Here is a 48,611-nt window from a genome sequence, read left to right as displayed (position 1 = left end):
TGCGGCTTCTCGCGATGACGGATGGCGAGGTGGGGCGAGGCTACGTTCTTGCCCGCCCCCTCTCACCCCCGCACCGGTTCCGTCACCCCGGCCACCGAGCCGGGGTTCAGCTTTTGCCAGTGCCCCGCAGGAAGAAGAGCGGGGCCCCGGATCAGGTCCGGGGCGACGTTGTGGGGTGGTCAGGCTTCTCCGCAAGCTATGGCGCGATGGTGCCGCCCATCACGGCGGGTGTGAGAGGGGCGAGGTACGGTCCTTGGATTGCCACGTCGCCTTCGGCTCCTCGCAATGACGAGGCTCGGGGTCGGGTAAGGCCGCGTTCTTGCCTGCTTGGCTATCGTCCTGCCCCCTCCGTTCGTCATTGCGAACGCAGTGAAGCAATCCATGGCGTGAGGATGCTGCCCATCACTTCGGCTGTGATGGAGGCAAAGGGGCGGTCCTTTGATTGCCACGTCGCCTGCGGCTTCTCGCGATGACGGATGGCGAGGTGGGGCGAGGCTACGTTCTTGCCCACCCCCTCTCGCCGCCGCACCGGTTCCGTCACCCCGGCCTTTGAGCCGGGGTCCAGCTTCTGCCAGTGTCGCGCAGGAAGAGGAGCGGGGCCCCGGATCAGGTCCGGGGCGACGTTGCAAAATGCGGGGCGGTGGTGGCCAGATGACCGCAGGCGCCGCGCGTGGGTGGCAGACGGTGCCTCCCACCCTCTCACCCTCTTTCCTACAGCGCCCGCTCGCCATAGATCGGGGGAATGCGCCGCCATTGCCCTTTCCATCCCCATTGCAAACGGCGATTGGTAGAGGCGGATTTTTTCTCTTCAGGACTGTGTAACATGCGGTCCATGTCACCCTGTTACATGAAGGTGCGCGCGCGATGAGCCAGCAGATCTACCTCCAGCCCATCGGCCTCTGCGATAGCCCGCAAAGCGAAGAGGGCGATGCGGTACGGCTGGCCGGAGGGCTGGTCTATGCCCACCGCTTTGCCGCGATCGTGCGGCAGGGCGGGCAGGTGACGCAGCGCTTGCGGTTCAGCCCGGCGGAGGCGGCCGATACCTTCGCCGCGCTTCCGGCCGATCTGGGCGCAGAGGCGGAGGCGCAGTGGAGCAATCTGCGGATGGCGCATCCGCCGTTGCAGATGGGCGGGCGCACGATCCGGCTCGATCAGCCGCAAGTGGCGGGTATCCTCAATGTCACGCCCGACAGCTTCTCCGACGGAGGCAAGTTTCTCGACCGGCCCGAAGACGGCGCGGCCCACGCGGCGCAGATGCTGGAAGCGGGCGCGGCGATGGTTGATATCGGCGGCGAATCCACGCGTCCCGGCGCGCCTGCCGTGTGGGAGGGGGACGAGCTTGAGCGGGTCCGCCCTGCAGTCGAATACTGCGCGCAGATGGGCGCGGCGATCAGCGTCGATACCCGCCGTGCCGCGGTGATGGAGGCCGCGCTCGACAATGGGGCGCATATGATCAACGACGTATCCGCCCTGCGCCACGATCCGCGCAGCATGGAACTGGTCGCGGCGCGCGGCTGTCCGGTGGTGCTGATGCATGCGCCGGGGGAGGGCGAAGATCTGCATGCCGATGGCGACTATGCCGCAGTGGCGTTCGATGTGTTCGACTGGCTGCGCGAACGGCGCGATGCGGCACTGGCCGCCGGCGTGGCGCGGGCCAATATCGTGCTCGATCCCGGCATCGGGTTTGGTAAGTCGCTGGCGGAAAATCTATTTCTTATCAATGCACTGCCGCTTTTTCATGCACTGGGGCAGCCGATTATGCTAGGCGTCAGCCGCAAACGGATGATCGGCGCGCTCAGCAACGAGGTTGCCGCTCAACAGCGGCAAGGCGGCAGCGTGGCGCTGGCGGTCAAGGGGATGGACGCCGGGGTGCAGATCGTGCGGGTCCACGACGTGTTCGAAACGGTGCAGGCGCGCAATGTATGGCGCGGTCTGCGCGATGCCGCACTGACCGATTTCTCCGCTCTGCCGGGGGACTGACCGGCTGTGATCTCCGCTATACTATCCGCCCTGGAGCAGGGTGCCGGGGGGAAATAGGCGAAAGTCGGGGCAGGAAGGTCGGTCGGGGTCATTTGATGGAACCCATGCGGAGCGCGGGCAGCCACGTCTGTGAATAGCGGACGCAGCATCGAACCGCCAGCGTGTGCCCCCCCCGAAAGGTAACCAGCGGAAGCGCAACTCGCAGCGCGGCGCAAACGGCGCATGGTTTTCGTGCAGAAGGTAGAGGCAGCCTGATCGGCACCGGTAACCCCGCTTAGTTACAGTCAAATCCAAAAGCACACTGACTTCAACGCCTGAAAGCCCTATATCCGCACTGTCGAAAATAGAGCAGCAGGGTGGTGGCTCCTGCACCCGCACTGCGGGTTCTTCTCCGCCTCGGCGTCAATCGAACAACGTTCGGGGTGGCGCGGCGAGGTGTTCGCGCTCCCCGCAGAGATATGGAGCGTGAATGTGAGCTACGTCTATCTGGGTATGGCGATCCTTGCCGAAGTGATCGGAACCACTTTTCTGAAGCAGTCTGACGGCTTCTCAAAGCTTGTGCCAGGCCTTGTCACCGTCGCCGCATATCTGGTGTCGTTCTACTTTCTCTCGCTGACGTTGAAGTCGATTCCAACGGGCATTGCTTACGCGATCTGGTCTGGTGCCGGGATTGTTCTGATATCGGCAGTCGCCTGGATATTCCACGGCCAGAAGCTGGATGGTCCGGCGATTGCGGGAATGGCGCTGATAATCTGTGGCGTGGTGATAATGAATCTCTTTTCCAGAGTGGCGGCGCATTGATCGCTGCGAAGCTTGCCACTTCCACTTGGGGAGGCGGCAGGCCCTGTTCTCCTAGCGTCAATTCTCCGGCGCGAGAACCAGACGGCCGTTGAGTGGTTGCAGCGATCGATTGCTGGTGCCCAGTCGATCGGTCATCGCGGCAATCTGTTCCTTGCTGGCAGTCAGTACGGTGGCGGCAACGAACCAGTTCACCCCTTCGCTGCACGGTGGAGTGGTGAGCGAGCCCATGTAGCGATAGACCGCCTGATCGCGCGGTGCCAGTTGCGCGAGATCGAGTTCGACACTGTCTGCCCCGGCAGTCACCGCGTCGAGTATTGTCTGCAAGGCGGGATTTTCCGCGCCCGCTTCGAATGTCACGCCCAGAACCGTCAACTCGCCATCGTCGGTCGCATGGACGAAATGCGCGGCGAGTGGATAGAGTTTGCCGTGGATCTTGTGTTCAGCCGGGGTGTGGAAATGGACTTGCCTGAGCGGGAACAGGCGTCCCCCGTGGATCAGGCCCATGCCCTGATCGACCTCCGCCTTCATTTTGCCGGGGCCGACCGTCAGCTTCGCCGGGGCGGGGCCATAGGCGGCAGCGAAGCGCGTTGTGCCGCGCGTGGCGACTGCGCTCAGGTCGACTGGCGATTGCATCGTGCCCCGATCGCACAATCCGTAACGGGGATTGACGGCAGACCAGTTTTCCGCCGTTTCACCATCGCGATAATGCCAGTCCCGTTCGCCGCTCGTGTCGGCATAGGCAGCGCTGGCGCAGCCAAGGGTAAGGATGGCTGCAATGAAGGCGGGCAGAGACATTTTCACGGCTTAGTATTTCCCGAATCCTGAGGCCGGTTGTGGCTATTGTTCGGGTGCCGTTTTTCAACGATGCCACCTTACCGCAAATCAATTAGAGGGTTAAATCGCTCAAAAATATATTAATGCCGCGATATCTCTTTGAAGCTTATAGAAAACTTCCAATAAGGGGGAGGTGCATCCTCCATCTCTGAACGGAGTATTTGATCAGGCTGCTTCGTTTTTCTCGATATATTCTTCCGGGTCTTTCTCTTCGCGTTCGTATTCGCCCGAATGGTGCGATTCGAATGCAAGGTATTTGAGGCCGAGCTGAACGCGTTCCTCTAACGGCACCTTGCGACGGAAGTCGGTCAGGCCCTGACGCTCCTCCTCGCTCATGTGCTTGGAGTTCTGAAGGTTGGTCTTATCGACGCATTTCCACCATGCGTCCGAACCGACCTTCTCCTTCTTCGCGGCTTCGGCGGCTTCGGCGATCTTGTTGTGATCGTCGATCGCATCGTCGGTGGTTTCTTCCGCACTGTCGGAATCGAGCGCGCCTTCGCCCAGTTGCAGCAAGCGTGGGTAGAAATAGAGCTCTTCGGCCTCCGCATGGGCTTCGAGGAAGTTGCGAAGGCGGTTGAAGATCTTGCCCAGCGTGTCGTTATCGCCGCGCGCTTGGTCGAGCGCGGCGAACATCCTGCGCTGGCGATCGTGGTCGGCAAGGATGCAATCGACGATATCCATAAAATTCCCTTCGTTATTCGGTGTTTGCCGAATGAACGGAATTCCAGCGCTGTGGTTCCGAATGCCCGATCCGGGGTTTGTGGCCGGTGCTGCCGGGGCGGTTCTGCTTCCCTGCACAGTCTGTGCATTCACCGTGGCCATTGTGTCGGGTGGCTCCAGCGCGTTTCACTCTTCGTGATTGCGAACGCGGTGAAGCACAATCCAAGGCTCGGCGGTCGCGCCCATCGCACTGGTTGGGGATGAGGCGAATGGCGGTCGATGGATTGCCGCGTCGCCTTCGGCCCCTCGCAATGACGAGGGGGCGGGTGAGGCTACGTTCTTACCCGCCCCGTCGCCCCGTCGCCCCGCTTCCGTCACCCCGGCCACCGAGCCGGGGTCCAGCTTCTGCCAGTGCCGTGCCAGAAGAATAGCGGGGCCCCGGATCAGGTCCGGGGCGACGGCTTGGGATAGTCGCATGCCTCCCCACTCGTCATTGCGAACGCAGTGAAGCAATCCATGGGGTGAGGGTTCCGCCTATCGCGGCGGTTGTGACGGAGGCCAAGGGCGGACGATGGATTGCCACGTCGCCTTCGGCTCCTCGCAATGACGAGGAAAGAGGATGGTTGGGCGATGCGGTGTTCCCACTTGCGCTATTCCGGCTCGGCGCCCCCCGCAGATGATCTTCCGTTCCAGATCGCTACAGCGAATAGCCTCCGTCGCTCACCAGAACGGTGCCGGTAACATTGGCTGCCATGTCGGACAGCAGATAACCGATGTCGCAGGCCAGTTCGTCCGGCGTAGCGAAACGACCGCGCGGGGTGTCGGCACCCATCGCTGCAATCGCGGCATCGCGCCCGTGCGCGGCGACCGCTTGCTGAAAAGCCTCTCCGCTGTTCCAGATATTGGTATCGACCCCGCCCGGCGCGATGGCGTTCACGCGGATATTGTGCCGGGCGTTTTCTGCCGCAGCGATCCGCGCCATGTGCGCCACACCGGCCTTGGCCACGCCATAAGCACCAATCCCGGCCACTGGCTTAATTGCGGTTATCGAACTGGTGACGACTGCGCTGCCGCCGCCAGTGGCGCGCATCAGTCGCAGCGCGGCGGCCAGCGTCAGGAACGCGCCATCGAGGTTGATTGCCATCACGCGGCGCCATTCCTCGAAACTCTGTTCGGCAATCGGGCCAGCGCTGCCGATCCCGGCATTGACCAGCGCGTGATCGAGTTTGCCCACGCTGCGTTCGAACCCGCCCCAGAATTGCGGATCGGACACGTCGTGTACATGATGTTCGACTTCGCAGTGCAGGGCGAGCGCCTCCAATCCTGCCGGATCGACATCGACCAGATGCAGCTTCGCAATGCCATGATCGGCCAGCCACCGCGCTGCGGCGGCCCCGATGCCCGATCCTGCCCCGGTGACGAGCGCGGTCTTGCCGGAAAAGTCGAGGGGGTTGCTGGCGCCCGGATGGTGTGTGTCTGTCATCATCGCAATCTAGCGGAGCAGAGCGGGCGGCGAAACGGTTTTCCTACACGATATGCATCGTGGCACTTTGCCGGTCGGAGCTGCGTTTCGCGCGGTGCAATTGCAGGTGGAATGGAGGTTTGGAAAAAAGTGCGATCCGGCAGTCCAAACGGGCGAAATGCGAAAGCCACATCGTGACGATGCCGTGTGCCACGATCAGACCAAAAAAATGGACATGAACACAAGTGTTTGCTGCGCGGAGTTGCGATTTTGGAGGACGAAAGTCACACTTTCAAAACTTGAAGGAGCGGTCCATGTCTGCGTGAACCGGACCGCCACTATGCAGCGTTGTCGATCCCCAGATCGCCCAGTTTGCGATAGAGCGTCGAGCGTCCGATCCCCAGCCGCCGGGCCACTTCGGTCATTCGCCCGCGATAGTGGCCAATCGCCAGCCGGATCACATCGGCCTCGATCTCTTCCAACGGGCGCAGATTGCCATCGTCGGTGTAGAGCATCACGCCCACGCCCTCCTGTCGCGGGTCGCGCTGATCGTCGAACTCGCTGCCCAGCATCTCGGTCAGTTGCGGGAAGCTGGCGGCGGTCAGCGCATCGCCGTCGCAGAACACGGCAGCGCGGAACAGCACCTGTTGCAACTGGCGCACGTTGCCCGGCCAGTCGTATGCCGACAGCAACGACAGTGCGCTGTCGGTTATGGTCAGCGTGCGAAGCCCCGGCTGTTCACCGATACGCGCCAGGAAATAGCGTGAGAGGGCAGGGATATCGCCCGCCCGGTCACGCAAGGCGGGCAGCGCAATACGCGTTGCGCCGAGCTGTTCGAGCAGGGCGGGGTGGAAGTAGCCCGCGTTCTTCGCATCGATCAGCGGCAGGTTGCTCGCGCTCAGCACCCGCACATCGATGCGGAAACCGTGCTTCGCACCAACGGGACGAACCACGCCGGTGGCCAGCGTTTCGGCCAGCTTGGCCTGCATTGCCATGTCGAGCCGGTCGACTTCGTCGATCACCAGTGTGCCGCCATCGCAAAACTGCAATGCGCCCATCTGCCGTTCGAACGCACCGGGAAATGCGCCTTTCTCATGCCCGAACAGCACCGATTCGATGGAATGGGCCGGAATGCCGCGTGCGTTGATGAGCCGGAACGGCGCCTTCGAACGCGGGCTGGCCGCGTGCATTGCGCGCAACAGCATCTCCTTGCCGGTGCCGTTCTCGCCTTCGATCAGCACGTTGCCGTGGCCGCGAGCGGCCTTGGCAGCTTTGGCGAGAGCGGCGCGGAACATCGGCGCGGTGCCGACCATCGCGTCGAAGTCGAGCACGGTGCCCATCTTCTCGGTCAGCGGTTGCAGTTCGTCGCGCGGAGCTTCCTGCCGGGTCGCACTGCGGAGGGCCTGCATCAGACGGTCGGGCGCGACCGGTTTGATGAGGTAATCGGTGGCACCTGCGCGCATCGCCTCTACCGCCAGCAACGGGCTGGAACTGGTGGTCAGCATCAGTACCGGCAGACCGGGGCGGCGGGCTTTGAGTTCTTCGATCAGGCTGCAGGCATCGTCGCCCGGCACCCACTGGTCGAGGATGATCGCGGACAGCTGCATCCCCTGGCGTGTGCCAAGGGTGGCGATGGCGCTTTCCGAATCGGCCACTACGATCGTACGCCAGCCCTCACGGGCGGCGAGCGCGCTGATTAACCGGCTCTGCGCCGGTTCGTCGTCAATCAGCATCAGGAGGCGTTCTGCGCCGTGTGCCATAGTTACCCGAATGTCCCGTTATGGTACGAAAGCCCGCTTTACGCCAGGCAAGTAAATGCGAGATTAAGGCTGATGCGACAGGGCTTGAGCCTGTGGCGAGCGTTCGATAGGAAGTGGGAAAGAGAGTTTGCCTAACACAGGGGTATTTATCACAATGGCATCTGCAAACGATATGAAGGAACACGAAGGCACTTACGATGGCTTCATCGGGCTAGTCAAAATCAGCGTTCCGGTGTTGATCATCATTGTGGCGCTGGTCGTTCTCGCGATCGCAAGCTGATCGCCGCCTTGCGGATAGCTGTCCTCAAGGAGACTGCTCCGGGTGAAACCCGCGCCGCAGTCACACCTGAAACTGTGAAGAAGTTCATGGGGTTGGGTGCTGTCGTCGCGGTTGAACAGGGCGCCGGGCAAACTGCCTCCATCACCGATGCCGCCTATTCCGATGCCGGGGCCGAACTTGGCCCGGCGGAGCAGGTGCTGAAGGGTGCGGATATCGTCCTTGGTGTGCAGGCGCCCGATCCGGGTGCTCTTGTCGGGGTGAATCCCGGCGCAATGGTCGCCGCTACGTTCGACCCGTTTGGCAACCGTGCGCGTGTAGATGCCTATGCCAGCGCCGGGCTGGAAGCGCTGAGCATGGAGTTCATGCCGCGCATCACCCGCGCGCAGAGCATGGATGTGCTATCCAGCCAGTCCAACCTTGCCGGATACAAGGCGGTGATCGCTGCCGCCGATACATATGGCCGGGCGTTCCCGATGATGATGACTGCCGCCGGCACGGTTCAGGCCGCGCGGGTATTCGTGATGGGCGTCGGTGTTGCCGGGTTGCAGGCGATTGCCACGGCCAAGCGGCTGGGCGCGCAGGTTTCCGCAACCGACGTGCGAAGCGCGACGAAGGAACAGATCCAGTCGCTTGGGGCCAAGCCGATTTTCGTCGAAAGCGTCGCGGGAATCGAAGGCGAAGGCAGCGGCGGCTATGCCACGGAAATGAGCGAAGAATACCAGAAGGCGCAGGCCGAACTGGTATCGGGCCATATCGCCAAACAGGATATCGTTATCACCACCGCGCTGATCCCTGGCCGCGCCGCGCCGCGCCTGATTTCGGACGCGCAGGTTGCCAGCATGAAGCCGGGCAGCGTGATCTTCGATCTGGCAGTGGCCCAAGGGGGCAACGTCGAAGGGTCGGTCGCGGATCAGGTGGTGGAAAAGCATGGCGTGAAGATCATCGGCTTTGCCAACACTCCTGCCACGCTGGCGGCAGATGCCTCTGCACTGTTCGCGCGCAACCTGTTCAACTTCCTCTCCGCATTCTGGGACAAGGAAGCGGGCACTGTCACTCTGGACGAAGAAATCGGCGATGCCGTGCGCCTGACCAAAGGCGGGGCGGTCGTGAACGAGAGGTTGCAGGGTTGAAGGGGGCGCCTGAAAACGCGAAATTCCTCGCTCGCCGGGGCGGGTGGCAGCGCGTAGCGCTGACGGAGGGGACGAAGTGAAGAACCACGCTCGGCAATCCCTCCAAACCGCAAAGGCGATCTTGCGCGATGCGTCCGTCATGGCAGATTCGATAGCGAGCTATTGGGCCGATAATCCCCATCCGTCAGCCGCTGAGGCGGCTGCCACCTCCCCGGTTGGGGGAGGATCAGCAGGAGCCATCCGTTAATGGACTTCATATCCATCTTGTCGATTTTCGTGCTGGCCTGTTTTGTAGGGTACTACGTCGTCTGGTCGGTCACGCCTGCGTTGCATACGCCTTTGATGGCGGTGACCAACGCCATTTCCAGCGTCATCATCGTGGGCGCGCTGATCGCGGCTGCGGCGGCGAACGTGCCGGGGGCCAAGTGGCTGGGGCTGGCGGCGGTCGTGCTCGCCAGTGTCAACATCTTCGGCGGCTTTGCCGTGACCGAACGGATGCTGGCGATGTACAAGAAGAAGGAGAAGAAGTGATGAGGTCGCTCTTCTCAATCATACGCCAACGCGCTGAAAAGGGCGTCAGCATGAAAGCCGTTGTCACGACGAGCCTAGGCGCTGTGCTGGCTCTGTTTACGGCAACACCGGCCTATGCTGCCGGGGCTGAGGGGCAGGCAGTCAACCCGTGGGTCGCGCTGGCCTACCTCGTCGCCGGTGTGTTCTTCATCCTCGCCTTGCGTGGGCTGTCCAGTCCGGCCACCAGCCGCCGGGGCAACCGGTTTGGCATGGCGGGGATGCTGATCGCGGTGGTGACGACGCTGGTCACGCATTCGGTCGGCAATATCTGGGAAATCGCCATCGCCATCGCCATCGGTGGCGCAGTCGGGTTCGTGATCGCCCGGCGGATCGCGATGACAGCGATGCCGCAACTGGTGGCGGCGTTTCATAGCCTGGTCGGTCTGGCGGCGGTGCTGGTGGCAGCGGCGGCATTCCTCAACCCCGGATCGTTCGGCATTCTCGACGCGGCGGGCAATATCCTTGCCGTCAGCCGGGTGGAGATGGTGCTGGGCGCGGCCATCGGGGCGATCACGTTCAGCGGATCGGTGATCGCCTTTGCCAAGCTGAACGGGAATATGAGCGGCGCACCGATCATGCTGCCGGGGCGGCATATCATCAACCTCGGCACATTGCTGGCGATTATCGTGCTGACGGTTCTTTACGCCATGCAGCCGGTGGCTGGTGCGGGTGAGGGATGGATATTCTGGGTCGTGCTCGGCCTTGCCTTTGCCATCGGGTTCCTGCTGATTATCCCTATCGGTGGGGCGGATATGCCCGTCGTGGTGTCGATGCTGAACAGCTATTCCGGCTGGGCGGCAGCGGCGATGGGCTTCACGCTGCACAACACCGCGATGATCGTCACCGGTGCATTGGTCGGATCGTCTGGCGCAATCCTCAGCTATATCATGTGCCGGGCGATGAACCGCAGTTTCATCAGCGTTATCGCAGGCGGCTTCGGCGCGGAAGACAGCTCCGGCGGCAGCGCTGCCGGTGGCGAGCAGCGTCCGTATAAGCAGGGCAGTGCCGACGATGCCGCCTTCATGCTGGAACAGGCGGAAAAGGTCATCATCATCCCCGGCTATGGTATGGCCGTGGCGCAGGCGCAGCATGCCTTGCGCGAGATGGGCGATGTTCTGAAGGAGAAGGGTGTCGAGGTGAAATACGCCATCCACCCGGTCGCGGGCCGTATGCCGGGGCATATGAACGTGCTGCTGGCAGAGGCGAATGTGCCCTACGACGAAGTGTTCGAGCTGGAAGACATCAACAGTGAATTCGCGACTGCCGATGTCGCCTTCATCATCGGCGCGAACGACGTGGTGAATCCCGCGGCCAAAACCGACAAGTCATCCCCGATTTACGGGATGCCGGTGTTCGATGTGGACAAGGCGAAGCAGGTGTTCTTCATCAAGCGCAGCATGGGCGGCGTGGGCTATGCCGGGGTCGATAACGATGTGTTCTATATGAACCAGACGACCATGCTGCTGAGCGATGCCAAGAAGATGGTCGAGGAAATCGTCAAGGCGCTCGACTGATCGCGAGCGCCTTGCGATCAGTACAGATCAATCGTCGTCGACCACGATCACCGGGTTGCCATTGCGATAGCTGAATTCGGCAAAGGCGTTGTCGCACACGTTCAATCCCGTCCACACGGCGGTGCTTTTGTCGGCAAATGTCAGGCGCACGTCATAATCGCAGGTGCCTTCGGCCTTGTCGAAATGGACGGTCCAGTCATTGCCGTTCTTCACTTCGCTCGGCACACCTTCTTCGGTGCGTTGCGCGGCCCATTTGGCCTGACCTGTGGGCGTTAGTTCGACCTGTGTCACCGTTTTGCCGGTGTCGTTGGTCAGCACGAAATCCCAGTCTTCAGCCATTGCCGGGGTTGTGATCAGGGCCAGCGCCAACGGGGCGCAGGCAAGCTTTGCACGCATCATCTCACAATGCTCCACTCCAGGTAGGACATCAGAGGACTGCGCCTGACCGATGAGTCGCGCAAGTGGATAATCGCAAGGGGACAAATCCTCAACGTAGTGATTGACTTACAGCTCTGTCAGTATCAGCATCTGTCATATGAGGATGACCTGTATGACTGCGCTGGCGCTGTGCGCCGCGAGCCCCGCCTATGCGGCCACTCACGAAATCGCCGCGGGCGACGGTGCCGGGGAGCGATTGCAGGAAGCGTTGATCCTGAGCGAGCCGGGGGACGAGGTCGTGCTGGGCGCGGGGCGGTTCGTGCTCGATGACGGGCTCAGCCTCGATGTCGATAACGTGACTGTGCGCGGTGCAGGGATGAATGCCACCGTCCTCGACTTCACCGGGCAGAAAGGCGCGGGCGAAGGGCTGCTGGTGACGTCGGACAAAGTAACTTTACGTGATTTCGCTGTCGAAAATCCGCAAGGAGACGGGATCAAATCGAAGGGGGCCGACGACATCGTCTATCAACGGGTCCGCGTGACCTGGACCGGCGGGCCAAAGCCGACCAACGGTGCCTATGGCATCTATCCCGTGGAAAGCACCGGGGTGCTGATCGCTGAATGCGAAGTGTCGGGCGCTTCGGATGCGGGGATCTATGTCGGCCAGTCGCGCAAGATTACCGTGCGGAACTCCATCGCGCGGCAGAATGTCGCCGGGATCGAAATCGAAAACAGTCGCGATGCAATCGTCGAACGCAATATGGTCACCGGCAATACCGGTGGCATTCTGGTGTTCGATTTGCCCAATCTGCCGGTGATGGGGGGCGGGAACGTGCTGGTGCGGGAGAACCTCGTCAGCACGAATACCACGCCCAATTTCGCTCCCAAGGGAAATATTGTCGCAGGCGTGCCGCGCGGCACAGGCATCATGGTGATGGCCAACGAACAGGTGTGGGTGGACAACAATACTATTGTCGATAACCCAACGGCCGCGGTGATGGTGGTCACCTATATCAAGCCGTTCGAGGACAAGCGGTACAACCCCTATCCACGCGAGGTGGTGGTGGCCGACAATCAGGCATACGATAATGGGCAGGACCCCGATCTGCCGGGTATCGCCCCCGTAGTGCAGGCATTCGGCGGTGCGCTGCCGACGCTGATGTGGGACGGTTTACAGCAGGATGGCGATACGCCCGCCGTGCTCGCCAGCCCGGAAATGCCGGGCTGGTCGCTTAATCTCAGCAAACAAGGGCAATCGATGGCAGAGGCAAAGCCCGGTCCGCTCAGCGTGCCTGCCTATGGCCAGCCGTGGAATATGGATGGAATCGGTGCGCCTGAGGAGCTGGAGGCCCGGCTGGTTTCGTGATTCGTTCGCTCGTATTCGGCGCTGCGCTGGTAACTGCTGCGGTTGCTTTTGCTGCTTCACCCAAACCTGCGGCGGTGAACGATGTGGCGATTGCAGAAGCGGGGCTGCCGCGCACTTTGTCCGAATATGGGTTCTTCACCGATGCCGCCGCGCAGATACCGGCGGTACGGGTGACCCCGTATAGGCTGAATACCCCGCTATGGTCTAATGGGGCGGAGAAGCTGCGGTTCGTTTATGTGCCCAAGGGCACACAGGCGAAGGCCGATGGGGAGGGATTGATCGACCTGCCGGTGGGCGCGGCGTTGATCAAGACTTTCGCTTTTCAGAAAGATGGCAAGCGGCACCTGATCGAAACCCGTGTGTTGCTGCACCGCGCCGATGGCTGGCTGGCGTTGCCCTATGTGTGGAACGACGAACAGACAGAAGCCAAACTGGCGGTTGCCGGTGCGCGGCTGCCGGTAACGACACCGGCGGGTGAGGCGATCGATTATCGGGTGCCCAACAAGAATCAGTGCAAGGAATGCCACGGGCTGAACGGCGCGGTGATCCCTATCGGTCCGAAAGCGCGCAATCTTTCGGCCGATTGGCTTGATCGGTTTGCCGATGCCGGGATGATCGACACAGTACCGGCTGTCGCGCACAGGCTTCCCGTATGGGAAGACCGCGCCAGCGCCCCTGCGGAGGCGGCAGCGCGGGGTTATCTCGATGCCAATTGTGCCCATTGCCATCGCCCCGGCGCGACCGCATCGAATTCGGGCCTCGATTTGCGGTGGGAACAATCCGATCCTCACGCCATCGGCATCATGAAGCATCCGGTTGCGGCCGGGCGCGGGGCGGGCAACCTGCTGTACGATATTGTGCCGGGCAAACCCGACCAATCGATCCTCACCTATCGCATGGCCAGTTCGGAGGCCGGGGTGGCAATGCCCGAATTGGGCAAGGCGACTGTGGACCGCGACGGATTGGCAGTGGTGGAGCGGTGGATTGCTGCGCTGCCGCAAATGGACGCAGCACGCGCAGGCCATTAAGGCCGGGTGCTTGCGGCCAACGGTCGCAAATTCAAATACTAGTTACAAGATATGGAGGCGCGCATGCGTAAGCTGGGCCTGATCGGCGGGATGAGCTGGGTATCGACCCGTACATATTACGAACGGATCAACCGCGGTGTGCAACGCGCCAGCGAAGAAGGGCATGCGAGCGCGCCCCTGCTGATCGAAAGCCTCGATTTCTCCCATCTCTACGGCTTACGCGAAGATGCCGAATGGGACCGCGCCGCGCTGGTGTTGAGCGAGAGCGCGCAGCGGCTCGAACAGGCCGGGGCCGGAGCACTGATGATTTGCGCCAATTCGATGCACAAGGTCTATGACAGGGTGGCGGCATCGGTATCGATCCCCATTATCCATATTGCCGATTGCGTGGGCCGCGAAATGCAGGAGGCCGGGGCAACCGATGCGGCGCTGTTCGGTACGCGCAACGTTATGACCGAGAGCTTTTATCGCCAACGCCTTGTCGCACACGGTGTCGATTTGATGCCGCCAGATAGCGATGTCATCGATCAGATCGACCGCGTGATTTACGACGATCTGATGCGTGGCAAGGCCACACGGGAGGCGGAGAGGATGTTTAAGACTCTCATCACCCGCAAGGAACAGGATGGAGCAAAAGCGATCGTTCTCGCCTGTACCGAACTGGAGCTGGTGATCGATGTTGATGCCAATGTTCTGCCGATATTCGATTCCACCCGCGCGCATTGCGATGCCGCAATACAGTGGCTGACTGGCGGGTGAGTTCGCTTACGCAAGAAATTCGTACAAAAATTACACCAGTTTTATCATTTGTTGCTTTTCAATTCTGCACGAACTGCCATTACGCTGACCCGGGATCATAGGAAGTCCGACGGAGATCAGGGGGATAGACGGTGGAATGGCCAGCGTGCACCCAGACTGTCGTTACGACATAATTGTCGCCAACCCCGAACGGTTTCGAGGATACCCGTCGGGTCGCACCAGAGCGGGCAACCTCGAAGGGGGCTGCACATCGTTCGCGGTGTGCAGCCCTTTTTGCAAGGCGCGTGTATTTGCCGGGGCGATGTTCCATGACTGTTCCGGTTGTCGCTGACGGTCGCTGCGACTATCGCCCATACCTCTATGAACCGCGCTCGATATGCTGCCGATCCTGCCGCCACGCGCGGTCGCGAATTTGCCGAAGACCGGGAGGGCGCGCGCGGACCGCGTAGCGAATTCCAGCGGGATCGCGACCGGATCATCCATTCCATTGCATTCCGCCGCCTGCGTTCGAAAACACAGGTGTTTATCGCACCCGATGGCGATCATTATCGCACGCGTCTGACCCACAGTCTGGAGGTGGCGCAGATCGGCCGTGTGATCGCCCGTGCGCTGGGGCTGGACGAAGATCTGACAGAGGCATTGTGCCTTGCGCACGATATCGGCCATCCGCCATTCGGCCATGCAGGCGAAACCGCGCTGGAACAGGCGATGACCACGCGCGGCGGGTTCGACCACAATGCCCACGGGCTACGCACTCTGATGCGGCTGGAAAGCCCTTATATCGGGCATCCCGGCATCAATCTGACATGGGATTTGCTCGAAGGGCTGGCGAAGCATAACGGCCCGGTTGCATCGCCGGGCTGGGCGCTGGCAGAGTTGGATGCGGCGTTTCCCCTCGATCTGGGCACATGGCCCAGCCTTGAGGCGCAAGTCGCCGCGGTTGCCGACGACATTGCATACGACAACCACGATATCGACGATGGACTACGTGCCGGTTTCCTCGATCTGGACGATCTGATGCAAATCGATCTGCTGGCGGATCAGTTTCGCGCGGTGGAGCGGCGCTTCCCATCTGTCAGCCGCGAACTGCAATTGCGCGAACTGATCCGCAGCCAGATCGGGGCGATGGTCAACGATGTGATCGAACACACCCGCGCGCAGGTTGCCGATATTGCCAACGTGGCGGAAGTCCGGGCCCACCCATCGGCGCTGGCGGGTTTCTCCCCCGCGATGGCGCTGGCGGAACGGGGGTTGAAGCGGTTCATGTACGACAAGCTGTATTACCACCCTGAACAGATATCTGCGGCAGAGAATGCGCGCGAGGTGGTGGCGCGGCTGTTTGCGGCATACGATCAGGATCCCGGCCAGTTGCCCCCCGAATGGCGCGCGAAGCTGCCATCGCGGGAGCCGGAGCGCAGCCGTCTGCTGGCCGATTTCATCGCCGGTATGACCGACCGTTACGCGATGGATCAATGTGCGCGGATATATGGCAAAGTGCCGGCGGGATTGCAGAATGTCTGAGTCACTGCGGATCGCGCTGGTCGGTGCCACCGGGCTGATCGGGCGCACGGTGATCGGACAATGTGTTGGCCGCACCGATGTGCGGCTGTTTGCGATTGCCCGCCGCGAAATGCCTCTGCCGGTCGGGGCACGGATGGAGATGCATATCGCGGATCCCGCGCAATGGGCCGAACTGATTGCCACGATCCGGCCCGATGCGATGATCTCCGCCCTCGGCACGACATGGGCGCAGGCAGGCAAAGACGAAGATGCATTTCGGGCGGTGGACGAACGGCTTGTGCTGGATACGGCGCGTGCGGCCAAGGCGCATGGGGTGCGGAACTTTGTCGCGGTCAGCTCTGCCGGGGCCAACAGCCTGAGCCGCAATTTCTATCTGAAGGTCAAGGGCGAGGTGGAAAACGCTTTGCGCCAAATTGGGTTTGACCGGCTTGATCTCCTGAGGCCCGGGCTGTTGCGTGGCGAACGCGGTGGCGAGCGTCGTCTGGGCGAACGGATTGGCATTATCGCTGCGCCGATCACCGACCTGCTGATGCAGGGTAAATACCGCGCCTATCGCTCCGTTAGGACAGAGGATGTGGCGCAGGCGGCGCTGGCCCTTGCCCTGCGGAAGGCGAAAGGCAAGTTTGTGCACGATCCCGATGCGATCCGGCGTGCTGCGGCAAGTCTGCCCGTTGCCTGATCGCGATGCGGATTGTCTTCAGTCGCAAGGGTTTCGATAGCGCATCCGGGGGCGGGCCTTCGCCGGTTATCGATGGCCGCCCGGTAAGCCTGCCAATACCCAGCGGTGGGTATTCGCGTACTTCGTGGGCCGATCTGTCGCTGGGCGATCATGTCGAACATGCCAGTCGTGGGCGGCATAAAGCAGATGATCTGTGCCATCACGACCCCATGTTCACCGACCGGGGCGAATGCCTGCTGGGCCAATGCGGCGCGGCGCAGACGCATCTGGCCAATCGCGGGGTCGGGGTGGGCGACTGGTTCGTGTTTTTCGGCCTGTTCAGGGCAACAGGTGAGGCGCCGCACCATCGCATTTTCGGCTATCTGCATGTGACGGAAATTGTCGATCTGACCGATTGTACAGCGGAGGCACGACAGGAACTGGCTGCACTCGATCACCCACATGCGCTCGGGCTGCATGCGCGGAACGACACGATTTATCGTGGTCCGGGCAAGGTTGCCACCGCGGCGTCTTCCGGGTTGCGGTTGACTGTGCCGGAGGGGCCGCCCAGCATTTGGCGGCGCCCCGAATGGTTACGCGAAGGCGAGTTGAGTTATCACGACCGGGCCGATCGCTGGTTGCCGGAAAATCGACTGCAAACGGTTGCGAGAGGGCAGGAATTTGTGGCAGACGCTGGAAATCGGGCAGCGGCGCGCAAGTGGTTGAATTCTATCGTTGCGGCAATTGAATCACATTGAAGTGTTGCCGTCACATTATAATGTGCATATATCCGTCGCATGACGACTCAGACAGCAAGCAATCCGACCATCGCCCGTGTGCGTGCGATCGTTTCCGAAAACCGCATGAGCCGTACTGCGCTCGCCCGCGCTGCCGGGCTTCATGCCAACTCGCTGCGTGATTGCACTGAGGATAGCTGGAATCCAACGGCCGAGACGCTGGCGAAGCTCGACGATTTTCTTGCCGAGAACGATGAGCGCCCAGTGATGGCGAGCGCGGAAGAGATTATCGACGAAGCGCGCAACGGACGGATGATTGTGCTTGTCGACGATGAAGATCGCGAAAACGAAGGCGATCTGATTATTCCCGCGCAGATGGCAACACCCGATGCGATCAATTTCATGGCGACGCACGGGCGCGGGCTGATTTGCCTTTCGCTCACCCGTGAGCGGGTCGAGCAGCTTGGCCTCGATCTGATGAGCCAGAATAATCGCACCCGCCACGAAACTGCCTTCACTACCTCGATCGAGGCGCGCGAAGGGGTCAGCACAGGGATCAGCGCAGGCGACCGGGCGCGCACCGTTTCGGTCGCGATCGATGGCAGCAAGGGGCGCGACGATATCGTGACGCCGGGGCATGTTTTCCCGCTGGTCGCCCGCGATGGCGGGGTACTCGTGCGCGCGGGACACACCGAAGCCGCGGTCGATATTTCGCGCCTTGCCGGGCTCAACCCTTCGGGCGTTATCTGCGAAGTTATGAATGACGATGGCACGATGGCGCGGATGGACGATCTCGTTCGTTTTGCCCGGCGGCACAATATGAAAATCGGCACGATCCGCGACCTGATCGCCTATCGCCGTAAACATGACAAAGTGATCGTGCGCCGTAACGAGCGCCAGTTCACCAGTCGTTGGGGCGGCGAATGGCAGGCGATCACGTTCTACAATAAAGCCACCAATGACGAGATGCTGGCATTGGTGAAAGGCGCCGTCGATCCGGCGAAGCCGACACTGGTGCGGATGCATGCGCTGTCCGTCTTCCCCGATCTGTTTGGTGAACAGAACAACCGCAGCGACATCGTCGAAAAATCGATGCGGATTATCGGTGAAGAAGGGTCAGGGGTGATCGTTCTTATCAGCCGCCCGACACGCGAATATTTCAGCCGTGCGATTGATATGGCCAATGGTAAAGGCCCGGCCGCCAGCACTCCGGCCAGCGAGCAGCGCGATTATGGCGGTGGCGCACAAGTGCTGACTGAACTGGGCGTGCAGGATATGGTTTTACTGACCGATACCGAACATTCGCTGGTCGCGCTGGAGGGGTATGGCCTCAGCGTAGTAGGGCAACGCGCATTCGACTGATGGTCGATGGGCCGTGGTGATGTGAAAGCAAGGTTCGTCTGATGCTTTGTCACCCCGGATGCCAAACTGGATCGACGGGGGCAGCGCAATAGTTTCTCCTCTCTCTTCGTCATTGCGATGAGTGGAGCGACGCGGTGTACCCGTCACCCTCAGCACAACGGTTATAGAGGGCGACGCCTTCTCGGCACGGACTGCTCCCCTGCGCTCGCCATGACGAACAGGGAAGGGGAGCACTGGATGTGCAATCCCAGCGCGGGGTCAAGGTGACGACAGAAGGAAGGCACACCGGAGAGGAGCGCCGGAAAAGAGCGATACGAACGTCAGTTCCGGCGCGCTAAAACGCTGCGCCCGCCAGCCTGTCTATCGCGCCTTGTAAAATTACAGCAGCGGCGTGGCTGTCGATCCTGTCCTTGCGCTTGGCACGGCTCATGTCCTGATCGATCAGCGCGCGTTCCGCGCTGGTGGTGCTCCACCGTTCGTCCCAGAGCAAGATCGGCAGGTCGAGCGCTTCGGACAGATTGCGGGCATAGGCGCGGCTCGCCTGTGCACGGGGGCCTTCGCTGCCATCCATATTGCGTGGCAGACCGATCACGACACCTGCCACCTGCCGTTCGCGGACGATTGCCGCCAGCGCCTCTTTATCCCGCCCGAATTTGCCGCGCGGTAAAGTCTTGCCCGCAGTGGCAAACCGCCACCCGGCGTCGCAGGTGGCAATGCCGATGGTCTTTGTACCAAGATCGAGCGCGAGCAACACACCGCCATCGGCCAGCGCATCGCTGAAATCGAGCGCGTTGTCGGTAATCACTGCGCGCCTTGCCAGGCCGCCACCCGCCGGGTGACATCGCGTTGCAAGTTCTTCCAGAACAGTGGAATATCGTACACGTGGTAGTTGTTGCCGGGGAGCACGGCATTGCCCATCACGGGCGGTTCCCCGATGAGCAGCAACCCGCGCTCGTCGCATCTTGCTGGCGTATACCCGGCAACGAGGTGCCCTTTGGTCAGTTCTTCATCGGGAACGAGTGTGCCGATATTGGCGCTGGCCGGGGCGCTGCCGCCGATTTTCCCGGTGAGGGGGTTGGTGCAGAGAATAGGGCTGTCGCCACGTGGCTGCCCATCAAAGCCGATCGAGTTGCGATAGGTGTCGAGCACCATGCTCGGATCGGCCGGTTCGGCATAGCTCGACCAGCTCATCACGCAGCCCGCCTGATCAGCCTTGTCGCAGCCCGGCAGGCCGAGCCCGGCCAGATCGTGCTGCACCGAAATGGGCCAGCCAATTGCATATACTGCGGCGATACGCCCTGCGAGCGGCTTGCCCGCAACGTCTTGCCGCAACAGCCGCAGCAGATGCAATGCCCCCTGACTGTGCCCGGCCAGAACGATTGGCGTGTCCGGGCCGATCTGCGACAGGAAATAGGTGAAGGCATTATGCACATCGGCATAAGCTGCATCGATGGCCTGTGTCGCTTCGGGCTGATCGGTCAGGAATGCGCCGAAGGTCGCCTGACGGTAACGTGGTGCCCAGATTTCCTTCGCCTGATTGAACGGGCTGGCCATTCCCTTCACATATATCTGCGCGATCCGATCCGCTTCCCCGCCAGCGAGCGGCGCATTCCAGTGCGCGCGATCGAGGTAACTGGTCGGGTGGATGAAAAACACTGCGTAATCCTGCCGCTCCGCCTGTGATGCGTTAGGGGAGGGCGCGCTGCTGGCGGCATCGCTCGCTCCGTCGGTGGCGGGTGTGCCGAGCGGCGGCTGCCAACGCGCGGGGTCACTTGCCATCCCCGGTCGCGAAATCCACATCTTGGGATCGGCATAGGCATTTGCCTTGAGCGGTGCCTGTTGTTCGAACGCAGTGCTGGGCACCAGTGCCAGCTTGGTCAGTTCGGTCGACCAGATACGCAGAGCGAATAGCCCGGCGATTACCAGAACGATCAGAAACGCGATAATATATAGGAATTTACGGGCCATATCAGTTGATTTTATCGCCTGCTGCCTTTGCCTGATCGGCCATTTCGAAGCGATGCGCGCGCCTTTCCAGCCCGACCTTGATCATCGCCAGCATCGGATCGGCCAGCATCAGGCCAAGCACACCGAACAGTACCCCCATGATAAGCTGGAAGGCCAGCACCAAAGCGGGGGCCAGATCGACCGTTTTCTTCGCGATCATCGGCACCACGACATACCCGTCGAAGTTCTGCACGAAGAAGTATGTGGCTACAGTCCACAGCCCCATCTCGGTGCCACCGGAAAAGCCGACCAGCACCATCAGCAGGCCGGAAATAATCGCCCCGATATTGGGAATGAATGCCAGCAGGCCGGTGATGATACCCAGCAGCGCCGCCATTGGCACTCCGATCCACGACAACAGGATGTATGTGAACACGCCTTCGAACACCATGCCCAGCAATCGCCCGGCAAGCAGCCGCCGCATATTATAGGCCATCTGGCTCAGCGTGTCGGAAAACGCCTCGCGGTTTTCTTCCGGCACCATCCATTCGACGCCCCGTTCATAAATTCGGGGATCGATGGCGAGGTAGATCCCGATAATCAGGATCAGAATCAATGTAGTAATTGCGCCGACTGCACCGCCGATGGCGCGCCCAAGTGTGCCGACCCCACTGACCACGCTGCCGATAACCGATTCGATCTGGGCCTGCGAAATGTCGAACCCCTTCGACTGCAACCACTGGACAGCGCGGGTGGCCTGTTCGCTGACGATCTGGGGAAACTGTGCCGCCTGTTCAGAGATCTGCGATCCGGCGAAAAACACCAGCCACGCCAGAAATGCCACGGTCAGCAGCAATACCAGCGCCACGCGAAAACCGCGGGCAATGGGCAGCACTTTGCCGATCAGGCGCGCGCCGCCATCGATCATCGTGCCAAATACCAGCGCGCCAAAAATCACCAGCAGCGATTGTGAGACATAAATCGCCAGTATGAACAGGCCGATTACCGTCGCCCAGACAAGCGCACGTTCGGCTTCGAACCGCAGCTTGGGGTTGCCGATCCGGCTGGGGCTGGTGCCGATATCGCTGTGGTGAACCGGCGATGGCCCGGTATTTTCAGTTTCGCTCATTCTGCTGGTTCCCCTGCGCGATTGCGGGTCGCAATGTGCTCCACGCCCGGTTCGTTCGCAAGGAGGAGAACCACGTCAGCGGATTCCAGCCGGTCGATCCGTCGAGTGAAAACGTGATGAACTCCGCACGGCCGCCCACATTGGCGAGCGGCACCGGCCCGCCGAGCCCGTGTTCCCACACGGGCGCGCGGCTGTCGGCCGAATGATCGCGGTTGTCACCCATCAGGAAAACCGAATCCTGCGGGATGGTGATTTCGGGGAAGTTATCCAGTTGCTGATCGCGATGGTCGATCACCCGATAAGTCGCCCCGTTGGGCAGCGTTTCGCGCAGCACGGGCACTTCATACACTTGTTCGCCGCTTGGCAGGCGGGTGCGATAATTGTCGAAGTAATACAGGCACGGGCGGCCATCGCATATTTGCGCGTCGACAGGGATCTGCAGATCGGGTTCGACCGCCTGCGGCACCGGCTTGCCATTGAGGATGACCTGTCCGTTGACGACTGCGATCCGGTCGCCCGGCAGGCCGATCACCCGCTTGATATAATCCTCGTCGCTATCCGGCGGCACGGCGATCACGATATCGCCATATTCGGGCGTCGCGCCCCACACACGCCAGTCACCACGGGGCAGCAGGTGGAAACTGACAGACGACCAGTTCCAGCCAAAGGGGTACTTCGACACGACCAGCCTGTCCCCCACCATCAGGTTGGGCACCATCGATGTGGAGGGAATATAAAACGGCTTGGCCACCAGTGTATGAAACGCCAGCACGGCAATCAGCATCAGCGCCAGCCCGCGCAATTCGGCGATCCAGTTGACTTTCTCGCGGGGTTTATCGGTGTCTGTCACAGTCTGCGGTTCGGAAGAAGGTGCGGCGGTGGAGCCGGTCGGTGGGTTCACAGCGGTTGAGCCTCGATAACGACGAACGCCTGCGCCCATGGATGGTCGTCCGTTAGGGTAAGATGAATGAGCACTTCATGGCCGGACGGGGTGATTTCCGCAAGTCTGGCCGCTGCGCCATTGGCCAGTGCCAGCGTTGGCGCACCCGAAGGGGCGTTCACGACACCGATGTCGATGTGATAAACCCCGCGCCTGAAACCGGTGCCGACCGCTTTGACGAATGCTTCCTTCGCAGCCCATCGTTTCGCGAAAGTGCCAACGCGGGTGTAGGGGCGTTTGGCAGCTTTGGCTCGCTCCACTTCAGTGAAGCACCGCGCTTCGAACCTGTCACCCCACCGGTCGAGCGAATTGGCGATGCGGTCCATATTGGTCAGGTCCGAACCGATACCGATAATCATGGCTGACGCGCCTGATCCATTAATTCGCGCATGTGCCGCACGGCCGATTCCAGCCCGACGAATACCGCTTCCCCAATGAGGTAGTGCCCGATGTTCAGTTCGGCCAGTTGCGGAATGGCCGCGATCGGCATGACATTGTCGTAAGTCAGCCCGTGCCCCGCGTGCGGTTCGATGCCGAGATCGACCGCTGCGGCGGCCATCGCTGCAATGCGCGCGCATTGGCGTTCCGCGTCTTCGCCGGTGGCATTGGCATATTCGCCGGTATGAAACTCAACCACTTGCGCGCCAAGCTTGGCGGCGGCCTCTATCTGGCGCTCGCTCGGTTCGATGAACAGGCTGACCCGGATGCCTGCATCGCTCAACCGGGCGACGATGGGCGCAAGCCGGTTATGCTGTCCGGCAGCGTCCAGCCCGCCTTCGGTCGTCACTTCCTCGCGCTTTTCCGGCACAATACACGCGGCGTGCGGCGTATGGCGCAGGGCAATCGCCAGCATCTCGTCGGTCGCGGCCATTTCGAGGTTGAGCGGAAGATCGGTTGCCGCCTGAATGCGGGCGATATCTTCGTCGCGGATATGGCGACGGTCTTCGCGCAGATGCGCGGTGATCCCGTCGCCGCCCACCGCAGCGACGATTTCCGCTGCGCGCACCGGATCGGGGTGATCGCCGCCGCGCGCATTGCGGATCGTAGCGACATGATCGATGTTGACGCCGAGGCGCAGAGGAGTGAGCATTCTATTTGCGGCTCCCCGGCTTGGTGATGGGAATCGCGGCCAGATCGGCGGGAACCTCGCTATCGGCATAGCTGGGCACCGACAGCGCGATCAGCGGGAAGAACGGCACGCCCAGATCGGCTTCCCCGGCGGAACGATCGACCAGCGACACCTCGGCAATAACTTCGCCACCTTCGCGCCCGACTGCCTCGATCGCTTCGCGACTGGAGAGGCCGGTGGTGACGACATCTTCGACCATCAGAACTTTCGTTCCCGGTTCGAGTGCGAATCCGCGCCGCAGTTCGAAAGTTCCGGTGGGGCGTTCCAGAAAGATCGCGTCCTTATTGAGAACGCGCCCCATTTCCTGCCCGATAATGATGCCGCCCATTGCCGGGCTGACAACCACGTCGATCTCGCTTCGGATTTCACGCGGGAGCTTCTGAGCGAGGGCGCGGGCGAGTCGGTCGGCGCGCTCGGGATTCATTAAAACCCGTGCACATTGAAGGTATTGCGCGCTGTGGCGGCCACTGGAAAGAAGGAAATGTCCCTCTAGCAAAGCCTGGCTGGCGCGGAATTCCTGCAATACCTCTTCGTCGGTCATTCGGTGGTCGCTCGCTATGGGGACATGTGGGCCCGGTGCAACGACCGGGTGAAAATCTCCCTAGAAGTGCTTGAGGCCAGGGGCAAGCGTGCGTATAGCCCTGCCAAACAAGCCTCGACAGGGGGGCGTTCCGGTGTGCGCTGCATGTCGGATTCGGGACGAAAACAAGGGCAATGGAAAGCTTCACACCAATGATTTCCGGCAAATCGACCGTCCGCACGCTTGTGCGTTTCTGGGCTCCGTTGTGGGCCGCTCTGATGCTGGCGCTCAGCCCGCAAGTCGCCAGTGCTCAGGCCGCTCCGGCGCCTGCGGCGACCGAGGCAGCCGTTTCCGCCGATGCGGCGAACGACAATGCCGCCGCCGCTGCACCGGCGGAAGACAGCGCGTACAAGCCGCTGGGCCCGGAATGGATCAAGGGGCAGCCGCACGATGGCGGGCTCAATGTTCAGCAGCAGTATTCACCGATCGGTGAAACGGCGGACAAGCTGCACTATGCGCTGCTGTGGATCATGGGGATCATCTGCGTCTTCGTCCTCGGTCTGCTTGTTTACGTTGTCGTTCGTTTCAACAAGCGGTCCAATCCGGTTCCTTCGAAAACGACTCACAACACACTGCTCGAAGTGGTGTGGACGCTGGTCCCGGTTTTGATCCTCGTCGGCATTGCGCTGCCTTCGATCAGTCTGGTTTCGGCGCAATACAAGTCCCCGCCGAAAGATGCGCTGACCGTGAAGGTCACCGGATACCAGTGGTACTGGGGCTATTCCTATCCGGATAACGGCGGGTTCGAAGTCATCTCGAACATGCTGCCCGATGAAGAAGCGATCAAGCGCGGCCTTCCGGCGCAGCTTGCAGTCGATCACCGTATGGTGGTGCCTGCCGGTGAATGGATTCGCCTGCAGACCACCGGCGCTGACGTGATCCACTCGTTCGCGGTGCCTTCGCTGTGGTTCAAGCTCGATGCCGTTCCCGGTCGCTTGAACGAAAAGCGTTTCTTCGTGTCGGAACCTGGCATTTATTACGGGCAGTGTTCGGAACTGTGCGGCGGCAAGCACGGCTATATGCCGATCGCCGTTGAGGCGCTGCCGCGCCCGCAGTTCGAGGCATGGGTCCGCTCGCAGGGTGGCACGGTCGGCAAGGTTGAAGAAGCCGCCACCGTTACGCCTGCTGCGGCTACTCCGGCGGATGCGGCTTCGGCCCCCGCCGACGCCGCTTCGCCTGCCGCCGCGGCCCCTGCGGCCTGATCCGTATTCAGTAGTTACGAAACCTAGAGAGACGTCATGGCTACCACTGCCGATACCTTCCAGGCTCACGAAGAGCACGGACATCACGACGCCGACCACAAGCCGGGCTTTTTCGCCCGCTGGTTCATGTCGACCAACCACAAGGACATCGGCACGATGTACCTGATTTTCGCGATTTTCGCGGGGATCGTCGGTGGCGGCATTTCGGGCATCATGCGTATGGAGCTGGCCGAACCGGGTATCCAGTACCTTGGCTGGTGGGTGCAGCTTATGGGTGGTGAGGCGTCTTTCGATGCCAATGCCCACCTGTGGAACGTGCTGATTACCGCGCACGGTATGATCATGGTGTTCTTCATGGTCATGCCGGCGATGATCGGCGGGTTTGGTAACTGGTTCGTTCCGATCATGATCGGGGCGCCGGACATGGCGTTCCCGCGGATGAACAACATCAGTTTCTGGCTGACGGTTGCGGGTTTCTGTTCGCTGATGTTCTCGGCATTCGTGCCGGGCGATGTAAATGGCCTTGGCGCGGGTACGGGCTGGACGGTCTATGCGCCGCTTTCCACCTCCGGTTCTGCAGGTCCGGCGGTCGATTTCGCGATCTTCTCGCTGCACCTTGCCGGTGCTGCGTCGATCATGGGCGCGATCAACTTCATCACCACTATCTTCAACATGCGTGCGCCGGGGATGACCCTGCACAAGATGCCGTTGTTCGTGTGGTCGGTGCTGGTCACTGCATTCCTGCTGTTGCTGGCTCTGCCGGTTCTGGCTGCGGCGATCACCATGCTGATCACCGACCGTAACTTCGGTACGACGTTCTTCGATCCGGCGGGCGGCGGCGATCCGATCCTGTACCAGCACTTGTTCTGGTTCTTCGGTCACCCCGAAGTGTACATCATGATCCTGCCGGGCTTCGGCATGATCAGCCAGATCGTCGCGACGTTCTCCAAGAAGCCGGTGTTCGGTTATCTCGGTATGGCATACGCGATGGTCGCCATCGGCGTGGTCGGCTTCATCGTGTGGGCGCACCACATGTACACCACCGGCCTTTCCGTGAACGAGAAGATGTATTTCACTGCCGCGACGATGGTTATCGCCGTGCCGACCGGTGTGAAGATCTTCAGCTGGATCGCCACGATGTGGGGCGGTTCGATCGAGTTCAAGAGCCCGATGGTCTGGGCGCTGGGCATGATCTTCCTGTTCACCGTTGGCGGTGTGACCGGCGTGTATCTCGCCAATGGCGGGATCGACGATGTTGTCCACGACACCTATTTCGTCGTTGCACACTTCCACTACGTGCTGTCGATGGGTGCGGTGTTCTCGCTGTTCGCGGGCTTCTACTACTGGTTCCCGAAGATGAGCGGAAAGATGCACTCCGAACTGCTGGCGCACATCCACTTCTGGGTGTTCTTCATCGGCGTGAACATGATCTTCTTCCCGATGCACTTCCTCGGCCTGCAGGGTATGCCGCGTCGCTATCCCGACTATGCGCTGGCATATGAGTACTGGAACAAGATCGCCTCGCACGGCTATGAAATCATGGCGTTTTCCATGATCTTCTTCTTCGTGAACATTGCTTACGCATTTATCGCGGGCAAGAAGGCGCCGGCCAACTACTGGGGTGAAGGCGCGACGACGCTGGAATGGACCCTGTCCAGCCCGCCGCCGTTCCACCAGTTCGAAACGCTGCCGGTGATTTCGGAAGACAACGACTATCACAATCACCTGCCCAAAGGTGATGCGCCTGCCACCGCGTAAGGTGCCATTGAATCGGGCCGGGCGTGTACCGGCCCCACATATGCGTTCGGCCGGTCCAGCAGGACCGGCCGTTTGCTTTGGGCGGAACAGTTGGGATTGACTGATGCGCCTGATTGAGAGCGTAAAAATATGGCGGAGGGAGAGCGGGCAATGCCGGAAATGCGGATGACCGATGTCGGTGAACTGAGCCTGCGTTGCGCGGTGCAGGGGGCGGGGCCGTTGGTGATCCTCGTCCACGGCTTCCCCGAAAGCTGGTATTCCTGGCGCCACCAGATCGGCCCGATTGCCGATGCCGGGTTCACTGCCTGCGCCATCGATGTGCGCGGTTATGGCGGATCGGACAAGCCGGAGGCGATTGAGGCTTATGCCCTCGAACGGATCGTGGGTGACCTCGTCGGGCTGGCGGATGCCTTGCAGCCCGATACCCCCGCGATCCTGATCGGCCATGACTGGGGTGCACCCATCGTATGGAATTCGGCCCTGACGCACCCGAACCGGTTTTCAGCGGTCGCCGGTCTGTCGGTGCCGTTCTCCGGCGTGCCCAACCGCCCCTTTACCGAGGTGTTTCGCGACCACTTCACCGCGCAGGGCAAGTTCTTCTATCAGGAGTATTTTCAGGAGCCGGGCGTCGCTGAGGCCGAGGCGGAGGCCGACCCGCGCGAATTCGTTCACCGCATGATGTACTCGATCAGCGGCGATGTGCCGCCTGGCGACTATTTCGACAAGCCGCTGGGCGCGACCTTTCTCGAAGGCCTCCCTGATCCCCGGCCAACCGACTGGCTGACCGAGGCCGATCTCGATTTTTACGAAGCCGAATTCCGCCAGTCCGGTTTCCGTGGACCGCTCAATCGCTATCGCAATCACGAGCGGGATTTTGAATGGCTGCAACAGTTTGCAGGCCAGAAGATCGAACAGCCGTGCCTGTTCATCGGTGGCGAGTGCGATCCGGCGACCACTCTGTTCGGTGCGGTCAGCGATCCGGTGGCGATGATGCGGTTGTTCGCACCCAAGGTGGAAGGGCACATTCTGCCCGCCACCGGGCACTGGACCCAGCAGGAAAAGCCGGAGGCGGTGAATAGCCTGTTGCTCGAATGGCTTGGTAAACTGCCGGTGGGGCATTGAGGCACCTGCCCTCTGGCTCTATAGCGCGCGCGATATCATGACGAAGCCAACCACCCTGCAATTGCCGACCGACTGGCGCGATTTCCTCGCGCTGACCAAACCGCGTGTGATGAGCCTGGTGATTTTCACCGGCCTGTGCGGGCTGCTGGCCGCGCCGGGGCACATCAATCCCGTGATAGGGTTCACCGCGATCCTGTGCATCGCGCTCGGCGCGGGCGGCGCTGCGGCGCTCAACCAGTGGTGGGAAGCCGATATCGACGCCGGGATGAAGCGCACCGCGCGCCGCCCGCTGCCCGAAGGGCGGATGAACCGCACCGACGCGCGCGATTTCGGGATTTTCCTGTCGGGCGCATCGGTTGCGACGATGGGGCTGGCGGTGCACTGGCTGGCCGCGGCGGTGCTGGCGGTGTCGATCGTTTATTACGCGGTTGTGTACACTATCTGGCTGAAACCGCGCACGCCGCAAAATATCGTGATCGGTGGCGGGGCGGGGGCGTTTCCCCCGCTGATAGGTTGGATCGCGGTGACCGGGCACATCTCGGCCATGCCGGTCCTGCTGTTTGCCATCATCTTTTTCTGGACCCCGCCGCATTTCTGGGCGCTCGCGCTGTTTGTGCAGAGCGATTATGCCAAAGTCGGCATCCCGATGATGCCGGTGGTGAAAGGCGAAGTGGCCACGCGGCATCAGATCCTGATTTATACCGTTCTGCTGGTGCCGCTGGCGGCGGCGCCGTGGTTTATCGGCGGGACCGGCGCGATATATGGGGTGTCGGCGCTGGTGCTGTCGCTGGGGTTTCTCGTGCTGTCGCTGCCAGTTGCGTTGCGCCGCACGCGCGAAGGTGACACGATGAAGCCGGAAAAACGCTTGTTCGCTTTCAGTATCCTTTACCTGTTCGCGCTGTTCGCGATGCTGGTTGCGGATCGCGCGCTTTCAGGGCAGGGGATGTTGGCATGACACCGGAAGAAGAAGAGATTTTCAAACGCCGTCGCAAAGGGCGTAATCTGGCGCTCGCGCTGGGCCTCACATTCTTTGTGGTGCTGTTCTACTTCATCACGATCGCGAAGATGGGTTGATCATGGCTGAACAGGCAATCGAACGCAGCAATCTGAAGGTCGGAATTATCGGCCTGTCGATCGCGTTGGCGATGCTGGCGCTGGGCTACGCCGCGGTGCCGCTCTATCGCCTGTTCTGTCAGGTGACCGGGTTTGCCGGCACCACGCAGCGCGCCGATGAATCGAAGGCCGCCGCTGCGGCGGAAGCCGGGCGCAAGCTGGGCGGGGCGACGATTTCGGTGCGGTTCGACGGCAATGTCGATCCCAACCTGCCGTGGACCTTCCGCGCAGAACAGACGACGCAGACCGTCACGCTGGGTGAACGCAAGATGGCGTTCTACTACGCGAAAAACAATTCCGATCAGCCGATCACTGGCGCGGCCACGTTCAACGTGTCGCCCGACCAGACTGGCTTTTATTTCAATAAGATACAGTGTTTCTGCTTCACCGAACAGACGCTCCAGCCGGGGCAGGAAGTGGTGATGCCGGTGTTGTATTATGTCGATCCGTCGATCCGCGACGATCCCGATGCCGCACCGGTGGAGCAGGTGACGCTCAGTTACACATTCCACCGCGCGAGCACCGGCACAGCGGCGGAATGATGCGAAAAGCCGCGTATTGCCCTCTGGACCCGGTCGGCAGCGCGCATTAAGGCAGTGCGAAATATCCGGTGGAAAGCCGGGTTCGAACAGAAAACAGGGACGATTCGGAAATGGCTGGCGCCAAGAACCACGATTATCACATTCTTCCGCCCGACATCTGGCCGCTGATCGCGTCGATTTCGGCGCTGACATTCACCAGCGGCATGGTGCTGTTCATGCACCGCGACACGATGAGTGGGTGGCCGATCGTCCTCGGTCTGGGCATCGCGGGCCTGATTGCCACGTTTTTCAGCTGGTTTTACAACATTGTGAAGGAAGCGCAGGCAGGTGATCACACTCCGGTGGTGCAGCTTCACCTGCGCTATGGCATGATCCTGTTCATCGCTTCGGAAGTGATGTTCTTCGTCGGATGGTTCTGGGCGTGGTTCGACTTCGCGCTGTTCCCGAGCGAGCTTTCTGACGTGATCGGCGGCGTTTTCCCGCCCAAGGCAATCGAAGCAGTGATGGACCCGTTCGATCTGCCGTTGCTCAACACGATGATTCTGCTGTGTTCGGGCACAACGCTGACCTGGGCACACCATCGCCTGATCCACGGTGATCGTGAAGGGCTGAAGCAGGGTCTGTGGCTGACCATCCTGCTCGGCCTGCTGTTCTCCACCATTCAGGCGTATGAATATATGCACGCGCCGTTCGGCTTTGGCGGCAACACCTACAGCTCCGGCTTCTACATGGCGACCGGGTTCCACGGGTTCCACGTGATCGTTGGCACGATCTTCCTGATCGTGTGCCTCGTGCGGACTTACAAGGGCCACTTCACACCCAAGCAGCACTTCGGTTTCGAAGCGGCTGCGTGGTACTGGCACTTCGTTGACGTGGTGTGGCTGTTCCTGTTCGTGGTCGTCTATATCTGGGGCGGCTGGGGCGCGCCGATCCACTGAGGTGATCTGCTGACATGACACCGGAACATCCGGATTCACCGAAGGGGCAGCCCGGCATTGGTCAGGCTGCCCTTTCCGGTTTGTGCCCGCAATGCGGTGCGAAAACCCTGTTCGACGGGCTGGTGAAATTCGCCCCGCGTTGCCGCGCCTGCGGGCTCGATTTCGGCAAGTTCAACGTGGGCGATGGCCCGGCGGCGTTTCTGACGCTGGGCATTGGCGCGCTGGTCGCCGGACTGGCGATCTGGCTGCAACTGGCGGCTGAGCCGCCGTTCTGGGTGCAGGCGCTGATCTGGATTCCGATCACCACGGTGCTTGTGCTGGGTGGTTTGCGCGTGTCGAAGGCTGCTTTGCTGGCAAGCGAGTTTCGCAACAAGGCGGGCGAGGGGCAGCAACGCAAGTGAATCAGGTGACCCGGCGTATCCCTATCGTGGCGACTATCGTCGTGCTGGCCGCGGTCGCTACCATGATCGCGCTGGGCGTGTGGCAGTTGCAGCGCAAGGAATGGAAGGAAGACCTGCTCGTCCGCTATGAAGGCGCGGCAATGTCTTCGGCAGAGGTCGCGTGGCCGACTTCGGAACCCGCCATTGAAAACGCGCTCTATCACCGCAGCCGGTTCGATTGCGCGCAAGTGACCGGGCATCAGGAACGTTCGGGTCAGTCGGCGGGCGGCGAACCGGGATGGGCGCATCTGGTGACCTGTCGCAATGCCAGCGGTCGGGTGGCGGAAATCGCGCTGGGCTGGTCCGACCGGCCCGATATCGTGCAATGGAGCGGCGGCGCTGTCACCGGGATGATCGGCCCGACCACTGGCGGGGCCAAGCTGGTGGCCGATCCGCCGCAAGCGGGCCTGCAACCGCTCGCCCGGCCCGACCCGCGCGATATTCCCAACAACCATTTCGCCTATGCGATCCAGTGGTTTCTGTTCGCCGCCACCGCGCTGGTGATCTACGCCCTCGCGCTGCGGAAACGCTGGCGCGGGTAAGGCGCGGCCTATGAGGGAGGCGGTGCCAATCCGCTCCCCCACACTAGCAGGGGCCGCCCCCGATCCCCGCCAGCTATTATTGCGCCGAGAGTGCGTTGAGCGACGATTCCGTCACTGCCAGTGCACTGGCCTGTTTCATGGTAACCAGCCCCGCGGCGAGGTCGAGCGGATTGCGTTTCACGAACAGCGCAACGATCAGATCGCTGCTTGTCCCGCTCAGCGCCTGATAATTTTTGCCGCCGATGCTGAATGCTTGCAGCAAAGCGCTCAACCCGCCTGATTTTTCTGTCAGAACAGAGGTTTGCACTACGCTCACCGTTGCTGCATCGATGAACACCCAGTGGCCGCCATTGGTCGGAACAGGCAGATTGTCCCAATCGGTGCTGGTCGGATCGCCTTTGGCGACGAACTGGGCGCTGTCGGTGATCGTGACCTGTCCTTTCTGATTGGTCGACCACGAGAAATTGAGCACCGGAATTGCGGCATTCAGATCTTTCGATGATGTGAGAATGGTTTCGTAACTCGGCTTGCCCGAACCGAGCGTGACTTTGGTCAGCGCGCTTTCTCCAGTGAAGGAGGCGGGGCGCAGCGTAGTCACTTCGATCTTGCCGTTCTTGTCGACGAACGCCCAGTATCCGACGACCCGCTCCATCTTGTCACGCACCCCGGCGACCGCCGACGCGGGAAGGAATACGCGCTCCTTCATATCGTTCGGGATCGGCGCATCCACCGGCAGCGGCCCGGCGGCAAGAGCATTGCCCGACATCGCCAGTGCGGCAGCCATTGTTGCATTTTTGAGTAATCCAGCCATCGTATATTCCCCCTAATTATTTGGAATTGCGATGATTGTTATTTTTCGGGCGAAGTCAAAGGGAATTCTATGCAGAGGCGACTCTTAGATAGCTAGTGCCCTATTACTGGCTGTTTGTGGTGTGTCCTGATGTGATTCTTTGACAGAGCGCGGGGCAAAGTGGCGCGCGAAGAAAAGCTGGGCCCCGGATCAAGTCCGGGGCGACGCTGTGGGGGGCGAACGTATCCGGCGGGAACGTATGCGGGGAGTGCGCCGTGTATCCAATGGGTGGCCTGTGCGCCCACCCTTCGTCATTGCGAACGGAGTGAAGTAATCCACGGACTGGCTGTTCTGCCCATCGCGGCGGTTGTGGTTGGGGCTGACGACGGTTCATGGATTGCCACGTCGCCTGCGGCTCCTCGCAATGACGAGCGTGGGGAAGGCGCGATAGTGTTGTGGTTAATGACTTTACCCCTCAACCAAGCCCACTTCGTACCTTCGCGCCTTCGTGTGACAACCTTCCACCCGGCGGTTCCGCCTGACGCGGCGGTTGTGGCTGGGGCTGACGGCGGTTCATGGATTGCCACGTCGCCTGCGGGTCCTCGCAATGACGAGGGTGGGGAAGACGCGATAGTATTGTGGTTAATGGCTCTACCCCTCAGCCAAACCCACTTCGTGCCTTCGCGCCTTCGTGTGATAAGCTTCCACCCGGCGGTTCCGCCCATCGCGGCGGTTGTGGCTGGGGCTGACGGCGGTTCATGGATTGCCACGTCGCCTGCGCCTCCTCGCAATGACAAGAGGCGTGTCCTTGTCGAAATAGGACATAGCATTCTGTCCGCTGTCGTCACCCCGGCCCCTGAGCCGGGGTCCAGCTTGCCCAATAAACCCCCAAACAAACCCCACCGCTTTTCCCCGCTAAAGTCGCGTTTGCTTGCCGCTCGCGCTTTCGCGGGATAAGCGCGGCGCACGATGGAATATGTCTCAACCCGTGGGAGCGCGCCTGCGCTCGATTTCGAACACGTCACTCTGGCCGGGCTGGCCAGCGATGGCGGGCTGTATCTGCCGCGCGCGTGGCCACGTTTCTCGGCTGCCGAGATCGCGGCGCTGCGCGGGTTGCCCTATCCGCAACTGGCGGCGAAAGTCATGCAGCCATTCGTGGGGGAAAGCCTGTCGCCCGAACGGCTGCTGGAACTGTGTGAACAGGCTTATGGCCGGTTTGCCCACGCGGCGGTGACGCCTCTGGTCCAGCTGGATGAACAGAACTGGGTGCTCGAACTGTTCCACGGGCCGACGCTGGCGTTCAAGGACGTGGCGCTGCAATTGCTGGGCCTGCTGTTCGAAGAATTCCTCTCGCGCCGCAGCGATCACCTTACGATTGTCGGCGCGACGAGCGGGGACACCGGCAGCGCGGCAATCGATGCGCTGGCGGGTCGCGCGCAGGTCGATGTGTTCATGCTGCACCCCAACGGCCGGGTCAGCGATGTACAGCGCCGCCAGATGACCACTGTGCTGGCGCCCAATGTCCACAATATCGCCATCGACGGTTCGTTCGACGACGCGCAGGCGATGGTGAAGCGCATGTTTGCCGATAGTGAGATGACCGGGCGATTCCGCATCAGCGCGGTCAATTCGATCAACTGGGCGCGGCTGATGGCGCAAGTGGTCTATTACTTTGCCGCCGCGTTGCAACTGGGCGCGCCCGAACGCAAAGTGGCCTTTGCCGTGCCGACGGGCAATTTCGGAGACGTGTTTGCGGGCTATGTCGCGGCGCAGATGGGGTTGCCGATCGAACAACTGATCGTGGCGACCAATGTGAACGACATTCTCCACCGTGCGTTGACCGATGGCGACTATTCGGCGGGCACGGTCACCCCCACTGCCGCGCCGAGCATGGATATTCAGGTCAGTTCGAATTTCGAACGCCTGCTGTTCGATGCCGGCGGGCGCGATGGCGCGGCGCTGGCCGAACAGATGCGCGGTTTCGAAGCGAGCAAGGCGATGCGCCTCACCAATGCCCAGCGCGAAGGTGCCGCGGCGCTGTTCACCAGCGCGCGCGCCGATGCCAAGGATATGGGCGAAGCGATGCGCTGGGCATGGGAAAACTGCGGCGAAGTGCTCGATCCGCATACCGCCATTGGCCTGCATGCGGCACGGGCGGCGGATATCGCGGCCGATGTACCCGTGGTCACGCTGGCTACCGCGCATCCGGCCAAGTTCCGCGATGCGGTGGAACGTGCCACCGGCACCCGCCCGCATCTGCCCGCACGGGTGGGCGATCTGTTCGCCCGCGAAGAACGCTATGACGAGCTGCCCGGCGATTACGAAGCCGTGCGCGCCTATGTCGCCGGACTGGCGACGCCTTCGGCCTGATGGCTCAGCTGATCGAACAACCGCACCTGATGGCGGGTGAAGGCTGGGCCGATTACGGCCTGGTCGATTCGGGCCACGGGCGGAAACTGGAACGGTACGGCCGCTATCGCTTTATCCGGCCCGAACCGCAGGCGATGTGGTCGCCGCGCCTGCCCGACTGGCAGGCCGATGGCGAATTCGTGCCCGGTTCGGATGAAGACGGCGGCGGGCGCTGGCGTTTCAGCGGGCAGGTACCGCGCGAAGGGTGGCCGATGGCGTGGGACGATGTCCGCTTCACCGCCAGTTGCACCCCGTTTCGCCATCTGGGATTCTTCCCCGATATGGCCCCGGTGTGGAGCTGGATGCGCGATCAGCTGGCTGGGCGGGACGATGCGCAGACGCTCAACCTGTTCGGCTATACCGGGGTGGGATCGCTGGCGCTCAGCGCGCATGGTCCGGTGGCGCATGTCGATGCCAGCAAGAAATCGGTCGCGCAGGCCCGCGACAACGCCGCGCTGGCGGGAATGGGCGACCGCCCGATCCGCTGGCTGGTGGACGATGCCGCCAAATTCGCCGCGCGTGAAGTGCGGCGCGAACGGCGCTATGACGGGATTATCCTCGATCCGCCCAAATTCGGTCGCGGGCCGAACGGGGAAACCTGGCGGATAGAGGAAGGGCTGGGGCCGCTGGTGGCCGATTGCCGCCGCCTGTTGGATGGTGACAGCCGTTTCCTGTTCCTCACTGTCTATGCCGTGCGGATGAGCAGCCTTGCGCTGGGCGGATTGCTGGCGGAAACCTTTGCCGGGATGCCCGGCACGATCGAACACGGTGACCTCTCTGTGCGCGAAGAGGGGGAAGGGGGCCGCCTGCTGCCCACCGCGATTTTCGCGCGCTGGTCCAATCCGGGCTAAGGACAAGACATATGGCCGATTCGCTGACGCTGGAAGTTGCCGACCTCGAAGTCGATGTGCTCACCGGAATTTATTCGGAGGAAACGGGCAAGCCGCAACCATTGCGGATCTCTGTCACGGCGGAGCTGAAGCCCGCCGATCACTACGCGCCCGACACCCCGCTCGATGCCAGCAAGAATTACATGGAACTGAAATTCGCGGCCAGCGAAGCTTTGCCCGCCGGGGTTCATTTCAAACTGATCGAAGCGGTGGCCGATCACATTTGCGAAACGCTGTTCGTGGCCGATGAACGGGTCCAGCGCGTCACGGTCAAAATCGTTAAGCTGGCGATTGCCGAAGCGGGCGAAAAAATCGGCATGACATTGAGTCGGGATCGGCGCTGATGGCGCAGGCCGTCCTGCGGATCGGGCCATTGCCGGGCGATGCGCTGGACGCGGCACAGGTATTTTATGCCGATTGGGCGCCAAAAGCGCGTCTGTTGCTTCAGTCGGAGGCATTATCGCTGGCCTTAGTGATAAATTCGGGCGAATTTCAGGGCGAGGGCTGGATTCATTCCGCAGTTCAGGAACTTGCACGGGCATTTAGTGTCAAACGTGTCAATGCATTGATCGGCGGCGACGATGCGGCGATTGCCGCCACGCTGGCCTATCTGGAGCGCGCGCCAGGGGTGACGGGCCAATGTTTTCAGGTCGATAGCCTTTCTGTTGATGAAAGGGCAGGGTAGCGAGAATGCTGGTCGATGGTTTCCAGCGCACGATTTCGTACCTGCGCCTGTCGATAACCGACCGCTGCGACTTACGCTGCGCTTATTGCATGCCCGAAGCCATGCGGTTCCTGCCGCGCCGCGATCTGCTGACTATCGATGAATTATATAAACTCGCTCAAGGGTTTATCGCACGCGGAGTGAACAAGATCCGTATTACCGGCGGTGAACCGCTGGTGCGGCGCGATGCGATCGATCTCATTACCCGCTTGGGGCAGAAATTGGGAAATGGTCTCAATGAGTTAACTGTCACCACCAATGGCACTCAACTGGCCGCGAACGCCGCTGCGCTCGCCCGCGCCGGGGTCCGGCGGATCAATGTCTCTCTCGATACCCTCGACCGCGAAACCTTCGCGACGCTGACCCGGCGGGATCGTTTGCCCGATGTGCTGGCCGGAATTGCGGCGGCCAAAGCGGCGGGGTTGACGATTAAAATCAATGTGGTGGCACTTAAATCTGTCAATGAATCGAATTTGCCGAACCTGATCGAATGGGCCCATGGCGAAGGGCACGATGTCTCGCTGATCGAAGTCATGCCGCTGGGCAAAGTCGATGGTGACCGCGTCGATCACTATCTACCCCTGACCGAAGTGCGTAAGGTTCTGGATATGCACTGGAATCTGTCGCCAAGCAGCTATCGCACCAGCGGCCCCGCGCGGTATTTCGATGTGCGCGAAACCGGTGGGCGGATTGGCTTTATCACCCCGCTGACCGATAACTTCTGTAATGGTTGCAATCGGATACGGGTGACTTCTACGGGGCAGCTTTACCCTTGTCTGGGGGGTGGAGAGCGGGTCGATCTCCGCGCCGCACTCCGCTCACCCGATCCGCAGGCCGCACTCGACAGCGTCCTCGACGAAGCGATGCGGATCAAGCCCGAACGCCACCGGTTCGCCATTACCGAGCGCGGCGCCGCACCCGCACAGGCACGCCATATGTCGGTCACCGGGGGGTAGTGAGGTGGCGGTAAAAGTGTTGTTTCTCGGCCCCTTATCTGACCTTTTTGATACGGCGGAGATGAGCTTGCCGGCACCGCTGAGCTGGGGGCAGTTGCTGGAGGCAGTGCCCCGAACAGTGGCGGAGCAATTGCAGGGCGAGCGTATCCACGTTGCCTGTCAGGGCCATGTATTGCCGGACAAGACGGCGCTGGTTGCCCTTGATGGGCAAGAAATCGCGCTATTACCGCCGGTTAGTGGTGGCTGACGTGGCGATCGATGTTCCGCTGGATATCCGGCTGCTCCACAGCGGTTTCGCGGCAGGAGAAGTTCTCGCGCAATTTCAAAGGGTTTACCGGCAAAGCGGGGCGGTTGTCAGTTTCACAGGTTCGGTGCGCCCCGGCGACGGTGTGAGTGGGCTTGAACTCACGCATTATGAACCACTTACTCTGCCGGGCATGGTCGATTTGGCGAGTGACGCGCTGGCCCGCTGGGCGCTCGATGGGTTGCTGGTTTGGCATCGGGTGGGGGTGATGGAACCGGGCGACCCAATCGTGCTGGTCGCTGCCGCTTCCGCCCATCGCCGTTCCGCCTTCCAAGTAGTTGATTTTATGATGGATCATTTGAAATCGGCTGCATGGTTCTGGAAACGTGAGCGCACCGCGGAAGGCTGGCGGTGGATCGAACCGAGGGCGCAGGACTTGCACGATCGCGAGCGGTGGTAACGGCCTCAGCTTCGATCTTGATGTAAATCAATGATTGGTGCCGTAGGTGCCCTAGGCTCTTAAGCGTAGCACGATTTCACAGAAGATTTTGGAGCAATTCCTTGCTCCATATCAATTATTTCGCGGGCAAAGACTGCGCCCGGTCTGGTGTTGGGATATTTTGCGGCCTTTATCCCTGGGCCAGATCGGCCAGACGCGCGGGATCGGCCAGTTCGATTCCGCGCGTACCTGTGCGCCGGATCACCTCGTCACGCTCAAGCTCGGTCATCCGGCGGCTGATCGTTTCGATGGTAGTGCCAAGCATTGCCGCGATTTCTCCGCGACTTAGCGGCAGTTCGAATCGTTCCGCGGGGTGACATGGCGAATCGCTGGCCGCGCGTGCCATTGCCAGAATGAGGCCCGCGAGCCGGGCACGGACTTCGCGCTTGCCCGTCAATGCCAGTAAGTCGCGGGCGGCAAACAGATCTTCCTGCGATCGGCGGAGCAACGCACGGGCGAGTTCGGGGTAACGCTCCAGCGCGGCTTCCAGATCCTTTCGCCCGAACACGCACAGTTCGCTGTCGGTCAGGGCCGTCACGTCGTGGTGGGTGAAGGGCTGGAACAATTCCCCTGCAAATCCAGCGGGATGGACGAGCGCGAGAATACGTTCTGTCCCTTCGGCATCCAGCGAGCTGACTTTCAGCGCGCCACGTACCAAAGTGGCGCAACTGTCGCTGCTATCCCCCGCAAAAAACAGGCTTTCTCCACGTTCAAGGCGGCGGGTCGTGCCAATCCGCGACAACTCGGCACGATCTGCCTCCGCCAACACTGAACATGCGGCACGATCGCGAACGGAGCAGGTATCACAAGCAAGTGTCATCCGCGCACCTTTGCCCGCAACTGTGAAAGAAGTGTATCCTCTTCACCGATCAAAGAAATAACTGTGTCGCGCGCCTCTGTAACGACCCCGGGCAGCGTATTGGTGGTGACACCTTCCACATGCATTTCATCAAGTGTGGATAGTGCAATGGCGGCCTGACTGCGCTGCGATTCGAGATCGGCCAATGCGACCTGCGCGCTGGCCCAGCTGTCACTTCCGATACCCCCAGCGGCGCTTGCCAAACGTTGAGCACGGGGGGCCGCATCCATGAAGCGGGTGTGCGCGGCCTTAGCGGCATTCAAAAGCCCGTCGATGCGAGTGGAAAGTGCTGCGTCTGCGGGGATTTCTGGCGGAGGCGCCTGATCTGTGCCGTCGCCTTCAGTGGTGGGAGAAAAAGTGCCAGATACCCGCTCTGCATCGCGCATAGCCAGCGATGGATAGCCTTCGCTGGAGGCGCACCCCGCAGTCAATGCGAGGATCGCAAATGGTAGAAAGATAGTCGATCGGTTCACGCCGCCGCCATAGCACGGGCAGCGCGCGATTCCAGCCTTCGCAGGTTTATGCATTCCACACGTTGACTTGGCCGCCCTCTTACCTTAACGGCACCCATCTTTCCGAGAAGCTACCTTCTGGTGGCCGATCGGGCGCGCCGCCCACTTGAGGGCGGTTCACACGAGATTGAGAGACAACCACCATGTTCGCAGTTGTGCGCACGGGCGGCAAGCAATACCGGGTTGCCGCCGGAGACAAAATCGCAGTCGAAAAGCTGGCAGGCGAAGCCGGCGATACCGTTACGCTGGGCGATGTCCTGCTGGCGGGCGAAGGCGACAAGATGGCCGATGCGGCCAAGGTCGTCGTTTCGGCCGAGATTATTGCCCAGGCGAAGAGCGAGAAGGTCGTCGTCTTTAAGAAGCGTCGTCGCCACAATTATCGTCGGAAGGCTGGCCATCGCCAGCAGATGACACTGCTGCGTATCACCGCAGTGGGCGACAGCAAGGCCGATAAGAAGGCTGCTCCCAAGAAGGAAGCCGCTCCGAAGGCTGATGACGCTGCAACGGCCGACAAGGCCGATGCTCCGAAGAAAGCTACGGCAACTAAGAAGCCTGCTGCAAAGGCCGCGGCTGCTGAAAAGCCCGCTGCTGAGAAGAAGGCCCCGGCCAAGAAGCCGGCCGCCAAGAAGACCGAAGACAAGTAAGGAAGGCACGAGACAATGGCACATAAGAAAGCAGGCGGCTCGTCGCGTAACGGTCGCGATTCCGTTGGCCGTCGCCTCGGAGTCAAGAAATTCGGAAGCCAGGAAGTGATTCCAGGCAACATTATCGTGCGTCAGCGCGGGACCAAGTTTTATCCGGGCAGCAATGTCGGGATGGGCAAGGATCACACGCTTTTCGCGCTCGTCGAAGGTCGCGTGCGATTCCATTCGGGCAAGCTTGGCCGTAAATACGTGTCGGTCGATATGCAGGCCCAAGCCGCCGAATAAGCCGGACGGACCGATAAAGGGGCCGTCCACGGGATGGCCCAGCCGGATTTGTATCCGGCTCTCAGAGGGAGATGGGGCCACCCGTCTCCCTCTTGTCGTATCTCCCTCGAATACCTCGCGAAATTTTGTTTCGCGGCAACGTCACTGTCATGCGGCGCGCTTATCGGCGGTCGCGTGGAGCCGAGGAGAGTAACGATGTTCCATCGCAGCGAGCGGCTGTTCCTGCGGCCCGCCTGGCCGGAAGACTGGGAAGCTGTCTTCGAAGGTATTGCCGATCAGGGTATTGTCCAGAATCTCGGTCGAGCGCCATGGCCCTACGCGCCGGAAGATGCGCGCGCATTTGTTTCGCGAAGGCAGGATCCTGACTTTCCATCCTTCTTGGTTGTGATCCCTGATGCGAATGGAGCCCGTCCCATCGGCTGCGTAGGGATCGACAACCAAAACGGAGAGGCAAACCTCGGCTATTGGCTGGGGCGCCGCTGGTGGGGGCAGGGCTATGCGACCGAGGCCGCGCGTGCAGTGTGTGAGATTGCCCATGCGATTGGTCACAGGCGTCTGGTCGCGAGCCATTTCGTTGACAACCCAGCTTCCGGCAGGGTGCTTCGCAAGGTCGGCTTTCGTCCGACCGGCATTGTCCGCCCTCACAGTTCGCTTGGCCGAGGCGGAGCAGCCCTCGCTGTGGAACTGGTTCGGGAGGTTGAATGCGAAGAAGACGGTCCGCCGCAAATGCGAGCGGCGTGACCGTCTGTCTTCGCTATCGTGGGTTCGATCGGCTAAACTACTGCGTGTAATCGTGGCGCGTCAGGCCGGGGCGACCGCGTCGGGGAAATCTCCTTCGACGACATTCGCAATCAGAGCGCGGTCGTCGTGGTTCCAAGGGTGGAAGCCGGGGAGGAAATAGGCGAACCACTGTCCGGCAATCTTACGCAGAAAACCTGGTTTAAACAGCAGGTATGCCCAGATCCTGGCTTTCCACTTCCAACCAGTCAGCCCATCCTGCTCCAGCAAAGCGGCGACATCTTCCACGCGGTTGATGATGAAATTCTTGCTGACGATCAACATCATGATCGATTTCACCCGCCAGCGGCGAAAACGGCTCCAGTCGCGTGTCGCGTGAAGCCAGGTGTCATAGGCGACGCCTTTATGCTCGATCTCTTCGGCTGCGTGCCACCGCCACAGATCGCCCAGATCGCCATCGGCCCCGTGCAGGTGGGCAGGGTTTTTGAGCAGTTCGTGCCCGAGCATGGCCGTAAAGTGTTCCAGTGCCATCGTCGCGGCGAGATTGAGGATGACAGGCCGATCTTTTGTAAGCGCGAGCATCTCCGCAACCCGCTTGTCGATGAAGCTGACATCGTATCCGCTCGCTTCCGCCAGTTTGTTGAATACGATATGTTCGCGGGTGTGGTTGATTTCCTGCTTAACGAACGCGCGGATTTCAGCCTCCAGCTTGGCGCTGGCCCCGTCGCGATGCGCTTTCACCGATTCGATGAAGAACGCTTCGCCGCGCGGGAAAGTGGCAGAAAGCGCATTGAACCAGGCCGTTGCGATTGGGTCATTGTTCAACCACCAGCGATGCGGCTCTGCCGAACGGGCAAAGCGACGATCACGGACGACGATTTCCAAGTCTGCAGGGGTGGGGGTTTTTGTGCGTTGGTCATCAAAGTAAACGGGCGCATTCATGAGACTAGCTCCGTTTGCTAACACGGGTGTTAATAGTGCTATTTACATCTGTGTCAATAAGAGGATAGGGTGTTTCCGCTGGTGGCCCCGGTAAGCTGGGCCGGTATCCGGCGGTTGTCGCGGCAGCGCACTTGTCCATCGTTGCGGTTCACTTTACGCAAGGTTCCAATATGTTTCCCTCTATATACCACACATCGCCGGGGCCTCGTTGTGGCCACCCGTAAACGCTGGAGCCCCGAAGAATCGCGCACCGCTGCGTTGGAAGCAGCGAGACGGTTACTGATCGAAACAGGTCCACAGGCTGTGACGCTAAAGGCGGTGGCCGGAATGATCGGCCGAACCCATGCAAATCTCCTGCACCATTTTGGATCGGCATCGGGCCTTCAGAAGGCGCTGGCGCAACATCTGGCGCAGACTGTGTGCGAAACCATCGGAGACGCGGTTAAGGCAAGCCGTGCCGGCCTTGGTTCCCCGCGCGATGTTGTCGATTTGACGTTCGATGCATTCGACAAAGAGGGGGCCGGTGCTCTGGCGAGTTGGATGCTTGTTACTGGGAACGAAGACGCCCTTGATCCAATAGTTGAAACAATTCACAAGCTTATTGATGAAATTGCGTCGCTTGCGGCACCTACGCCTGACGATATTCGTGCACTGCACGAAGATACGCTTACCTTGGTGTTGCTCGCTTTAGGCGATGCACTGATGGGCCATGCGCTTGCTCGGTCGCTAGGCTTGCCGGAACATTCAGCACGCGATCGCGCGGAACAGATGTTGAGCAGTTCTCTCGCGGAACGTTCCTGAATCAACCAGCGGTGCAGAATGATCGGCACCGCTGGCCGTGGTGGTGGCTAGAAAAGTCCGGGAGTTTCGTGTTGTGCGGCGTTGGGGTTCGCTGGCCTGATCAGTGTTCTGCGCGGTGTTGCATCCTGAGTGCGCGTTCCGCTGGCCGACGATGTAATCGGTGTGCAGCTCTGCCCGGAAAGGAAATTAAGTGCTGCGCGGGTCGCAGCTTCGGATGGGTCCCCCAGTTGGCGGGAGATGTCGTCTCCGGCGGCGCATGTGTTGGGAACCACTGTTGCCAGCCCGGTGAAATATTGGCCCTGATGGTTGGCGTTTTCGGTCTTGAAGGCCATCACGCGCAAGCGATCGTCGCAAGCTGAGCGATCGAGACCGATCTGACCCACCGGCTTTCCGTATGTGTTTGTCCCGACCAGAGCCATATTATTTCCCATATATGGGATGAATGCATTGGTCAGGAGTTCGCTGGCCGAAGCTGTTCCGTACATTCCGATGAACGCGATTTTTGTAGGGGCAATCGCTTGGGGGTGCGCGGAAAAGTTCGTGGTTGTGTTTCGCGCGCTCTTGGAATCGCGGAAGGTGGTGTAACTGAAAACCTTGCCGACATTGGCCTTGCCCAGCAGATCACCGAACAGAGCGGAAATATCGACCAGACCCCCACCGTTATAGCGTAGATCGACGATAATTTTGTCGATTCCCTGACTGCGGAATGTGTCCATCGCAGTGCGAAGATCGGAATCGGCGCTATCGATAAAGGTCCGCAAATTGATATAGCCGACTTTGGTGCCGTTATCGTCGATCACTTTGGCGCCATACCGATCCGATACCGGGTCGATATTGTAATTCGTTTTGGTGACGGTGACGTTTGAAACCTGACCGTTGGTGTGGACCTGCAAGACCCGACTGACTCCGGGATCATCGGGGCCAAGCGCGTCCGAAAGCGCCTGTGTGCCGCCGCTGGCGACCAGTGAAGACACGGATTGCAGGCTGCTGGCGGCAGGGCCGATTGCCAGAATTTCGGTGCCGCGATCGATCCCAACGCCCAAGGCGGGGCCACTTTCAAAGGATTCCACTACAAACAGGCGACTGCTGGAACTGTCAAATGCCAACCGAATGCCAAGGCCGGCGGTTGAACCGGAGTTGTAGTATGCGTTTTCTTCAGCGATCGAGGTGATGTAAGTGAAATAGCGATCCTTGGATTGCGCGCGAGCGGGTGCCACCAGGGCATCGATATAATCCTGAACATTGGTATAAGCCGAAGGGGCAACGTTATTATTCAGGAGATTTGGGAATAAGTACCATTCGTCGAGTTGTGATTTCACCCAAGACTGACGCTCGCTTAATGAGCATCCACTTGTATTTGATCCACTGGATCCGCCACCAGAACTTCCGCTAGAAATTGTTCCGCCACTAGTATTCGAGCTGTCTCCACCACAGGCGGAAAGCGCAACTGACAACATCAAAGTGAGCGAATTGCGGGCGATACCCATCTTTTTCTCCCCTTATCCCGATTCTTCATCCTGAAAACTCGGGCTTACAAGTTAGATTGCGCGGTTAACGGTTATTGATCAAGTGAAGAAGGTGCTGGTGCTTTCGGATCTTCAAAAAGCCTGTCGCGCGACGAGCCGCCCCATACACCTGTCGAAAACTGCGGATTTTGGCCTTGCGCCCTCGCAGTCGTGCGTGAAAGCGCCTAACTGTGTTCTTCGTTACGAATGGGAGATGGATTGTAATGGCAGATGCGGTACCCGGCTGGCTCGTACCGTCCTTTGGCGCGCCTAAGGCGGCGCACGCGCAACTGGCCGTTGCGCGGTTTGCGGATGCGAGTACGTTCGGGCGTGGTGGTTTCAAGTTGTCGAGCCCCGCGTTCCGCGATGGGGATGAACTCGACCCCTGCTTTACCGCGGACGAGGAAGATGCGGTCGCGCCGCCTCTTGAATGGACAGCGCCGCCGCCGGGTGCCCACGAACTGGTTTTGGTGGTTGAAGACCCCGATGCAGGAAGTGGGCAGCCGCTGGTCCATTGGCTTGTCTGGGGCTTGCCGGCGCAGAAAGGGCAATTGTTAGAAGGCGAAGTTCCGCCTCGAGTTGGCAAAAACAGCGTCGGCAATTCCGAATGGCTTTTGCCGCAGCCACCGCAAGAGGATGACGCACACGACTATGTTTTCCAGCTTTTTGCGCTTGATCTGCCTTTGACCCTGATGCCAGGGGCTGGAAAAGACGAGGTTTTTGCTGCGATTGAGGGGCATGTCGTCGCCGCAGCGATATATTCAGGCACTTATGCCCGGTCAGACGAAAGTGAAGACTGGACCGACGAAGATGATTTCGACTAGCGATAATATCACGACCAAGCATGAAAGGACCAACTGATGGCTGGTAAGAACAATGCACTGCAGAAGCCGGTGAACCTCACTCCGGACCTCGAAGCTGTTGTCGGCAAGGGGCCGATGACTCGCGCTCAGGTGACTTCGAAGGTGTGGGAATACATCAAGAAGCATGACCTGCAGGACAGCAAGGACAAGCGTCAGATCAATCCCGACGCGACTCTCGGCAAAGTCACCGGCTCTGCCCAGATTTCTATGTTCAAGATGACTGGTGCTGTTTCCAAGCACATGAGTTGATTGCGCGTAGCGCAAGAGTGCTTTCTCCTTTGTGTGGCGGGCGAACGGCCAGACCGGACGTTGCGCCCGCCCACAAAGCAAGTCGGATATAGATCGATCCGATCGCGACCATAGCGCCGATTGGTGCCTATCGGATTGTTCAGGCTGATATTTTTGCCGCATATCTGCTGGCTTTTCAGGCATCTGAATTACCCGCCTGATCCGCTGCCTGCCGTTTCAAATTGACAGTAATGTGTGCCCCTTCGGGCAGACATTTGGGTCATAGTGATTGCTCAGGCATCACTATGATCTATCGCTAAACGGCATCAAAATGTCAGAGCAACTCTGAGAGAATGGTTTCTTGCTGGCAAGTCCGGTCGGCAACAGATAGAGCTTTCCTCTGAACGCATTCTGCAACAGGGGATCACTTGTGATGCGACACTTCGGTTTGGGCTTGGCGACACTTTTGGTTACCACGGCAATTGCCGCTCCGGTTGCTGCTCAAACTCCTGAACAAATCGCACGGCAAGCCCTCGCTGAAGCACCGGTGTGGGATGGCCATAACGATGTGCCCTGGCAACTGCGGACCCGGATGCACAACGAGATCCACGATTTCGACTTTAACGACAGCACAAAAGCGCCTTCTGCCGAAGGGGAAGATGGTGCAATGCATACAGACCTTCCGCGCCTGGCAAAAGGAAAGGTCGGGGCGCAGTTCTGGTCGGTTTATGTGAGTGCCAATCTGCCGGATGCCCAACCGGTGCAGGCGACGATCGAACAGATCGATGCGATCAAGCGTCTGGTGGCGCGCTATCCTGATCAGTTGCAGATGGCATATTCTACTGGCGACGTGATGGCCGCACGAAAGGCAGGCAAAATTGCATCGCTGATTGGGATGGAGGGTGGATACTCCATCAACGGCAGCCTCGGCGTATTGCGACAGATGTACGCGCTTGGTGCCCGATATATGACCCTAACCCATTCGAAGACAATTCAATGGGCTGACAGTGCAACAGACGATCCGCAACATGACGGGCTGACAGATTTTGGGCGCGACGTGGTGCGCGAGATGAACCGGATCGGTATGATCGTTGACCTGAGCCACGTCAGCGAAGCGACCATGCTGGATGCCCTCGATGTCAGCAAAGCTCCGGTAATGTTCAGCCATTCCGGTGCGCGAGCGGTGAATGGCCATGCGCGCAACGTTCCCGATTCGGTTCTTGCCCGCCTTAAGCAGAATGGTGGGATCGTCATGACTGTTGGCTACCCCGTTTTCCTAAGTGAGAAGCTTCGCCAGTGGGGTGCGGACAAGTCTGCGGAGGAGGCGCGGCTGAAGTCGCTCTGGCTGGGGCAACCTCAACAGGTCGAGGCAGGGATGCAGGTGTGGCGGGACGCACATCCTCAGCCAGTTGCCAGCGCAAGCGATTGGGCGGACCACGTCGATCACGTTCGCAAAATCGCGGGAATTGATCATATCGGTGTGGGCGGCGATTATGACGGGATAGATAGCGGTCCGGCAGGCATGGAAGATGTCGCCGGATATCCGGTGTTATTTACCGAACTGGCTCGGCGCGGATACAGCAAGGCAGATCTCGAAAAGATAGCCAGTGGGAATATCACGCGGGTGTTTAAGGCTGTGGAAGCATATTCATCGGCGCACCGAAACGATCCGCCGATCGAAAACCCGACCCAGTTCTAGGTGGTAAACTCATAAACTGGCTTGCGAGATGTAGATTGGATTGATTCAAGGCATTTGAAGGATCCTTGGATGAGCCGTCGCAGATTTGAGCTTACGGATTTCGAGTGGTCGGTGATCGAGCCGTTGTTGCCGAACAAGGTGCGCGGTGTTCCGCGTGTTGATGATCGTCGGGTGATCAATGGGATATTGTGGCGGTTTCGCACAGGCAGCCCCTGGGCGGATATCCCGGAGCGCTATGGGCCATACACGACGTGCTACAACCGTTTCGTGCGTTGGCGCAAAGCTGGCGTATGGGACCGGCTTCTGTCCTCCGTCAGCGCCGCTTTCGATGGCGAACTGGTCATGATCGACAGTTCCTCGATCCGGGTCCACCAGCATGGTGCGACCCTAAAAAGGGGGACCCCAATCGCTGCATGGGACGTTCCCGGGGCGGCCTGACTACCAAGATCCATGCGCTGGTTGATGGCCGGGGTTTACCGGTCGGCCTGCATCTGTCGGAAGGACAAGCCAGCGATTGCCGCGAGGCTGTAGCGCTGCTTGATGTCGTACCACCCGGCAGCACTTTCCTGGCTGACAAGGCCTATGACAGCGATGCTATCCGCGCACGGATCGAAAGCAACGGCGGCTTCGCCAACATCCCGGCAAAGCGTAATCGACGAAAGGGCTTCGCCTTCAGCGCCTTCCTCTACCGCTATCGCAACCTGATCGAGCGCTTCTTCGGAAAACTCAAACACGCCAGAGGATTGGCGACACGCTACGACAAACGCGCCGATAACTTCCTCGCCGCCATCAAGCTCTTCTCAGCACGGTTATGGATCGCAGCTAATGAGTCTACGGCCTA

The 48,611-nt window shown here is 60.6% G+C and carries 55 protein-coding genes; 37 read left to right on the top strand and 18 right to left on the bottom strand.

The features are described 5' to 3' along the window. Positions 1-864 precede the first annotated feature (864 nt). Both folP and D6858_RS13205 read left to right on the top strand, forming a co-directional pair. Positions 865-1,980: a dihydropteroate synthase gene (gene folP / locus D6858_RS13210; protein ID WP_120111434.1), complete on the top strand. Its 1,116-nt coding sequence runs from the start codon at positions 865-867 to the stop codon at positions 1,978-1,980. 471 nt (positions 1,981-2,451) lie between these two features. Continuing rightward, the gene (locus D6858_RS13205) at positions 2,452-2,781 is read left to right on the top strand and encodes an SMR family transporter (protein ID WP_276308691.1); all 330 of its coding nucleotides are present in this window, start codon (positions 2,452-2,454) and stop codon (positions 2,779-2,781) included. Positions 2,782-2,838: 57 nt separating this feature from the next. Here the strand turns inward: D6858_RS13205 and D6858_RS13200 are convergent, their stop codons facing one another. The 5 genes from D6858_RS13200 to D6858_RS13185 all read right to left on the bottom strand — a co-directional run bounded on the left by D6858_RS13200 (position 2,839) and on the right by D6858_RS13185 (position 7,497). Continuing rightward, complete coding sequence (locus D6858_RS13200) at positions 2,839-3,576, bottom strand: carbonic anhydrase (RefSeq protein ID WP_120111431.1); 738 nt, start codon at positions 3,574-3,576, stop codon at positions 2,839-2,841. A gap of 204 nt (positions 3,577-3,780) precedes the next feature. Next, on the bottom strand, positions 3,781-4,296 hold the full coding sequence (locus D6858_RS13195; protein ID WP_120111429.1) for a hemerythrin domain-containing protein: 516 nt from the start codon (positions 4,294-4,296) through the stop codon (positions 3,781-3,783). 165 nt (positions 4,297-4,461) lie between these two features. Further along, positions 4,462-4,752, bottom strand: a complete 291-nt coding sequence (locus D6858_RS15885) for a hypothetical protein (RefSeq protein ID WP_165859706.1) — start codon at positions 4,750-4,752, stop codon at positions 4,462-4,464. A 220-nt stretch (positions 4,753-4,972) separates the two neighbouring features. Beyond that, positions 4,973-5,761: an SDR family NAD(P)-dependent oxidoreductase gene (locus D6858_RS13190; protein WP_240623848.1), complete on the bottom strand. Its 789-nt coding sequence runs from the start codon at positions 5,759-5,761 to the stop codon at positions 4,973-4,975. Between the two features lie 314 nt (positions 5,762-6,075). After that, entirely contained in the window at positions 6,076-7,497 is a 1,422-nt protein-coding gene (locus D6858_RS13185; RefSeq protein ID WP_120111426.1) for a sigma-54-dependent transcriptional regulator, read from the bottom strand. A gap of 154 nt (positions 7,498-7,651) precedes the next feature. On the opposite strand from D6858_RS13185, the gene D6858_RS13180 reads away from it, so the two are divergent. The 4 genes from D6858_RS13180 (at position 7,652) to D6858_RS13165 (ending at position 10,991) form a co-directional block, all read left to right on the top strand. Beyond that, positions 7,652-7,777, top strand: a complete 126-nt coding sequence (locus tag D6858_RS13180; protein WP_120111423.1) for an aa3-type cytochrome c oxidase subunit IV — start codon at positions 7,652-7,654, stop codon at positions 7,775-7,777. 8 nt (positions 7,778-7,785) lie between these two features. Beyond that, positions 7,786-8,907, top strand: coding sequence for an NAD(P) transhydrogenase subunit alpha (locus D6858_RS13175; protein WP_205664945.1), 1,122 nt, complete (start codon positions 7,786-7,788; stop codon positions 8,905-8,907). Between the two features lie 246 nt (positions 8,908-9,153). Next, positions 9,154-9,438: an NAD(P) transhydrogenase subunit alpha part 2 gene (locus D6858_RS13170; protein WP_120111407.1), complete on the top strand. Its 285-nt coding sequence runs from the start codon at positions 9,154-9,156 to the stop codon at positions 9,436-9,438. Then, positions 9,438-10,991 carry an NAD(P)(+) transhydrogenase (Re/Si-specific) subunit beta gene (locus tag D6858_RS13165; protein ID WP_420823836.1) on the top strand — a complete coding sequence of 518 codons (1,554 nt, stop codon included), beginning with the start codon at positions 9,438-9,440 and terminating at the stop codon, positions 10,989-10,991. The genes D6858_RS13170 and D6858_RS13165 overlap by 1 nt, the downstream gene beginning before the upstream one ends. 27 nt (positions 10,992-11,018) lie before the next feature. Here D6858_RS13165 and D6858_RS13160 read toward each other — a convergent pair whose 3' ends face one another. Further along, entirely contained in the window at positions 11,019-11,390 is a 372-nt protein-coding gene (locus tag D6858_RS13160) for a hypothetical protein (RefSeq protein WP_240623847.1), read from the bottom strand. 136 nt (positions 11,391-11,526) lie between these two features. Between D6858_RS13160 and D6858_RS13155 the strand changes: the two genes are divergently transcribed. The 7 genes from D6858_RS13155 to ribB all read left to right on the top strand — a co-directional run bounded on the left by D6858_RS13155 (position 11,527) and on the right by ribB (position 18,800). Further along, positions 11,527-12,735, top strand: a complete 1,209-nt coding sequence (locus D6858_RS13155; protein WP_120111402.1) for a parallel beta-helix domain-containing protein — start codon at positions 11,527-11,529, stop codon at positions 12,733-12,735. Next, positions 12,732-13,763: an SO2930 family diheme c-type cytochrome gene (locus D6858_RS13150; protein WP_240623846.1), complete on the top strand. Its 1,032-nt coding sequence runs from the start codon at positions 12,732-12,734 to the stop codon at positions 13,761-13,763. Before D6858_RS13155 ends, D6858_RS13150 begins: the two co-directional genes overlap by 4 nt. 63 nt (positions 13,764-13,826) lie before the next feature. Continuing rightward, positions 13,827-14,522: an aspartate/glutamate racemase family protein gene (locus D6858_RS13145; RefSeq protein WP_120111919.1), complete on the top strand. Its 696-nt coding sequence runs from the start codon at positions 13,827-13,829 to the stop codon at positions 14,520-14,522. Positions 14,523-14,882: 360 nt separating this feature from the next. Continuing rightward, positions 14,883-16,043 carry a deoxyguanosinetriphosphate triphosphohydrolase gene (locus D6858_RS13140; RefSeq protein WP_120111400.1) on the top strand — a complete coding sequence of 387 codons (1,161 nt, stop codon included), beginning with the start codon at positions 14,883-14,885 and terminating at the stop codon, positions 16,041-16,043. Next, the gene (locus D6858_RS13135; RefSeq protein WP_120111397.1) at positions 16,036-16,722 is read left to right on the top strand and encodes an NAD(P)H-binding protein; all 687 of its coding nucleotides are present in this window, start codon (positions 16,036-16,038) and stop codon (positions 16,720-16,722) included. The genes D6858_RS13140 and D6858_RS13135 overlap by 8 nt, the downstream gene beginning before the upstream one ends. A gap of 5 nt (positions 16,723-16,727) precedes the next feature. Then, entirely contained in the window at positions 16,728-17,459 is a 732-nt protein-coding gene (locus D6858_RS13130) for an Nmad3 family putative nucleotide modification protein (protein WP_120111395.1), read from the top strand. A 39-nt stretch (positions 17,460-17,498) separates the two neighbouring features. Then, positions 17,499-18,800, top strand: coding sequence for a 3,4-dihydroxy-2-butanone-4-phosphate synthase (gene ribB, locus D6858_RS13125; protein ID WP_120111392.1), 1,302 nt, complete (start codon positions 17,499-17,501; stop codon positions 18,798-18,800). Between the two features lie 334 nt (positions 18,801-19,134). Here ribB and ruvX read toward each other — a convergent pair whose 3' ends face one another. From ruvX to pyrE, 7 genes are read right to left on the bottom strand one after another with little or no spacing between them, the layout of a single operon-like run. Continuing rightward, a complete protein-coding gene (gene ruvX / locus D6858_RS13120; protein WP_225081656.1) occupies positions 19,135-19,605 on the bottom strand; it encodes a Holliday junction resolvase RuvX in 471 nt (156 codons plus the stop codon). Next, a complete protein-coding gene (locus D6858_RS16160) occupies positions 19,602-20,768 on the bottom strand; it encodes a DUF3089 domain-containing protein (protein WP_120111389.1) in 1,167 nt (388 codons plus the stop codon). The genes ruvX and D6858_RS16160 overlap by 4 nt, the downstream gene beginning before the upstream one ends. Before the next feature lies 1 nt (position 20,769). Then, positions 20,770-21,876, bottom strand: coding sequence for an AI-2E family transporter (locus D6858_RS13110; RefSeq protein ID WP_120111387.1), 1,107 nt, complete (start codon positions 21,874-21,876; stop codon positions 20,770-20,772). After that, positions 21,863-22,777, bottom strand: coding sequence for a signal peptidase I (gene lepB, locus D6858_RS13105; RefSeq protein WP_420823835.1), 915 nt, complete (start codon positions 22,775-22,777; stop codon positions 21,863-21,865). Before lepB ends, D6858_RS13110 begins: the two co-directional genes overlap by 14 nt. Further along, the gene (gene acpS, locus D6858_RS13100; protein ID WP_120111382.1) at positions 22,774-23,175 is read right to left on the bottom strand and encodes a holo-ACP synthase; all 402 of its coding nucleotides are present in this window, start codon (positions 23,173-23,175) and stop codon (positions 22,774-22,776) included. The genes lepB and acpS overlap by 4 nt, the downstream gene beginning before the upstream one ends. Next, entirely contained in the window at positions 23,172-23,906 is a 735-nt protein-coding gene (locus D6858_RS13095; RefSeq protein ID WP_120111378.1) for a pyridoxine 5'-phosphate synthase, read from the bottom strand. The genes acpS and D6858_RS13095 overlap by 4 nt, the downstream gene beginning before the upstream one ends. Before the next feature lies 1 nt (position 23,907). Continuing rightward, on the bottom strand, positions 23,908-24,486 hold the full coding sequence (gene pyrE, locus D6858_RS13090) for an orotate phosphoribosyltransferase (RefSeq protein WP_120111375.1): 579 nt from the start codon (positions 24,484-24,486) through the stop codon (positions 23,908-23,910). Between the two features lie 173 nt (positions 24,487-24,659). Here pyrE and coxB point away from each other — a divergent pair, with 173 nt between their 5' ends. The 9 genes from coxB to D6858_RS13050 all read left to right on the top strand — a co-directional run bounded on the left by coxB (position 24,660) and on the right by D6858_RS13050 (position 32,182). Further along, positions 24,660-25,727 (top strand): cytochrome c oxidase subunit II, encoded by a 1,068-nt coding sequence (gene coxB, locus D6858_RS13085; protein ID WP_120111373.1) that lies wholly within the window; start codon positions 24,660-24,662, stop codon positions 25,725-25,727. A 36-nt stretch (positions 25,728-25,763) separates the two neighbouring features. Next, complete coding sequence (gene ctaD, locus D6858_RS13080) at positions 25,764-27,485, top strand: cytochrome c oxidase subunit I (RefSeq protein WP_120111370.1); 1,722 nt, start codon at positions 25,764-25,766, stop codon at positions 27,483-27,485. Positions 27,486-27,635: 150 nt separating this feature from the next. Next, the gene (locus tag D6858_RS13075) at positions 27,636-28,607 is read left to right on the top strand and encodes an alpha/beta fold hydrolase (RefSeq protein WP_165859705.1); all 972 of its coding nucleotides are present in this window, start codon (positions 27,636-27,638) and stop codon (positions 28,605-28,607) included. Between the two features lie 37 nt (positions 28,608-28,644). After that, complete coding sequence (locus D6858_RS13070) at positions 28,645-29,562, top strand: heme o synthase (RefSeq protein WP_120111367.1); 918 nt, start codon at positions 28,645-28,647, stop codon at positions 29,560-29,562. Next, entirely contained in the window at positions 29,559-29,681 is a 123-nt protein-coding gene (locus tag D6858_RS16155; RefSeq protein WP_240623845.1) for a Rax2 family protein, read from the top strand. Before D6858_RS13070 ends, D6858_RS16155 begins: the two co-directional genes overlap by 4 nt. A gap of 2 nt (positions 29,682-29,683) precedes the next feature. After that, positions 29,684-30,262 carry a cytochrome c oxidase assembly protein gene (locus D6858_RS13065; protein ID WP_120111365.1) on the top strand — a complete coding sequence of 193 codons (579 nt, stop codon included), beginning with the start codon at positions 29,684-29,686 and terminating at the stop codon, positions 30,260-30,262. 110 nt (positions 30,263-30,372) lie between these two features. Continuing rightward, positions 30,373-31,200, top strand: a complete 828-nt coding sequence (locus D6858_RS13060) for a cytochrome c oxidase subunit 3 (protein WP_120111362.1) — start codon at positions 30,373-30,375, stop codon at positions 31,198-31,200. Positions 31,201-31,214: 14 nt separating this feature from the next. Then, entirely contained in the window at positions 31,215-31,601 is a 387-nt protein-coding gene (locus D6858_RS13055; RefSeq protein WP_120111359.1) for a DUF983 domain-containing protein, read from the top strand. Beyond that, complete coding sequence (locus D6858_RS13050; protein ID WP_338067313.1) at positions 31,598-32,182, top strand: SURF1 family protein; 585 nt, start codon at positions 31,598-31,600, stop codon at positions 32,180-32,182. The genes D6858_RS13055 and D6858_RS13050 overlap by 4 nt, the downstream gene beginning before the upstream one ends. Before the next feature lie 76 nt (positions 32,183-32,258). Here the strand turns inward: D6858_RS13050 and D6858_RS13045 are convergent, their stop codons facing one another. Then, positions 32,259-32,993 carry a hypothetical protein gene (locus D6858_RS13045; protein ID WP_120111356.1) on the bottom strand — a complete coding sequence of 245 codons (735 nt, stop codon included), beginning with the start codon at positions 32,991-32,993 and terminating at the stop codon, positions 32,259-32,261. Between the two features lie 948 nt (positions 32,994-33,941). Here D6858_RS13045 and thrC point away from each other — a divergent pair. From thrC to D6858_RS13010, 7 genes are read left to right on the top strand one after another with little or no spacing between them, the layout of a single operon-like run. Next, positions 33,942-35,342: a threonine synthase gene (gene thrC, locus D6858_RS13040; protein WP_120111352.1), complete on the top strand. Its 1,401-nt coding sequence runs from the start codon at positions 33,942-33,944 to the stop codon at positions 35,340-35,342. Beyond that, positions 35,342-36,232, top strand: coding sequence for a class I SAM-dependent methyltransferase (locus D6858_RS13035; protein WP_120111349.1), 891 nt, complete (start codon positions 35,342-35,344; stop codon positions 36,230-36,232). Before thrC ends, D6858_RS13035 begins: the two co-directional genes overlap by 1 nt. A gap of 11 nt (positions 36,233-36,243) precedes the next feature. Continuing rightward, a complete protein-coding gene (locus D6858_RS13030; protein ID WP_120111346.1) occupies positions 36,244-36,615 on the top strand; it encodes a dihydroneopterin aldolase in 372 nt (123 codons plus the stop codon). Next, positions 36,615-36,956, top strand: a complete 342-nt coding sequence (locus tag D6858_RS13025) for a Rossmann fold domain-containing protein (protein WP_120111343.1) — start codon at positions 36,615-36,617, stop codon at positions 36,954-36,956. Before D6858_RS13030 ends, D6858_RS13025 begins: the two co-directional genes overlap by 1 nt. Positions 36,957-36,961: 5 nt before the next feature. Then, on the top strand, positions 36,962-37,951 hold the full coding sequence (gene moaA, locus D6858_RS13020) for a GTP 3',8-cyclase MoaA (protein WP_120111340.1): 990 nt from the start codon (positions 36,962-36,964) through the stop codon (positions 37,949-37,951). Between the two features lie 4 nt (positions 37,952-37,955). Beyond that, on the top strand, positions 37,956-38,198 hold the full coding sequence (locus D6858_RS13015) for a MoaD/ThiS family protein (protein ID WP_120111337.1): 243 nt from the start codon (positions 37,956-37,958) through the stop codon (positions 38,196-38,198). Continuing rightward, positions 38,155-38,655, top strand: coding sequence for a molybdenum cofactor biosynthesis protein MoaE (locus D6858_RS13010; RefSeq protein WP_120111334.1), 501 nt, complete (start codon positions 38,155-38,157; stop codon positions 38,653-38,655). Before D6858_RS13015 ends, D6858_RS13010 begins: the two co-directional genes overlap by 44 nt. 169 nt (positions 38,656-38,824) lie before the next feature. Here D6858_RS13010 and D6858_RS13005 read toward each other — a convergent pair whose 3' ends face one another. Together D6858_RS13005 and D6858_RS13000 are read right to left on the bottom strand one after the other, a co-directional pair. Further along, positions 38,825-39,514 carry a Crp/Fnr family transcriptional regulator gene (locus tag D6858_RS13005; protein WP_120111331.1) on the bottom strand — a complete coding sequence of 230 codons (690 nt, stop codon included), beginning with the start codon at positions 39,512-39,514 and terminating at the stop codon, positions 38,825-38,827. Then, the gene (locus D6858_RS13000; protein ID WP_133305296.1) at positions 39,511-40,026 is read right to left on the bottom strand and encodes a hypothetical protein; all 516 of its coding nucleotides are present in this window, start codon (positions 40,024-40,026) and stop codon (positions 39,511-39,513) included. Before D6858_RS13000 ends, D6858_RS13005 begins: the two co-directional genes overlap by 4 nt. Positions 40,027-40,208: 182 nt before the next feature. Between D6858_RS13000 and rplU the strand changes: the two genes are divergently transcribed. The 3 genes from rplU (at position 40,209) to D6858_RS12985 (ending at position 41,735) form a co-directional block, all read left to right on the top strand. Beyond that, complete coding sequence (rplU, locus tag D6858_RS12995) at positions 40,209-40,709, top strand: 50S ribosomal protein L21 (RefSeq protein WP_120111326.1); 501 nt, start codon at positions 40,209-40,211, stop codon at positions 40,707-40,709. A gap of 15 nt (positions 40,710-40,724) precedes the next feature. Further along, positions 40,725-40,994 (top strand): 50S ribosomal protein L27, encoded by a 270-nt coding sequence (rpmA, locus tag D6858_RS12990; RefSeq protein WP_102154295.1) that lies wholly within the window; start codon positions 40,725-40,727, stop codon positions 40,992-40,994. Between the two features lie 195 nt (positions 40,995-41,189). Further along, on the top strand, positions 41,190-41,735 hold the full coding sequence (locus tag D6858_RS12985) for a GNAT family N-acetyltransferase (RefSeq protein WP_120111322.1): 546 nt from the start codon (positions 41,190-41,192) through the stop codon (positions 41,733-41,735). A gap of 60 nt (positions 41,736-41,795) precedes the next feature. Here D6858_RS12985 and D6858_RS12980 read toward each other — a convergent pair whose 3' ends face one another. Beyond that, positions 41,796-42,674: a metal-dependent hydrolase gene (locus D6858_RS12980; protein WP_120111318.1), complete on the bottom strand. Its 879-nt coding sequence runs from the start codon at positions 42,672-42,674 to the stop codon at positions 41,796-41,798. A gap of 210 nt (positions 42,675-42,884) precedes the next feature. On the opposite strand from D6858_RS12980, the gene D6858_RS12975 reads away from it, so the two are divergent. Further along, the gene (locus tag D6858_RS12975) at positions 42,885-43,475 is read left to right on the top strand and encodes a TetR/AcrR family transcriptional regulator (RefSeq protein ID WP_120111315.1); all 591 of its coding nucleotides are present in this window, start codon (positions 42,885-42,887) and stop codon (positions 43,473-43,475) included. A gap of 47 nt (positions 43,476-43,522) precedes the next feature. On the opposite strand, the gene D6858_RS12970 is transcribed toward D6858_RS12975, so the two are convergent. Then, the gene (locus tag D6858_RS12970) at positions 43,523-44,794 is read right to left on the bottom strand and encodes a S41 family peptidase (protein WP_338067312.1); all 1,272 of its coding nucleotides are present in this window, start codon (positions 44,792-44,794) and stop codon (positions 43,523-43,525) included. A gap of 410 nt (positions 44,795-45,204) precedes the next feature. On the opposite strand from D6858_RS12970, the gene D6858_RS12965 reads away from it, so the two are divergent. The 4 genes from D6858_RS12965 to D6858_RS12950 all read left to right on the top strand — a co-directional run. Then, on the top strand, positions 45,205-45,804 hold the full coding sequence (locus D6858_RS12965) for a YbhB/YbcL family Raf kinase inhibitor-like protein (protein WP_120111310.1): 600 nt from the start codon (positions 45,205-45,207) through the stop codon (positions 45,802-45,804). A gap of 36 nt (positions 45,805-45,840) precedes the next feature. Next, entirely contained in the window at positions 45,841-46,092 is a 252-nt protein-coding gene (locus D6858_RS12960; RefSeq protein WP_102154290.1) for an SWIB/MDM2 domain-containing protein, read from the top strand. A gap of 412 nt (positions 46,093-46,504) precedes the next feature. After that, positions 46,505-47,770, top strand: coding sequence for a dipeptidase (locus tag D6858_RS12955; protein WP_120111307.1), 1,266 nt, complete (start codon positions 46,505-46,507; stop codon positions 47,768-47,770). Between the two features lie 69 nt (positions 47,771-47,839). Continuing rightward, positions 47,840-48,611, top strand: a protein-coding gene (locus D6858_RS12950) for an IS5 family transposase (RefSeq protein WP_120106682.1) whose coding sequence is annotated in 2 segments (ribosomal slippage) — positions 47,840-48,158 and positions 48,158-48,611 — 773 coding nt annotated over the 2 segments. Because the reading frame shifts where the segments join, the coding sequence is not laid out codon by codon here. This gene is flagged as partial in the annotation.

Source organism: Tsuneonella suprasediminis (assembly GCF_003605755.1).
GTDB classification, from domain to species: domain Bacteria; phylum Pseudomonadota; class Alphaproteobacteria; order Sphingomonadales; family Sphingomonadaceae; genus Tsuneonella; species Tsuneonella suprasediminis.
The sequence above is the reverse complement of the archived record's forward strand: the minus strand, read 5'-3'. Positions and strand labels throughout refer to the sequence as shown.

What these genes read in the sequence shown, in the direction of transcription:
- D6858_RS13095 (WP_120111378.1), bottom strand. Translation starts at nt 23,906, where the DNA reads ATGCTCACTCCTCTGCGCCTCGGCGTCAACATCGATCATGTCGCTACG.
- D6858_RS13130 (WP_120111395.1), top strand. Translation starts at nt 16,728, where the DNA reads ATGCGGATTGTCTTCAGTCGCAAGGGTTTCGATAGCGCATCCGGGGGC.
- D6858_RS13110 (WP_120111387.1), bottom strand. Translation starts at nt 21,876, where the DNA reads ATGAGCGAAACTGAAAATACCGGGCCATCGCCGGTTCACCACAGCGAT.
- D6858_RS13135 (WP_120111397.1), top strand. Translation starts at nt 16,036, where the DNA reads ATGTCTGAGTCACTGCGGATCGCGCTGGTCGGTGCCACCGGGCTGATC.
- D6858_RS15885 (WP_165859706.1), bottom strand. Translation starts at nt 4,752, where the DNA reads ATGCGACTATCCCAAGCCGTCGCCCCGGACCTGATCCGGGGCCCCGCT.
- D6858_RS12960 (WP_102154290.1), top strand. Translation starts at nt 45,841, where the DNA reads ATGGCTGGTAAGAACAATGCACTGCAGAAGCCGGTGAACCTCACTCCG.
- D6858_RS13165 (WP_420823836.1), top strand. Translation starts at nt 9,438, where the DNA reads ATGAGGTCGCTCTTCTCAATCATACGCCAACGCGCTGAAAAGGGCGTC.
- D6858_RS13155 (WP_120111402.1), top strand. Translation starts at nt 11,527, where the DNA reads ATGAGGATGACCTGTATGACTGCGCTGGCGCTGTGCGCCGCGAGCCCC.
- D6858_RS13010 (WP_120111334.1), top strand. Translation starts at nt 38,155, where the DNA reads ATGGGCAAGAAATCGCGCTATTACCGCCGGTTAGTGGTGGCTGACGTG.
- rpmA (WP_102154295.1), top strand. Translation starts at nt 40,725, where the DNA reads ATGGCACATAAGAAAGCAGGCGGCTCGTCGCGTAACGGTCGCGATTCC.
- folP (WP_120111434.1), top strand. Translation starts at nt 865, where the DNA reads ATGAGCCAGCAGATCTACCTCCAGCCCATCGGCCTCTGCGATAGCCCG.
- D6858_RS13055 (WP_120111359.1), top strand. Translation starts at nt 31,215, where the DNA reads ATGACACCGGAACATCCGGATTCACCGAAGGGGCAGCCCGGCATTGGT.
- D6858_RS13060 (WP_120111362.1), top strand. Translation starts at nt 30,373, where the DNA reads ATGGCTGGCGCCAAGAACCACGATTATCACATTCTTCCGCCCGACATC.
- D6858_RS13140 (WP_120111400.1), top strand. Translation starts at nt 14,883, where the DNA reads ATGAACCGCGCTCGATATGCTGCCGATCCTGCCGCCACGCGCGGTCGC.
- D6858_RS13190 (WP_240623848.1), bottom strand. Translation starts at nt 5,761, where the DNA reads ATGATGACAGACACACACCATCCGGGCGCCAGCAACCCCCTCGACTTT.
- ribB (WP_120111392.1), top strand. Translation starts at nt 17,499, where the DNA reads ATGACGACTCAGACAGCAAGCAATCCGACCATCGCCCGTGTGCGTGCG.
- D6858_RS13200 (WP_120111431.1), bottom strand. Translation starts at nt 3,576, where the DNA reads ATGTCTCTGCCCGCCTTCATTGCAGCCATCCTTACCCTTGGCTGCGCC.
- D6858_RS13160 (WP_240623847.1), bottom strand. Translation starts at nt 11,390, where the DNA reads ATGATGCGTGCAAAGCTTGCCTGCGCCCCGTTGGCGCTGGCCCTGATC.
- D6858_RS13065 (WP_120111365.1), top strand. Translation starts at nt 29,684, where the DNA reads ATGGCTGAACAGGCAATCGAACGCAGCAATCTGAAGGTCGGAATTATC.
- D6858_RS13045 (WP_120111356.1), bottom strand. Translation starts at nt 32,993, where the DNA reads ATGGCTGGATTACTCAAAAATGCAACAATGGCTGCCGCACTGGCGATG.
- D6858_RS12965 (WP_120111310.1), top strand. Translation starts at nt 45,205, where the DNA reads ATGGCAGATGCGGTACCCGGCTGGCTCGTACCGTCCTTTGGCGCGCCT.
- D6858_RS12980 (WP_120111318.1), bottom strand. Translation starts at nt 42,674, where the DNA reads ATGAATGCGCCCGTTTACTTTGATGACCAACGCACAAAAACCCCCACC.
- D6858_RS13030 (WP_120111346.1), top strand. Translation starts at nt 36,244, where the DNA reads ATGGCCGATTCGCTGACGCTGGAAGTTGCCGACCTCGAAGTCGATGTG.
- D6858_RS13025 (WP_120111343.1), top strand. Translation starts at nt 36,615, where the DNA reads ATGGCGCAGGCCGTCCTGCGGATCGGGCCATTGCCGGGCGATGCGCTG.
- D6858_RS13195 (WP_120111429.1), bottom strand. Translation starts at nt 4,296, where the DNA reads ATGGATATCGTCGATTGCATCCTTGCCGACCACGATCGCCAGCGCAGG.
- D6858_RS13075 (WP_165859705.1), top strand. Translation starts at nt 27,636, where the DNA reads ATGCCGGAAATGCGGATGACCGATGTCGGTGAACTGAGCCTGCGTTGC.
- ctaD (WP_120111370.1), top strand. Translation starts at nt 25,764, where the DNA reads ATGGCTACCACTGCCGATACCTTCCAGGCTCACGAAGAGCACGGACAT.
- moaA (WP_120111340.1), top strand. Translation starts at nt 36,962, where the DNA reads ATGCTGGTCGATGGTTTCCAGCGCACGATTTCGTACCTGCGCCTGTCG.
- D6858_RS12955 (WP_120111307.1), top strand. Translation starts at nt 46,505, where the DNA reads ATGCGACACTTCGGTTTGGGCTTGGCGACACTTTTGGTTACCACGGCA.
- D6858_RS13180 (WP_120111423.1), top strand. Translation starts at nt 7,652, where the DNA reads ATGGCATCTGCAAACGATATGAAGGAACACGAAGGCACTTACGATGGC.
- pyrE (WP_120111375.1), bottom strand. Translation starts at nt 24,486, where the DNA reads ATGACCGACGAAGAGGTATTGCAGGAATTCCGCGCCAGCCAGGCTTTG.
- D6858_RS13035 (WP_120111349.1), top strand. Translation starts at nt 35,342, where the DNA reads ATGGCTCAGCTGATCGAACAACCGCACCTGATGGCGGGTGAAGGCTGG.
- thrC (WP_120111352.1), top strand. Translation starts at nt 33,942, where the DNA reads ATGGAATATGTCTCAACCCGTGGGAGCGCGCCTGCGCTCGATTTCGAA.
- D6858_RS13070 (WP_120111367.1), top strand. Translation starts at nt 28,645, where the DNA reads ATGACGAAGCCAACCACCCTGCAATTGCCGACCGACTGGCGCGATTTC.
- coxB (WP_120111373.1), top strand. Translation starts at nt 24,660, where the DNA reads ATGGAAAGCTTCACACCAATGATTTCCGGCAAATCGACCGTCCGCACG.
- D6858_RS16155 (WP_240623845.1), top strand. Translation starts at nt 29,559, where the DNA reads ATGACACCGGAAGAAGAAGAGATTTTCAAACGCCGTCGCAAAGGGCGT.
- D6858_RS13005 (WP_120111331.1), bottom strand. Translation starts at nt 39,514, where the DNA reads ATGACACTTGCTTGTGATACCTGCTCCGTTCGCGATCGTGCCGCATGT.
- D6858_RS16160 (WP_120111389.1), bottom strand. Translation starts at nt 20,768, where the DNA reads ATGGCCCGTAAATTCCTATATATTATCGCGTTTCTGATCGTTCTGGTA.
- D6858_RS12985 (WP_120111322.1), top strand. Translation starts at nt 41,190, where the DNA reads ATGTTCCATCGCAGCGAGCGGCTGTTCCTGCGGCCCGCCTGGCCGGAA.
- acpS (WP_120111382.1), bottom strand. Translation starts at nt 23,175, where the DNA reads ATGATTATCGGTATCGGTTCGGACCTGACCAATATGGACCGCATCGCC.
- rplU (WP_120111326.1), top strand. Translation starts at nt 40,209, where the DNA reads ATGTTCGCAGTTGTGCGCACGGGCGGCAAGCAATACCGGGTTGCCGCC.
- D6858_RS13145 (WP_120111919.1), top strand. Translation starts at nt 13,827, where the DNA reads ATGCGTAAGCTGGGCCTGATCGGCGGGATGAGCTGGGTATCGACCCGT.
- D6858_RS13170 (WP_120111407.1), top strand. Translation starts at nt 9,154, where the DNA reads ATGGACTTCATATCCATCTTGTCGATTTTCGTGCTGGCCTGTTTTGTA.
- D6858_RS13185 (WP_120111426.1), bottom strand. Translation starts at nt 7,497, where the DNA reads ATGGCACACGGCGCAGAACGCCTCCTGATGCTGATTGACGACGAACCG.